At 70.6% G+C, this 56,296-nt stretch carries 52 protein-coding genes, 1 tRNA gene and 1 pseudogene (2 of these 54 running past the window's edge); 30 read left to right on the forward strand and 24 right to left on the reverse strand.

Annotated elements, in window-relative coordinates; genetic code table 11:
* The 3 genes from I6J71_RS06090 to I6J71_RS06100 form a co-directional block, all read left to right on the forward strand.
* Positions 1–538: the 3' portion of a CHAD domain-containing protein gene (locus tag I6J71_RS06090; protein ID WP_204093823.1), read on the forward strand. It extends 440 nt beyond the left edge of the window; the window shows 538 of its 978 coding nt (coding positions 441–978); the start codon falls outside the window, past its left edge; the stop codon is at positions 536–538.
* A gap of 503 nt (positions 539–1,041) precedes the next feature.
* Positions 1,042–1,833, forward strand: coding sequence for an SDR family oxidoreductase (locus tag I6J71_RS06095; RefSeq protein ID WP_204093824.1), 792 nt, complete (start codon positions 1,042–1,044; stop codon positions 1,831–1,833).
* 236 nt (positions 1,834–2,069) lie between these two features.
* Positions 2,070–3,053, forward strand: a complete 984-nt coding sequence (locus I6J71_RS06100) for a YihY/virulence factor BrkB family protein (protein ID WP_204093825.1) — start codon at positions 2,070–2,072, stop codon at positions 3,051–3,053.
* 159 nt (positions 3,054–3,212) lie between these two features.
* On the opposite strand, the gene I6J71_RS06105 is transcribed toward I6J71_RS06100, so the two are convergent.
* A tRNA-Leu gene (locus I6J71_RS06105) sits at positions 3,213–3,289 on the reverse strand.
* 120 nt (positions 3,290–3,409) lie between these two features.
* Between I6J71_RS06105 and I6J71_RS06110 the strand changes: the two genes are divergently transcribed.
* Positions 3,410–3,631 (forward strand): DUF3618 domain-containing protein, encoded by a 222-nt coding sequence (locus I6J71_RS06110; protein WP_204093826.1) that lies wholly within the window; start codon positions 3,410–3,412, stop codon positions 3,629–3,631.
* A 179-nt stretch (positions 3,632–3,810) separates the two neighbouring features.
* Here I6J71_RS06110 and I6J71_RS06115 read toward each other — a convergent pair whose 3' ends face one another.
* Positions 3,811–4,269, reverse strand: coding sequence for a hypothetical protein (locus tag I6J71_RS06115; protein WP_204093827.1), 459 nt, complete (start codon positions 4,267–4,269; stop codon positions 3,811–3,813).
* A 220-nt stretch (positions 4,270–4,489) separates the two neighbouring features.
* Positions 4,490–5,089 carry a TetR/AcrR family transcriptional regulator gene (locus tag I6J71_RS06120; RefSeq protein WP_239154466.1) on the reverse strand — a complete coding sequence of 200 codons (600 nt, stop codon included), beginning with the start codon at positions 5,087–5,089 and terminating at the stop codon, positions 4,490–4,492.
* A gap of 70 nt (positions 5,090–5,159) precedes the next feature.
* Here I6J71_RS06120 and I6J71_RS06125 point away from each other — a divergent pair, with 70 nt between their 5' ends.
* Positions 5,160–6,620: an NAD(P)/FAD-dependent oxidoreductase gene (locus tag I6J71_RS06125; RefSeq protein WP_204093828.1), complete on the forward strand. Its 1,461-nt coding sequence runs from the start codon at positions 5,160–5,162 to the stop codon at positions 6,618–6,620.
* 212 nt (positions 6,621–6,832) lie between these two features.
* Here I6J71_RS06125 and I6J71_RS06130 read toward each other — a convergent pair whose 3' ends face one another.
* From I6J71_RS06130 to I6J71_RS06150, 5 genes are all read right to left on the reverse strand, one after another.
* Entirely contained in the window at positions 6,833–7,312 is a 480-nt protein-coding gene (locus I6J71_RS06130) for a helix-turn-helix domain-containing protein (RefSeq protein WP_204096898.1), read from the reverse strand.
* Positions 7,313–7,498: 186 nt separating this feature from the next.
* A complete protein-coding gene (locus I6J71_RS06135) occupies positions 7,499–8,929 on the reverse strand; it encodes an LCP family protein (RefSeq protein ID WP_204096899.1) in 1,431 nt (476 codons plus the stop codon).
* Positions 8,930–9,351: 422 nt separating this feature from the next.
* Entirely contained in the window at positions 9,352–11,535 is a 2,184-nt protein-coding gene (locus I6J71_RS06140; RefSeq protein ID WP_204093829.1) for a phospholipase A2, read from the reverse strand.
* A gap of 262 nt (positions 11,536–11,797) precedes the next feature.
* Positions 11,798–13,024, reverse strand: coding sequence for a GGDEF domain-containing protein (locus I6J71_RS06145; RefSeq protein ID WP_204093830.1), 1,227 nt, complete (start codon positions 13,022–13,024; stop codon positions 11,798–11,800).
* A 740-nt stretch (positions 13,025–13,764) separates the two neighbouring features.
* The gene (locus I6J71_RS06150) at positions 13,765–14,979 is read right to left on the reverse strand and encodes an MFS transporter (protein WP_239154467.1); all 1,215 of its coding nucleotides are present in this window, start codon (positions 14,977–14,979) and stop codon (positions 13,765–13,767) included.
* Between the two features lie 381 nt (positions 14,980–15,360).
* Between I6J71_RS06150 and I6J71_RS06155 the strand changes: the two genes are divergently transcribed.
* Complete coding sequence (locus I6J71_RS06155) at positions 15,361–16,254, forward strand: SDR family NAD(P)-dependent oxidoreductase (RefSeq protein WP_204093831.1); 894 nt, start codon at positions 15,361–15,363, stop codon at positions 16,252–16,254.
* 646 nt (positions 16,255–16,900) lie between these two features.
* Here I6J71_RS06155 and I6J71_RS06160 read toward each other — a convergent pair.
* Complete coding sequence (locus I6J71_RS06160; protein WP_204093832.1) at positions 16,901–18,748, reverse strand: long-chain fatty acid--CoA ligase; 1,848 nt, start codon at positions 18,746–18,748, stop codon at positions 16,901–16,903.
* A gap of 189 nt (positions 18,749–18,937) precedes the next feature.
* Between I6J71_RS06160 and I6J71_RS06165 the strand changes: the two genes are divergently transcribed.
* The 7 genes from I6J71_RS06165 to I6J71_RS06195 all read left to right on the forward strand — a co-directional run bounded on the left by I6J71_RS06165 (position 18,938) and on the right by I6J71_RS06195 (position 25,544).
* Positions 18,938–19,588 (forward strand): transcriptional regulator, encoded by a 651-nt coding sequence (locus I6J71_RS06165; RefSeq protein WP_204093833.1) that lies wholly within the window; start codon positions 18,938–18,940, stop codon positions 19,586–19,588.
* The gene (gene kynU, locus I6J71_RS06170) at positions 19,585–20,751 is read left to right on the forward strand and encodes a kynureninase (RefSeq protein ID WP_204093834.1); all 1,167 of its coding nucleotides are present in this window, start codon (positions 19,585–19,587) and stop codon (positions 20,749–20,751) included. The genes I6J71_RS06165 and kynU overlap by 4 nt, the downstream gene beginning before the upstream one ends.
* A 242-nt stretch (positions 20,752–20,993) precedes the next feature.
* Positions 20,994–21,314, forward strand: coding sequence for a hypothetical protein (locus I6J71_RS06175; RefSeq protein WP_204093835.1), 321 nt, complete (start codon positions 20,994–20,996; stop codon positions 21,312–21,314).
* A 460-nt stretch (positions 21,315–21,774) separates the two neighbouring features.
* Positions 21,775–24,183: a nitrate- and nitrite sensing domain-containing protein gene (locus I6J71_RS06180; protein WP_239154468.1), complete on the forward strand. Its 2,409-nt coding sequence runs from the start codon at positions 21,775–21,777 to the stop codon at positions 24,181–24,183.
* Positions 24,183–24,599 (forward strand): roadblock/LC7 domain-containing protein, encoded by a 417-nt coding sequence (locus I6J71_RS06185; protein WP_204093836.1) that lies wholly within the window; start codon positions 24,183–24,185, stop codon positions 24,597–24,599. The genes I6J71_RS06180 and I6J71_RS06185 overlap by 1 nt, the downstream gene beginning before the upstream one ends.
* Positions 24,596–24,967 carry a DUF742 domain-containing protein gene (locus I6J71_RS06190; protein ID WP_204093837.1) on the forward strand — a complete coding sequence of 124 codons (372 nt, stop codon included), beginning with the start codon at positions 24,596–24,598 and terminating at the stop codon, positions 24,965–24,967. The genes I6J71_RS06185 and I6J71_RS06190 overlap by 4 nt, the downstream gene beginning before the upstream one ends.
* Positions 24,948–25,544, forward strand: coding sequence for an ATP/GTP-binding protein (locus tag I6J71_RS06195; protein ID WP_204093838.1), 597 nt, complete (start codon positions 24,948–24,950; stop codon positions 25,542–25,544). Before I6J71_RS06190 ends, I6J71_RS06195 begins: the two co-directional genes overlap by 20 nt.
* On the opposite strand, the gene I6J71_RS06200 is transcribed toward I6J71_RS06195, so the two are convergent.
* The gene (locus tag I6J71_RS06200) at positions 25,538–25,996 is read right to left on the reverse strand and encodes a DoxX family protein (protein WP_204093839.1); all 459 of its coding nucleotides are present in this window, start codon (positions 25,994–25,996) and stop codon (positions 25,538–25,540) included. The two genes, I6J71_RS06195 and I6J71_RS06200, sit on opposite strands and share 7 nt — an antisense overlap.
* Positions 25,997–26,101: 105 nt before the next feature.
* Between I6J71_RS06200 and I6J71_RS06205 the strand changes: the two genes are divergently transcribed.
* Positions 26,102–26,557: an NUDIX domain-containing protein gene (locus I6J71_RS06205; protein ID WP_204093840.1), complete on the forward strand. Its 456-nt coding sequence runs from the start codon at positions 26,102–26,104 to the stop codon at positions 26,555–26,557.
* Here the strand turns inward: I6J71_RS06205 and I6J71_RS06210 are convergent.
* From I6J71_RS06210 to I6J71_RS06225, 4 genes are all read right to left on the reverse strand, one after another.
* Entirely contained in the window at positions 26,554–27,207 is a 654-nt protein-coding gene (locus I6J71_RS06210; RefSeq protein ID WP_204093841.1) for an HAD family phosphatase, read from the reverse strand. The two genes, I6J71_RS06205 and I6J71_RS06210, sit on opposite strands and share 4 nt — an antisense overlap.
* Before the next feature lie 33 nt (positions 27,208–27,240).
* The gene (locus I6J71_RS06215) at positions 27,241–28,041 is read right to left on the reverse strand and encodes an alpha/beta fold hydrolase (protein WP_204093842.1); all 801 of its coding nucleotides are present in this window, start codon (positions 28,039–28,041) and stop codon (positions 27,241–27,243) included.
* Positions 28,042–28,064: 23 nt separating this feature from the next.
* Positions 28,065–28,649: a DUF998 domain-containing protein gene (locus tag I6J71_RS06220; protein ID WP_204093843.1), complete on the reverse strand. Its 585-nt coding sequence runs from the start codon at positions 28,647–28,649 to the stop codon at positions 28,065–28,067.
* 111 nt (positions 28,650–28,760) lie between these two features.
* Positions 28,761–29,897, reverse strand: a complete 1,137-nt coding sequence (locus I6J71_RS06225; RefSeq protein ID WP_370542087.1) for a metallophosphoesterase — start codon at positions 29,895–29,897, stop codon at positions 28,761–28,763.
* 132 nt (positions 29,898–30,029) lie between these two features.
* Between I6J71_RS06225 and I6J71_RS06230 the strand changes: the two genes are divergently transcribed.
* Positions 30,030–30,302 (forward strand): hypothetical protein, encoded by a 273-nt coding sequence (locus tag I6J71_RS06230; RefSeq protein ID WP_204093844.1) that lies wholly within the window; start codon positions 30,030–30,032, stop codon positions 30,300–30,302.
* Between the two features lie 431 nt (positions 30,303–30,733).
* Here I6J71_RS06230 and I6J71_RS06235 read toward each other — a convergent pair whose 3' ends face one another.
* Complete coding sequence (locus tag I6J71_RS06235) at positions 30,734–31,141, reverse strand: DUF1992 domain-containing protein (protein WP_204096903.1); 408 nt, start codon at positions 31,139–31,141, stop codon at positions 30,734–30,736.
* A 130-nt stretch (positions 31,142–31,271) separates the two neighbouring features.
* On the opposite strand from I6J71_RS06235, the gene I6J71_RS06240 reads away from it, so the two are divergent.
* Positions 31,272–32,141 (forward strand): TetR/AcrR family transcriptional regulator, encoded by an 870-nt coding sequence (locus tag I6J71_RS06240; RefSeq protein ID WP_204093845.1) that lies wholly within the window; start codon positions 31,272–31,274, stop codon positions 32,139–32,141.
* Between the two features lie 95 nt (positions 32,142–32,236).
* Positions 32,237–32,359 (forward strand): hypothetical protein, encoded by a 123-nt coding sequence (locus tag I6J71_RS49670; RefSeq protein ID WP_255570780.1) that lies wholly within the window; start codon positions 32,237–32,239, stop codon positions 32,357–32,359.
* 1,104 nt (positions 32,360–33,463) lie between these two features.
* On the opposite strand, the gene I6J71_RS06245 is transcribed toward I6J71_RS49670, so the two are convergent.
* The gene (locus I6J71_RS06245; RefSeq protein WP_204093846.1) at positions 33,464–34,621 is read right to left on the reverse strand and encodes an acyl-CoA dehydrogenase family protein; all 1,158 of its coding nucleotides are present in this window, start codon (positions 34,619–34,621) and stop codon (positions 33,464–33,466) included.
* A complete protein-coding gene (locus I6J71_RS06250; protein ID WP_204093847.1) occupies positions 34,621–35,679 on the reverse strand; it encodes an alcohol dehydrogenase catalytic domain-containing protein in 1,059 nt (352 codons plus the stop codon). Before I6J71_RS06250 ends, I6J71_RS06245 begins: the two co-directional genes overlap by 1 nt.
* A gap of 115 nt (positions 35,680–35,794) precedes the next feature.
* Between I6J71_RS06250 and I6J71_RS06255 the strand changes: the two genes are divergently transcribed.
* Both I6J71_RS06255 and I6J71_RS06260 read left to right on the forward strand, forming a co-directional pair.
* The gene (locus tag I6J71_RS06255) at positions 35,795–37,783 is read left to right on the forward strand and encodes a pyruvate dehydrogenase complex E1 component subunit beta (protein ID WP_204093848.1); all 1,989 of its coding nucleotides are present in this window, start codon (positions 35,795–35,797) and stop codon (positions 37,781–37,783) included.
* A gap of 13 nt (positions 37,784–37,796) precedes the next feature.
* The gene (locus tag I6J71_RS06260; protein WP_204093849.1) at positions 37,797–38,426 is read left to right on the forward strand and encodes a hypothetical protein; all 630 of its coding nucleotides are present in this window, start codon (positions 37,797–37,799) and stop codon (positions 38,424–38,426) included.
* 8 nt (positions 38,427–38,434) lie between these two features.
* On the opposite strand, the gene I6J71_RS06265 is transcribed toward I6J71_RS06260, so the two are convergent.
* Positions 38,435–39,892, reverse strand: a complete 1,458-nt coding sequence (locus I6J71_RS06265; RefSeq protein ID WP_239155275.1) for an NF041680 family putative transposase — start codon at positions 39,890–39,892, stop codon at positions 38,435–38,437.
* Positions 39,893–40,069: 177 nt separating this feature from the next.
* On the opposite strand from I6J71_RS06265, the pseudogene I6J71_RS06270 reads away from it, so the two are divergent.
* Positions 40,070–40,939: pseudogene (locus I6J71_RS06270) on the forward strand (IS5 family transposase).
* Between the two features lie 15 nt (positions 40,940–40,954).
* Here the strand turns inward: I6J71_RS06270 and I6J71_RS06275 are convergent.
* Entirely contained in the window at positions 40,955–41,614 is a 660-nt protein-coding gene (locus tag I6J71_RS06275) for a TetR/AcrR family transcriptional regulator (RefSeq protein ID WP_204093850.1), read from the reverse strand.
* Between the two features lie 33 nt (positions 41,615–41,647).
* The gene (locus tag I6J71_RS06280; RefSeq protein WP_204093851.1) at positions 41,648–42,424 is read right to left on the reverse strand and encodes an enoyl-CoA hydratase/isomerase family protein; all 777 of its coding nucleotides are present in this window, start codon (positions 42,422–42,424) and stop codon (positions 41,648–41,650) included.
* Between the two features lie 136 nt (positions 42,425–42,560).
* Between I6J71_RS06280 and I6J71_RS06285 the strand changes: the two genes are divergently transcribed.
* The 8 genes from I6J71_RS06285 to I6J71_RS06320 are packed head-to-tail and all read left to right on the forward strand — an operon-like array spanning position 42,561 to position 51,039.
* Positions 42,561–42,827 carry a hypothetical protein gene (locus tag I6J71_RS06285; RefSeq protein WP_204093852.1) on the forward strand — a complete coding sequence of 89 codons (267 nt, stop codon included), beginning with the start codon at positions 42,561–42,563 and terminating at the stop codon, positions 42,825–42,827.
* A 29-nt stretch (positions 42,828–42,856) separates the two neighbouring features.
* Positions 42,857–44,887 (forward strand): hydantoinase/oxoprolinase family protein, encoded by a 2,031-nt coding sequence (locus I6J71_RS06290; protein ID WP_204093853.1) that lies wholly within the window; start codon positions 42,857–42,859, stop codon positions 44,885–44,887.
* Positions 44,888–44,890: 3 nt separating this feature from the next.
* The gene (locus I6J71_RS06295) at positions 44,891–46,819 is read left to right on the forward strand and encodes a hydantoinase B/oxoprolinase family protein (protein WP_204093854.1); all 1,929 of its coding nucleotides are present in this window, start codon (positions 44,891–44,893) and stop codon (positions 46,817–46,819) included.
* 10 nt (positions 46,820–46,829) lie between these two features.
* A complete protein-coding gene (locus I6J71_RS06300) occupies positions 46,830–47,225 on the forward strand; it encodes a carboxymuconolactone decarboxylase family protein (RefSeq protein ID WP_204093855.1) in 396 nt (131 codons plus the stop codon).
* Entirely contained in the window at positions 47,222–47,980 is a 759-nt protein-coding gene (locus I6J71_RS06305) for an SDR family NAD(P)-dependent oxidoreductase (RefSeq protein WP_239154469.1), read from the forward strand. Before I6J71_RS06300 ends, I6J71_RS06305 begins: the two co-directional genes overlap by 4 nt.
* Positions 47,981–48,005: 25 nt before the next feature.
* Positions 48,006–48,794 carry an SDR family NAD(P)-dependent oxidoreductase gene (locus tag I6J71_RS06310; RefSeq protein ID WP_204093856.1) on the forward strand — a complete coding sequence of 263 codons (789 nt, stop codon included), beginning with the start codon at positions 48,006–48,008 and terminating at the stop codon, positions 48,792–48,794.
* Positions 48,794–50,299, forward strand: coding sequence for a long-chain fatty acid--CoA ligase (locus tag I6J71_RS06315; RefSeq protein ID WP_204093857.1), 1,506 nt, complete (start codon positions 48,794–48,796; stop codon positions 50,297–50,299). The genes I6J71_RS06310 and I6J71_RS06315 overlap by 1 nt, the downstream gene beginning before the upstream one ends.
* Positions 50,296–51,039 carry an SDR family NAD(P)-dependent oxidoreductase gene (locus I6J71_RS06320; RefSeq protein WP_204093858.1) on the forward strand — a complete coding sequence of 248 codons (744 nt, stop codon included), beginning with the start codon at positions 50,296–50,298 and terminating at the stop codon, positions 51,037–51,039. The genes I6J71_RS06315 and I6J71_RS06320 overlap by 4 nt, the downstream gene beginning before the upstream one ends.
* A 476-nt stretch (positions 51,040–51,515) precedes the next feature.
* Here the strand turns inward: I6J71_RS06320 and I6J71_RS06325 are convergent, their stop codons facing one another.
* Positions 51,516–52,859 (reverse strand): carboxypeptidase regulatory-like domain-containing protein, encoded by a 1,344-nt coding sequence (locus tag I6J71_RS06325; RefSeq protein WP_204093859.1) that lies wholly within the window; start codon positions 52,857–52,859, stop codon positions 51,516–51,518.
* Between the two features lie 49 nt (positions 52,860–52,908).
* On the opposite strand from I6J71_RS06325, the gene I6J71_RS06330 reads away from it, so the two are divergent.
* The gene (locus I6J71_RS06330; protein ID WP_204093860.1) at positions 52,909–53,499 is read left to right on the forward strand and encodes a TetR/AcrR family transcriptional regulator; all 591 of its coding nucleotides are present in this window, start codon (positions 52,909–52,911) and stop codon (positions 53,497–53,499) included.
* 40 nt (positions 53,500–53,539) lie between these two features.
* Here I6J71_RS06330 and I6J71_RS06335 read toward each other — a convergent pair whose 3' ends face one another.
* Together I6J71_RS06335 and I6J71_RS06340 are read right to left on the reverse strand one after the other, a co-directional pair.
* Positions 53,540–54,448 carry an SDR family NAD(P)-dependent oxidoreductase gene (locus tag I6J71_RS06335; RefSeq protein WP_204093861.1) on the reverse strand — a complete coding sequence of 303 codons (909 nt, stop codon included), beginning with the start codon at positions 54,446–54,448 and terminating at the stop codon, positions 53,540–53,542.
* 207 nt (positions 54,449–54,655) lie between these two features.
* Positions 54,656–55,501 (reverse strand): NAD(P)H-binding protein, encoded by an 846-nt coding sequence (locus tag I6J71_RS06340; RefSeq protein ID WP_204093862.1) that lies wholly within the window; start codon positions 55,499–55,501, stop codon positions 54,656–54,658.
* A gap of 101 nt (positions 55,502–55,602) precedes the next feature.
* Here I6J71_RS06340 and I6J71_RS06345 point away from each other — a divergent pair, with 101 nt between their 5' ends.
* Complete coding sequence (locus I6J71_RS06345) at positions 55,603–55,995, forward strand: helix-turn-helix domain-containing protein (protein ID WP_204096906.1); 393 nt, start codon at positions 55,603–55,605, stop codon at positions 55,993–55,995.
* Between the two features lie 7 nt (positions 55,996–56,002).
* Here the strand turns inward: I6J71_RS06345 and I6J71_RS06350 are convergent, their stop codons facing one another.
* Positions 56,003–56,296: the final stretch of a lytic transglycosylase domain-containing protein gene (locus tag I6J71_RS06350; protein ID WP_204093863.1), read on the reverse strand. 945 nt of this gene lie beyond the right edge of the window; only the last 294 of its 1,239 coding nucleotides appear in the window; its start codon lies off the right edge, out of view — the gene reads right to left on this strand; the stop codon is at positions 56,003–56,005.

Consider the following 56,296-nt stretch of genomic DNA (forward strand, 5'->3'; position numbering starts at 1 on the left):
GGCGGCCGGCGCCGCGCTGTCCGAGGCGCTGGACTCGCCCCGCTGGCCGGCCGTGCGCGACCGGCTCGAGGCGTTCGTCGACGAGCCGGCACTCACCGTGCCGGCCGAGCGCCCGGCATGCACCGAGCTGCTGGTGCACCTGCGGTCGACGGCCCAGCTGCTGCTCGAGGCGGTGCGGCGGGGTGACCCGTCGGACGCCGGGCTGCACGCGGTGCGCAAGGTCGCCCGCCACCTGCGCGAGTCAGCGCTGGTGGCCCGCCCGGTCGTGGGCCCGCCGGCCAAACGCTTCGACCGCAGGCTGGAAAAACTGCGGCGGTTGCTCGGCGAACACCAGGACAGCGTGGTCAGCCGCCGGGCGCTCACCGAGCTGCTCATCGAGGCGGAGCGGGCCGGGCACAGCGGGTTCACCTTCGCGTTGTTGTACGGCCAGGAGCGAGCCCGCGCCGAGGCGGTCCGTACCAGGCTGCCCCGCTGCTGGGACCGGACCTGGCGCCCGGCGTACTTGGGCTGGCTGGACGCGCCCCTGGTGCTGACCTGAGCATTCGCCGATCTCGGGAAGACGTCCGCGCCCGAACACGACCACGTCGAAACGGCGCGAGACAAGCCGGAGCAGGGGGTGGGATCGAGACTTGCTCAAAGCGCACGGCGCCGGTCACGATTCCCGGTGGACCCGGGTCCGCGCGGCTCCATCGAGTGTGAGCCGAACACCGCGTCGAGGCCCGTCCTCGCGCGAAACACAACCGAGCCGGGGAAATCCGGAGGCCGCCGCGCGGAGGTTCCGCGCGGCGGTCCGGCGTCAGTTTGTCTGGCTGCTGCCGCCGTCGGAGATGTCGCCCGCGGCCCGGTTGTCGCCGGGTTCTGGGTTGGGGCCTTCGTGCCTGATGGCGAGACGACGTTGTGCGAGGACAAGGGCCCTCGCGCGATGGGCCACCCCCGAGGAGAGCGAGGCACTGCGCGTCTGAACCCGCAGCGCGCGGGTACCTGAGGACGGACCGGATCACCCCCGCCCAGCAGCAGAGCCCGCCCGGGTCGACCGACGCGATGACCCCGCGGCCCGACCACGGCGAACACACCTACCGTGGCTCGGGGAAGCTGACCGGCAAGGCCGCGCTGATCACCGGGGCCGACAGTGGCATCGGCCGTGCGGTGGCGATCGCGTATGCCCGCGAAGGCGCCGATGTGCTGATCTCCTACCTGGACGAACACGAGGATGCGGAAGAGACACGGCGTTGGGTCGTAGAGGTCGGCCGCAAGGCGGTGCTCGTGCCCGGCGACGTCGCGGATCGGGCGCACTGCCGGACGCTGGTCGCTCGCGCGGTCGAGGAGTTCGGCCGGCTCGACGTGCTCGTGAACAACGCGGCGTACCAAATGACCCATGAGACGCTGGAGGAGATCTCCGACGAGGAGTGGGACCTCACCCTCGCGACCAACCTCAGCGCGTTCTTCCACCTCGTGAAGGCCGCCGTGCCGCACCTGAAGCCGGGTGCGGCGATCATCGGCAGCTCGTCGGTGAACTCCGACAACCCGACGTCGCAGCTGCTGCCCTATGACGTGACGAAAGCGGTTGTCGCGAACATGACGGCGGCTTTGGCGCAACTGCTGGGGCCCAAGGGAATCCGCGCCAACAGCGTCGCGCCCGGCCCGATCTGGACGCCACTGATCCCGTCGACGATGCCCGATGGCCAGGTGGAGTCCTTCGGTGCGCAGGTGCCCCTGGGCCGCGCCGGACAGCCCGCGGAGCTCGCTCCGGTCCACGTGCTGCTCGCCTCCGATGACGGCAGCTACGTGTCCGGGGCACGGGTCGCCGTGACGGGCGGGGTGCCCATCCTTTGACCGGCGACCGGCGGGGCAGGCCCCGCCCTTCGACGATGGCGTCGTGGTCGTACTGGCCGCCGTCGAAACCGGTTCTCCGGTGGCCATGACGGGGTTGTGTCGTTCGTCTCGGGACACGGCACCTGCGTCGGCCGTGGATGGTGCCCACGCGGTGCCCGGCAATCATCCGGCGAGCTGTGGTTTCCGTTGGAAGCGCGGGGGTATGTCCCCCGGCGGACGAGACGGAGGTGGCTGCGATGAGCGGACGGCGGCGAGAGCCGGAAGGACCGACGAAGTTGTCGGCGAACTCGTGGCGGGCCGTGCTCACCAGGACGGCGAAGCAGTTCGGCCGTGACAACCTCACCGACTGGGCCGCGGCGTTGACGTACTACGGTGTGTTGTCGATCTTTCCCGCTCTCGTGGTGCTGATGGCCGTGCTCGGCCTGCTGGGGCAGAGCGCGACGCAGACCGTCATCGACAACGTCAGCCAGATCGTTCCCGGACAGGGCCGGCAGATCCTGGTGGGGGCGATCCGGGAGCTGTCCGGGTCGAAGGGCTTCGCCGGTCCGCTGGCCGTGATCGGGTTGCTCGGTGCGCTGTGGTCGGCTTCGGGCTACCTCGGTGCGTTCATGCGGGCGGGCAACGCGATCTACGGCATGCCGGAAGGGCGTCCACTGTGGAAGGTGCTGCCGCTGCGGGTGGCGCTGACGGTCACGATCGTGGTGGTGCTGGTGGTCTGCACCCTCGGCGTGGTGGCCACGGGTTCGGTCGCGCAGCGGATCGGTGATCTGCTCGGCGTGGGCCGGACCGGGCTGTTGGTGTGGGAGATCGCCAAGTGGCCGGTGATCGCGGTGCTGATCAGCCTGGTTTTCGCGCTCCTGTACTGGGCGGGCCCCAACGTGCGGCAGCCGGGTTTCAAGTGGCTCACACCGGGCGGGTTGCTCGCGGTCGTGCTGTGGGTGGCGGCCTCGGCGGGGTTCGCCCTGTACGTTGCGAACTTCGGTTCGTACAACAAGACCTACGGCTCACTCGCCGGCGTCATCGTTTTCCTGGTGTGGTTGTGGATCTCGAATATCGCCGTGCTGCTGGGTGCCGAACTGGACGCCGAGCTGGCCCGCGGTCGCCGGCTCGAGGAGGACGACCACGTCGGTGAGGGCGAGCCGTTCCTGCCGCCCCGGGACACCCGGGCCATGGACGCGGACGAAGCGGCGGAGGTGGCCGGTGACGCCGTCCGGGAGTGACCAGGGCCGGTCATCGCTCCCGCAGTTCATCTGGTGGTACCGGCAGTGTCCAGGATCACGCGTCGAAGGATCGACGCCGGCTCACCGCCCGATCCGTATGCCGGGGCACGCGCGATGGGTGCGTGCCCGTCCGAAGACCCCAGTGCGGATCGCGGAACGTGGTGGGGCCGGAGAGACTCGAACTCTCACTGGCACGGACCTAAACCGTGTGCCTCTGCCAATTGGGCTACGGCCCCCGAAGCCTCGGGAATCGTAGCGCGCGCCACGTTCGTGGTCGCTCGGCGTGGCCAGTGGCCGGTCGGGGGGTGTTGTCCTCTAACGTGGGCGCCTACAGTCCGACGCGGCGAGGAGGGCACGTGGCGCGCGACCCCGAGACCATCGAGCGTGAGATCGAGCAGGCCAGGACGGCTCTGGCGGCGACGCTCGATCAGCTGGGCACCAAGGCGGACCCCCAGAAGCTCGCGGACAAGGCCAAGGACGGCATCCGCGCGAAGTTCGACGACCCGAAGGTCAAGTACCCGCTGATCGGCGTCGGGGCGCTGATCGTCGCGCTGCTGATCCGCAAGCTGTTCCGCTGAGCTGCGGAGCCTGCGGACGGGCGCGCTGAAGCGAGCACTGCGCAAACGCGCGAACCGGTGGAAACGGTTGGGTTGCCCCGTGCCCTCGTCGGCAGGCTCGCGGCGCGAACGGTGCGAAAGCCGGCGACGACGAACCGGCCGGCCGGGGCTTCTGCTCCGGCGGCACGGTGACCTGGGGATCAGCTCCGCCGCGCGACCGATGGCTTCGCGGCAGCACTGGCCGCGGCGCTCGCGCGGTCGGTCTTCTTCCCGGGGCCGGCCTTGCGGTCTTCGACCTCCTTGGGGAGCTGCTTGCTCGGCGGCATCGGCGGCTTGGCCGCGGATTCGGCCTCGGCCGCCCCAGAAGACTTCTTCGGCGCCGCGGCGCCGCCGGACGGCGGGACCTCCAGCGGTTCGATGTCCGGGAGGGTGAGCCGGGCGGCCATGTACGTGCTGGTGAACTCCAGCGCGCTCCCGTTGAGCAGGTGCACGACAGTGGGTCGCTCGTCCGGGGCGACCTCGTCGACCAGCTGGTCCGCGCGGTCGCGCGCCGCGATGATGCCGGGTGCCTTGGCGCTGACCTCCTTGCCGCGGCCGCTGACGGTGATCGTCCAGTCGTCGTTCTCGTGCGCGTACCTCGCCGTGATCGTCTCCACCACTACCTCACCCCTCTCGTCATCAGCGTGCTTCACTGGCCGGGACTCGGCCACCGCACGCTCATGACGCGATTCCTGCGCCCCCGCGCAGCTCGCGACTGACCATCAGTCTTTTTACAGGGTTCTCGATACCGTAATAAAACTCTGTGTCACAAGACACCAGAGAGGATTCGCACTGAGTGACGACCGAATGGTCTAATGCACGTGCAGCTTCACGGGTGATTCAACCCGCGCTTCGTGACAGTCCGGACCAGAGCAGATCCATGGCGTAACCGGTCGCCATCTCAGGGGTCACGTCCGGGAAGCGCTCGCACCAGATCGCCAGCCGCTCACACGCGCCCACCACGAACTCGGCCGACGCTTCGGCGCGCAGTTCGTCCTCGCTGTCGAGGTAGCCGCTCATCAGCGCGGCGATGAGGTCGGTCTGCTGGCGGCGGGTCTGCTCGATCTCGTCCGCGGCCGGCGTGCCGATCAGCGCCATCTCGTGCCGCAGCAGCGACCACGCCTCCCGCCGCTCGCGGATGAAGACGAAGAACGCCAGCAACCCGCGCCGCAGGGCGTCCTCGGCGGACGGGGCGCCGACGATCGACTGCTCCGTGACCTCGCGCAACGCCGCTCGCGACTGCCGGATGCACGCCAGCAGCAGGCCCTCCTTCGAACGGAAGTACTCGTACAGCATCGGTTTCGAGACGCCCACGAGCTCGGCGATCTCGTCCATCGAGGCGGACGCGTAGCCGCGTTCGGTGAACACCCGCTCGGCGACCTCGATCATCTGCCGTTCGCGCTCGGCCCGGGGCATGCGCTTGCGTTTCGCGGTGGTCACGGGAACACTCTACGGCCGGTAACCTACTCAAAGTAGGATGGACTCCGGGTAACAGTACACGGGAGGGCGAATGGGCAATCGCACCGAGACCGGGGTCATCGTGGTCGGGACCGGCTTCTCCGGCCTGGGCATGGCGATCCAGCTGCGGAAAGACGGCCGCGAGGACTTCGTGATCCTCGAGAAGGCCGAGGCCGTCGGCGGCACCTGGCGCGACAACAGCTACCCCGGCTGCGCGTGTGACATCCCGTCGCACATGTACTCGTTCTCGTTCGAGCAGAACCCCGGCTGGTCGCGCGCCTACTCATCCCAGCCGGAGATCTGGCGCTACCTGCGCGACGTCACCGACAAGTACGGCCTGCGCCGCCACATCCGCTTCGGCCAGGAGATGACCGGCGCGCGCTGGGACGCCGACGAGAACCGGTGGCACGTCAGCACCAAAGGTGGCGGCGAGTTCGTCGCGAAGGCTCTGGTCGCGGGCGTCGGTGCGCTGCACCGGCCGCAGATCCCGGACCTGCCTGGCATCGAGGAGTTCGCCGGTCCCGCGTTCCACTCCGCGCAGTGGGACCACGAGTACGACCTGACCGGCAAGCGCGTCGCCGTGATCGGCACCGGCGCGAGCGCGGTGCAGTTCGTGCCGGAGATCGCCCCGAAGGTCGCGCAGCTGACGCTGTTCCAGCGCACGCCGCCGTGGGTCATGCCGAAGGCCGACCACGACATGCCGGGCTGGGCGCGTGGCCTGTTCAAGGCGCTGCCGCTCGCGCAGCGCGCCTACCGCGACATCCTGTACTGGACGCTCGAAGCCCGTGCGATCGGCTTCAACGGCCAGCCGTGGGTGATGAAGCTCGGCCAGCGGATCGCGAAGCGCAACATCGACCACGCCGTGTCCGACCCGGTGCTGCGGGCGAAGCTGACGCCGGACTACACCATGGGCTGCAAGCGGGTGCTGATCTCCAACGACTACTACCCGGCGCTGGCCAGGGACAACGTCGACGTGGTCACCGACGGCGTCGCCGAGGTCCGCGAGCACAGCGTCGTCGACGCGGCCGGCGTGGAGCACGAAGTCGACGCGATCGTCTACGGCACCGGCTTCCACGTGACCGACGCGTTCGACACCCTCGAGATCATCGGCCGCGACGGGCGCAACCTCGCCAAGGAGTGGGCGGCCGAGGGGATGCGCACGCACCTCGGGATTACCGTCAACGGCTTCCCGAACCTGTTCTTCCTGCTCGGGCCCAACACCGGCCTCGGGCACAACTCCGTGGTCTTCATGATCGAAGCCCAGATCTCCTACATCGCCCAGGCGCTGCGGCTCGCGCGCGGCCGCGCGCTCGAACCGCGGGCCGACGTGCAGGAGGCGTTCAACACCGACGTGCAGCGCAAGCTCGCGAAGGGCATCTGGACGCAGGGCGGCTGCAAGAGCTGGTACCTCGATGCGAAGGGCGTGAACCGCACCATCTGGCCCGGCTTCACGTGGCGCTACTGGCTCGACACCCGCACCGTCCGGCGCGAGGACTACGAACTGCTCGGCTGACCGGACGAGGGTACGAAGGGGACTTTCGCGGCAGGGGAGGAGGCGCGAAAGTCCCCCTCGTGGTCTGTGGAGTGGCTTGTGGAGGGCGTGCGGGGTCGGCGCACGGACCACGGCGAGCCGTGGGCGTGCGCGAACCACGCGGGGAGGTGCGGGGGCTTTCGCGGCCTCCGACGACGCGAAAGCCCCCGTCCGGATGAAGCCCGGCTCCGGGATCAGGCCGGGGCGAGCTTGCGCAGGTGGCTGATCAGCTCCACGACCGGCAGGTCGCACAGCTCGGCCATCCGCTCGAGTGCCGGGAGGTCGAGGGACACCTCCGAGCCGGACCCGGCACCCGGCTCCGGGGTGCGCCGCAGGCGGTCTTCGGCCCAGCGGCGAAGCGGCAGCAGCTCCGGTGCGGCCTCGGCGACGACCCGGTTCAGGTCGACGCGCACGCGACCCGGTTCTTCGACGAACACGCGCCGGTGCACCTTGGCCAGCAAGTCCTGGGGCAGCTCGTCCATCGCGACGCACAGTTCGACCAGGCGCACGACGGAACACTGCCGCGTGCCCAGCTCGTACGTCGCCAGCGTCTGCAGCGAGATCTCGCTCTGCAGATGCGTGTTCAGCTCCTTGCGCGTCCACCCTCGCCTGCGCCGGAGCTTGCGGAGCTCGTCTCCGAGTATCCGCTGGTAGTGCTCAGCGTCGATCACCACTTCCTCGTCCCCTGCCCTGCTCAACGCTCCACCGCGCCCCCGTCCGCTGCCGTGACTGCGAACGTGCGCGCGTCTCACGTGTATGAAAGTGGGCAGCGGGCTTTTCCTTACGCGGTTTCCGCCAAGTCTTTGGTGACGATTTCGCAGACTGGTCCGTTCGGGGCAGCCGCGAGTGCGCTGAACAGGTCAGTTGACGCAGGGGACGCCGTTGGCCGTGATGGGTTTGTCCTCACCCGAGCCGGCGGGCGGGGCGGCGGGGGAGGACGCGGGCGCGTTGCCCGAGCCCGCCGGGGCGCCCGCTCCGTTGGCCGCATTGTCGGCGCTCGGGTGGTAGTCGGAGCCGAGGAAAACCATCACGTGGCCCGGGGACACGCTCTTGTCCTCTTGCACGGTCGCCTTGGTGCCGAGCGCGTCGGCGACCGCGTTGCCGGAGGCCTCGCCCCCGTTCGGCACCCAGATCACGGTGGACAAGCGCGACGACGCGTTGGCCGTCTCGCCCGCGGAGAAGCCCTTGCCGACGAGCTGCTTCGACACGCTCGCGGCCAAGCCGTCGCGGCCCGACGCGTTGCGGACGTCGACGGTGGTGCCCTTGTTCGCGTCGTCCGGCTCCGGCGCCTGCGCCTGCTGGCCGCTCTGCGGGGCGGCCAGGCCCTGCACGAAGTTCTTCACCTGGTGCGGGTCGACCTTGATCGCGACGCCGTCGTTCGGCGTCTGGTAGGCGACGTCCTCGGTCGGGATGGTGCGGAACTCGAGCTGGCCGCCGGTGAGGCCCTTCATCTGCTGGGCGAAGCTGAAGATGTCCCAGTTCTGGTTGAGGACCACGGACTTCTTGATGGCGTCGATCAGCGCGTTGAGCTTGCCCGGGTCGGCCAGCGTGCCTGCCGAGAGCACCTTGCGCGCCATGCCGGCCATGAACACCTGCTGGCGCACCACACGATCGAGGTCGCCGCGCGGCAGGCCGTGGCGCTGCCGGACGAACTCGAGCGCCTGCACACCGGAGATCGTGTGCACGCCCTTGGTGAAGTTCGCGCCCGAGTACTGGTCGTTCACGTTCTCGTTCAGGCACACGTCCACGCCGCCGATGGCCTGCGTGATGTCGCTGAAGCCGAGCAGGTTGATGGCCGCGTAGTTGTCGATCGTGGAGCCCGTGAGGTTCTCGACGGTGGAGATGAGCTCCTTCGCACCGGCCTGGTTGGCCTTGACGTCGAGCTCTTTCGGGTCCGCCACCCCCTGCGCCTGCAGCTGCTTGCGGGCGTCGAGCATCGCGCGGGCGTACGCGGAGTTGATCTTGTGCTGGCCGTAGCCGGGGATGCTGACGTACGAGTCGCGGGGGATCGAGATCGCGACGGCCTTGCTGCCGTCGTTCGGGATGTGCACGAAGATCAGCGTGTCGGTGTTCAGCTCGCCGTCGGACACGCCCGCGCGAAGCTGGGCCAGCAACTGCGGCGAGAGCGGGTTGCCTTGCGCGTCAGTGCGGCTGTCGAGGCCGACGAGCAGGATGTCACGCGCACCGTCGGCGGGCTTGTCGCCGCCCGAGTTCGGGCTGATCACGTCGGCGTAGTTCAGGCCGTTGACGAGGCCCTGCATCGCGGCCCACGCGTAGCCGGTGAGGCCCATGACCAGCAGCGACACGACGGTGACGGCGATCTTGGCGCCGCGGAAGGAGCGGTGGCGCACGGGCCGCCGCGGGGGCGGGCCGGACCGGCGTTGCGACGAGCGGGGCGGGCCGTGGTCGCGATCCCGCCGGTCGCGCCCGGGTGGCGGCACGCGGCCGGGGCTTCGCCTGCCCGGCGTGTCCTGCCAGGGGCGGGCGGGGCGTCGGCCGCCTTGCCCGTTCCGTGGCGGATAGTCCACGCGGTCCGCTCCTCACTCCTCGTCGTCCGTGTCCGGTACTCCCGGACCTGAAGACGCATGGTGCCTGGCCGGGGTTGCGGTGGGCCCGCACCTCCCCCTGGCCGTGTGGCCTGCACCACCATCGTCCGCCATCGCGGGCACTTTTGCCTGGTCGGCTCTTTGCGTGTCGCGCCCCGAGTTTCCTGTCAGGGCGTGGCGCCCGCCGGACGTCGGCCCGGGACCAGGCACGACGCGGCGGCGAGCAGGGCGAACGCGGCGGTCGCCGTGTGAAGCACCACCGTCGTCGCACCGCCCGGCTGGCCGTCGCCGGCGGCCATGAGCGCCGGAGCGCAGGCGAGCGCGCACACGAGCCACGTGCCGGCCGACAGCGCGGCGCCGGTGCGGACGGTGTGCAGCAGCAGCACGCCGAGCAGCAGGTGCACGAGGCTCTGGACCGGGTCGAGGTGCAGGCCCAGGAAGTCGGCGTCCGCGGCGACGTTGCCGAAGCGGGCCAGAGCGAGCCCGAACACGCCGAGCGTCGCGTAGCCGATGCCGAGCGCGGCGGCGGCCCGCGTCAGCAGCACCGGGCGCCAGCCGGTCACCGCCCGCGGCCGGGGCGGAAGTGGGACGGGGCCGTCCTCGTGGCCCTTTCGTTCCCCTCCGCCGTGTCGCTCGAACCACCAGAACACCAGGCCCGCGGGCACCAGCAAGAGCGCGATCGCGACGGCCGCGCGTGGCTGCACGAGCCAGGCCAGCCCGGCGGCGATCGGGCCCGGCAGGTAGACGACCGCGACGAGCAGCAGCATTGCCGCCAGGAACGCCAGGTACAGGCTCATCGGCGCGCGCAGCACGACGCGCGTCACACCGCTGACCCGCGGTCGCGCCGCGACGCGCAGCAGCCGGGCGCCCAGCAGCCCGGCGACACCGAGCTGGCTGATCCCCAGCAGCAGGACCTCCCACGGCGGCGCCGACAGCGCGGCCGGCGCGCCCGGGCTGCCGAGCAGGATCGGCGACGCACCCAGCGCGAAGGTCGCGACGAGGAGCGCGCCGACACCGGCCACCGCGGCGCCGGCGAGCACGGGCCGGGGGAGCCGGAGACCGTCGGCGTGGGCGAACGCGACCTGCTGGGCCAGCAGCGCGAACGCCAGCGTCGCGCCGTACCCCGGCAGCGGTGAACCCGACCACGCCGCTGCCGCCTCGCCGCCGGCGACGAGCGCGCCGAGCCCGGCCACGGACCACAGCCGGATCCGGCGGTAGAGCGCGAGCAGCACGGGCGCGCCGACGATCGTCAGCAGGTACACGCCGAGCAGCCACAGCGGGTGCAGCGCGATGCGCATGACCGTGGCGTTCGTGCCTGCCGGAATGCCGAGCAGCTCCAGCGCGAGGGGCACGACCAGCGCGACGACGGCGAAGATCAGCGCGGGCCGCAGCAGCGGGCTCGCGCGTTCGGCCAGGTAGTGGCGGTAGCCGCGGTCGCGTTCGGCCTGCCAGCCGGTCGCGTTCGCGTGCCCGCCGGCGAAGAACAGCACGGCAGTGAGCTGGGTGACCCATGTCACCGGCCACCACGCGGACTCGGGCGCGCCCGCCCAGTCGGCCAGCGCGGTCGCCGATTCGCCGACCATCAGCAGCACCGCGCCGCCGACGCCGAGGATCGCCCACCGCGCGGGCGGGCCGGTCGGGATCCGGACGGGCCGGGGCGTGGTGTGCCGGGCGGTGTGCCAGCCGCGCAGCCGGAAGACCAGCAGGCAGCCGATCACCAGCACGCCGGCGACCATGGGCCCGATCGGGTCGGCGACCGGCGGACCCCACCGCTGGTGCCACGAGTTCACGACCAGGCCGGCGGAGTACAGCGTCGCGACGAGCTGGCAGGTGCGCGGTGAGTCCATCGGGTTCACCACGCACGCGTGGTGCATGTCGTGCGACAGCTGGGCGTCGAGTGCGGCCCGCACGCTCTGGTCGAGCGGGTGGCCCTTCTTGTCCGCGTAGCGCAGCAGGTCGTAGCCCAGGTCGTGGGCCTTGCACGGCACGGCGTAGTCCCACTTGGTGTTGTCGTCACCCCACGGGGCGGAGCACCCGCCGTCTAAGTGGACGGCGCGGACGGTCCCGTCGCGCGCGGGCAGCGCGCCCGGGCGCACGCCGCTGACGGCGGTGAAGTCCTTCGGGAGCAGGGCGAGCGCCGTCGGCTGCGGGCCGGGGTGGGCCAGCGCCTCGATCGCGTTCTGCGCCGCCAGCACGTCGCCGGTCGGCGGGCCCTGGTCCGGCGGCGACGCCGGACGCGACGCGATGAGCCCGAAGGCGAACACCACGAAGAGCACCAGCAGGAGCCAGCCCGATGTCGACCAGGGACGGCGGAGGCGGACGGCGGCCGGTCGGTCGTCGATGGCTGACATGCGCTCCAGGGTGCCAGTTGTTCACGAGAGGCGGCACGGGGACGCCCCCTGGACGTGGTGGGGGTATCCCCACGGCCGTTCGGGCGAATGTCGGTAAACGCATTTCAGGTGGTGATGAATTGACGGCGCCCCATTCCGCCGGTTCGGTCACGGAGAGCGAAAGCGGAACAATTCTCCGGCTCGTTATCCGGGGTTTCGCGAGGCGAACGCGATTAATCGGAATTGGGTCCGTCGGTAATTCGCGCGGGTGATTCGCGAAAGCTCAGGCCGGGCGCGGCGGTGGATCCGCGTCGGCGAACCGCACCTGGTTCCGGCCGCCTTCCTTCGCGGCATACACAGCGACGTCGGCCGCGTGGAGCAACTGTTCCACCGTCGTTCCGTTCGGGCCGAGCAGCGCCACTCCGATCGACGTCGTCCGCCCGGTGATACGGGCGCGCCCGCCGCGCTTGTCGGTGGTCACGATCTGCTGGTCGGCGATGGCGGTGCGGATTCGTTCGGCCGTCACCTTGGCCGCCGTTTGGTCCACATCGGGCAGCAGGATCAGGAATTCCTCGCCGCCGAAGCGGCCGATGACGTCCCTGGGCCGCGTGATGTCGTCGAGGGTCTGAGCCACCGTCCGCAGCACGTCGTCACCCGCCGGGTGGCCGTAGGTGTCGTTGATCCACTTGAAGTGGTCGAGGTCGATCATCAGCAGCGCCAGCATTTCGTTGCCGCGCGCGGCCCGCGCCAGGGCGCGTTCGGCCGATTCGGACCACCCGCGCACGTTGAAGATGCCGGTCTTCGGGTCCGTCCGGGCCTCCGACTGCAGCTGGTTGATCTCGGCGAGGCGGTTGCCGAGCACGGTGATGAGCACCAGGATGATGATCGCCGGCGGGATGTTCACCAGCAGGATCGTGGCGATCGTGCCCAGCCCGATCGTCGAGAGCTCCAGCAGGTTGTCGTCCTTCGTGCCCAGCACGTTGCTCAGCGTCGGCGCGGACGTGCCGCCGAGTGCGAGCAGGCTGCCGATGACGATCGCCTGCAGCGCCGCGTAGACGAAGCCGACGAGCATCAGGATGCCGAAGACCTTCAGCGAGTTCCCGGGCGTGAGGTGCTGGATGTCGGCCGAGGCGAAGGTCTGGTACAGCTCGTGCGCGACCAGGGCGGCCACGGCGTGCGTGAACGAGGTGAACACGAACTTGTGCGGCGGCCGCCGCGAGTTGAACCAGCGCTGCACGCGGACGATGAAGATCAGCAGCAGTGTCAGGTGGATCGGCAGGAGCAGCGCACCCGGGAACACCCAGATGCCCGACAGGTCGATGTGGACGGCCGTCACGCGGTTGCGCCGTCGCTCCTCCTGCCGCCGGGTCAGCTGGATGTGCACTGTGGCGCACACGGCGAGGATGCCGAACCGGGCCCAGTCGACCAGCGTCGTGGCGCCGGTGGTGACGATCGCGAACGTCAGCACGCCGACGGCGAGCGCTTCCCAGGAAAGCAGGAAAACGATCATCGGGCGCGGCTTGGTCCACAGATCCCACGACCTGATCGGATTGCGGGAAATCAACTCGCGAAGCCGTTTGCCAACGCCCTGCGACCGTTCGGTCGCCGCTGGTGAACCACCGGAAGAATCTTGTGAACTCGAGGGGTGATCATGGTTCGATGTGGGTACCCAGCGTTTGGAGTCCGTCGGTTCACCGTGCGCGTGTCCGTTCTCGGGCATCGGGCTCGGCCTCCTCCGGTCTCTCGGGCAGATCGCTTGTAGTGGTATCCGCTGTGGTGCTGTTATCGCTTACCGGTATCATCGCACTCACCGACTTCCCGGCGGTGTGCAGTCCACGAGCGCAGAATTCGTGGTCCGTCCAACCGTGCGCCTCTCACCAGGAGGTGCCTTCCCCCGATGGCTGGTGAACCCTGTGAATGCGAATTGCAGTGCGGGTCTCTCCGCCGCGGCCTCCAGGAGGTGTTTTCCCGATGCGCGACCGCGAAGCCTGAATCGTTCCTGTCCCTTTGCCGCGAAATTGTCAACGTGCGTGACCTGATGAGGGGGTGGCCGACGATGCGTGACCGCGAGGCGTGATTCCGGTGACCGGGAACCCCGAGCCGGTGGCCCGATGTTTCGTCCAGTGATTCGTGACGGTGGGATTCGTGACGGTGAGAGCAGAGGAGGTCGGCTATGCGTGACCGCGAGGCGTGACAAGACTGCGATCCGAGTACCGGATCGGCCCGGCCGTTGTACGAGCCGGCCATGACTCAGATCCCGGTGTCGGCGGCGACCGCGTGCCGCACCCGGGTCCACGAGAACGCGGTGGGGATGGCGAGCGCGACGCCGAGCAGACCGGCGAGCGCGATGGCGGTGATCGCGGACCCGGTCACCTGCGCGACCACCCCGCCGAGCGCGACCCCGACTCCCTGCGCGACGCGCAGGCCGGTGCGGTAGAGCCCGCCGGCGCCGCCGCGCAGTTCGTTCGGCACCCAGGTGGCGAACGTGGCGGTGACCGTGATGATGTACGCGCCCATCGCACCCGCGAGTGCGAGGAGCACGAGCGCGAGGGCCAGGTTCGGCTGGAGCAGGAACAGCGCCAGCAGGGCCAGCGATGTCGTCGCGAGCACTCCGAGCAGGCGGAGCCTGACCGGGGCGGATGCGAACTTCGAAAGCAGGTAGGCGCCGGCCACGAACCCCAGTGGGTCGGCCGCCAAGAGCCAGCCGACGGCGGCGGACGACGAGCCGAGTTGCTCCGCCAGCGGTGCCGCGAGCCCTTCGGGGACGACGGCGAGCCCCACCAGCCACGACAGCGCGATCAGCACGCGCAGCCGGCGCTGTCCGAACACGTACCGCGTGGCCCCGAACCACGTCGACTGCTCGCCGCCCGCGGCCGGGCGGTCGTGCACCCACACGCGCACGATCACGGCCGCGACCGCGAAGCTCACGGCGTCGATCGCGAGTGCCCAGGACGTGCCGACGAGGCTCACCAGCAGCCCGCCGCCGGCGAGGCCGAGCAGCATCACGGTGTTGGTGGTGATGCCGCGCAGGTCCTGGCTGCGCAGGTAGAACTCGTCGTCGGCGAACACCTCCCGCGTGATGGCGTTCTGCGCCGCATTGGCCGGCGACGCGGCCAGCTGCACGACCACCAGCAGGCAGCAGAGCACCACGAGCGGCATCCCCGGCACGCTCATGAGCCCCACCAGCACCGCCTGTACCGAGAAGCTCGCGCTCAGCACCGTGCGGCGCCGGTAGCGGTCGGCCAGGAAGGCGAGGCCGAGCCCGCCGGCGAGCGCCGGCAGGAACGTAAGGGCGTAGACGACGGCGGCCCAGAGCGCTGAGCCGGTGCGGTTGTAGACGAGAATGGCGAGCGCCACCTTCGCCAGCTGGTCGCCCGCGCTCGAGATGGCCTCGGCCGCCCACAGAACTCGGTACTCGACGTTCCGTAGCGGTGCCGTCAGCCGTGGCGTGGCGTGGGTCGTCACCGGGTGACCACTTCCCCCTCCCCGATCGGGTGAACGTGTCGTGTCGCATTCTGCCTGGGCTGTGACGGCGGCCCAGAGGGAGTCACAGCTCCTCAGCAGTGGGACGACAATCAGTATGCCGCTGATTACGCGGAGGCGAACAAAAGTTCCGGGTGTTCTCTTCAACTGCGCCGATCGGGCTACGCCGGAAGGAGCGCTCCTCTGCTCGGTTCTGACCTGTCCGGGGGTACCGGGGAACTGATCGTGCCCCACTCGTTCGGCGCAGCCCGGCCACCGTTCGTCGCCACCTCACTGCCTGCCGCGCCGAACGGTCGAAGACTGGAAGGGAGCCCGGCGGTGCGGCCCCTCGTCCCGCCGGCGCGCGCAGTGGGGAGGCAGGACATGGACAGGCTCATGCAGGACAAGGCCGTGGTGGTGACGGGCGCCGGCCGGGGGCTCGGCGAGGCGTTCGCCGTGCACGTGGCCCAGGCGGGCGGTGCCGTGGTGGTCAACGACGTCGACGCCGCGCTCGCCGAACGCACCGCCGCGACCATCCGTGAGGACGGCGGCCGCGCCGTCGCCAGCGGGCACACCGTGGCGGACCCGGCGCAGGCGCAGGCGATCGTGGACCTGTGCGTGGCCGAGTTCGGCCGCATCGACGGCCTCGTCAACAACGCCGGCCTGAACTACGAGGCCCTGCCGTGGGAGGACGACGTCGACCAGGCCAGGGAGCTGGTCGGGGTCAACGTCCTGGGCGTCATGTACACCGGGCTGGCCGCCATCAAGGCCATGGTCGGCGCCGGGACGCACGGCTCGATCGTGAACATCTCGTCCGGCGCGTCACTGGGCCAGCGCAAGCTCGGCGTGTACGCGGCGTCGAAGGGCGCGGTGGCGTCGCTGACGTACTCGTGGGCACTGGACCTGGAGGAGCCCGGGATCCGCGTCAACGCCGTGTGCCCGGTGGCGCACACGCGGATGGTGTGGAAGTCGGAACGGGCGCTGCGGGCTTGTCCCCCGGAGCGCACGCCGTCGCGGATCGCGCCGGTGGTGCTGTTCCTGCTCGGCGACGGGGCGGCCGGGATCACCGGGCAGATGATCCGGTGCAACGGGCCGGAGCTGCACGTGATGGGGCAGCCGTTCCTCGAGCAGCCGATCTTGGAGCGGCCGGTGTGGGACACGGACACGGTGAAGAACGCGTTCGACGAGGTGTTCTCGGCGCATCTGGAGAACTACGGGCTGGAGAAGAGGGTGCCGCCGAAGTTGCGGAAGTGGACGGATAGTTCACGGATTGCTTGAGGGGGAGTGCGGCCCGCGCCGCGGAGGTGTGCTCGGGCGGCTCGTTGCGCTGGCGCGCAACGTTGCGACCGGGGTGGTTGCGAGGGGCACCCCGATCGTTGATGGGTCGTCACGGTCTGGACCACGTGTCAAGGCGGGAAAGCGTACCTTGACACTGGTCCAGACCGCGGAGAAGGCGGGTCGAGGTGCTGGGCGGGGACTGGGTGTGCTGGTGGGTTTTGTAGATCGGTGCGGCCAGGTTCGGTGCGCTGGTGGGGTTTGTAGACGTGCGGCCAGGCTCGATGGGTGGTGCGTGGCGTAGCTGAGTTTCGGTGGGGTTAGGTGCCGTGATGGGCGAACGCTGCGATCGTTGCGGTGTGCGCGGGTCGGGCGAACTGGTCGATCAAGGCGGCGTGCCGGCGTAGTGCGCTCGTGCGTCGAGCTTGACCGGTGCGGTCTGGGAGGGGCGAGTCGCCTGCTTCTCGCGGGCGTGTGCTGCCGCGGTGTGACTCCGGCTTGGCGCGCTGTGCGTCGGGTTGCGGGCCTGCGGGCTGATTCGGCGGAGCCGCTGGAGGAGTAGGTTGCGAGGGCCGCCGGCTGATCAGGGCGGTGTGCCACCGCACCGGTGATGGTGCGCGCCGGTGCGCACCATCACCGTCGGTGTGGCTCAGGAGGCCGGGCTCGTGGCGGCGTAGAGCTCCGTGATCAGGTCCCCGTACCGCTCGTTGATGACTCGCCGCTTGAGTTTCAGGGTGGGGGTCAGTTCGCCGGTTTCCGGGGTCCACGCCTGGGTGATCAGGTGGTAGCGCTTGACCTGTTCGATCCTGGCCAGGCGGCTGTTCGCCGATTCCACGGCCCGTTCGATCTCGGCGCGGACCTGGTCGTGGGCGGCCAAGGCGTCGAGGTCCGGTGCTTCGATGCCGTTGGCCGCGGCCCAGCCGGGCGCGATTTCGTCGTCGAGGACGATCAGGGCGGTGACGTAGGGGCGGTCGTCGCCGATGGCGACGGCTTGGCCGATGAGGGGGTGTTCCTTGAGCAGGCCCTCGATGCCCGTGGGGGCGATGTTCTTGCCGCTGGAGGTGATGATGAGTTCCTTCTTGCGGTCGGTGATCCGCACGAAGCCGTCTTCGTCGATGGTGCCGATGTCGCCGGTGGCGTACCAGCCGTCGGCGTCCGTGGCGTCGGCGATGGAGCCGTCTTCCTGCAGGTAGCCGAGGAAGACGATGGGGCCGCGGACCAGCAGCTCGCCGTCGTCGGCGAGCTTGACCTCGACACCGTCCAGTGGTTTGCCCACGGTGCCCGCGCGGAACGCACCGGCGCTGTTCGACGTCGCTGCCCCCGTGGTCTCCGACAGACCCCAGACCTCCTGGATCTCCACGCCCAGCCCGGCGATGAAGTACAGGACCTCGACCGGCAGCGCCGCCGCGCCGCTGGAGGCGACGAGCACCTGGTCCAGACCCAGCAGCGCGCGCACCGGCGCGAGCACGGTCTCGTCGGTCTTCGCGATCCGCTCGGCCAGCTCCGCCGGCACCTCCTTGCCGTCGGAGCGCAGCTTGTAACCCTCCTGCAGCAGGGCGTTGGCCTGCAGCAGCGCCTCGCGCCGCTCCTCGGGCACGCCGCCGAGCATGTTCTTCATGCCGGCCACCATCTTCTCCCACACGCGGGGCACGCCGAAGAAGCTCTCCGGGTGCACCTGCCCGAGCGCGGCGACGACGCCGGACGCGTCGGCGACCGTGTGCACGTGGCCCGCCCACAGCAGCGGCAGGTAGATCGACAGCTCGCGCTCGGCGATGTGCGCGAGCGGCAGGTAGGCGATGTTCTTGGCGTGCATGGGTGCGTCGTGCAGCTGCTGCACCGCGAGTCCTTCGTGGACGGCGTTGCGGTGCGACAGCACAACACCCTTGGGGTCGCCGGTGGTGCCGGACGTGTAGATCATCGAGAGCGGGTCGTCGGGCCCGATCGCCTGCCACGCCTCCTCGAACGCCGCCGGGTCCTCGGCCAGTGCCGCGCGGCCGGCTTCGCGCACGTCGGCGAACGACACGAACCGCTCGTCACCGGCCGGGATCGCGTCGGCGTCCATCACGATGACGTTGCGCAGCGCCGGGAGGTCGTCGAGCACCGGGAGCCAGCGCTCGAGTTCGCCCGCGCCGCCGAGCACGACGACGGGCGCGGCGCTGTGCCGCGCGACGTAGCGGATCTGCTCGGGGCTCAGCGTCGCGTAGGCGGTGCACGGGATCGCGGCCACGTGCACGGCGGCGAGGTCGGCGATCAGGTGGTCTGGACTACTGGCCGCCATGATCAGCATGCGGTCCCGCTTGCCGAGGCCGAGACCCGCCAGGCCACGGGAGAACTCGGCGATCGCGGTGCGGAACTCGCTCCAGCTCAGCGTCGGGTGACCCTCGAGGTCGAGCGACGTGACGGCCGGGTGCTCGCCGTACTCGGTGGCGTTCCGGTGCAGCAAGCGGGGGATCGTCAGACCCTCGGCTTGTGCGGCGACGGACTGCGGCGTGGTCAACGGTGGACCCTCCTCCGGTTGCGGATGACCGACCACTGTAGAGGCTCCCGGCCGGCGTGGATAGAGAATCGCGGCCAGACCCGTTGCCTGTGGGTACCGGGCCGCGACCCGGGCAAAACGGTCACTTCCTCACCGGCCGGGCGAAGATTGATCCTGCTTGAATGGAAGCTCCCGCACGAAGGAGAGCCGATGACCGCTCGAGACCTGCTCGACGCGATCCAGGGCGAGCTCGCGCCGCGCGACGACGACAACCGGCTCGTGCCGCTCATCGCCGCCGGCCGCGCGCCGCGGGCCGTGTTCGCCGCGATCGCGGCCGAGGAGCGGTGGATCGTGCGCAGTGACTGGCGCAGTTTCCACGCGCTCGCCGCCCGCGCCGACGAGCCGGGTGCGCGCGAGTTCTTCGGCGGTCTCGCCCCGGGCGAACTGCTCGCGCTGGACAAACTCGACGCCTTGGCCGCCGCGGCGGGCGAAGACCCGGGCACCGAACTGCCGCGCGCCGGTTGCCAGGCGTACCCGGCGTACTTCGCGTGGCTCGCGCTCAACGGCGAAGCGGCCGAAGTCGCCGTCGCGATCTTCGCGAACTTCGCCGCGTGGGGCCGTTACTGCGCCGCGGTCGCCGCCGCGATGCGCGAGCACTACGGCTTCGCCGGAGACGCGTGCGCGTTCTTCGACTTCTTCGCCGCCGACGTCCCGGAGATCGAGGAACGAGCGCTCGCCACGATCCAGGCCGGCCTCGACGCCGGCCGGTTCGACGCGGACCGCGCTCGGACGTACGCTCGCCTGTTCCAGAGCTACGAGCTGTTGTTCTGGAACACCCTGGCCGACGAGTTCTCCGCATGACGCTCTTCGCCGAAGCCGCCGCCCTCGACGCGGCCGACCCGTTGGCTGCCAAGCGCGCGGAGTTCGACCTCGATCCGGCCGTCGCGTACTTCGACGGCAATTCGCTCGGCGCGCCGCCGCGGCACGTGGCCGGCCGGGTCGCGACCGTCGTGCGCGAGCAGTGGGGCGGGCGGCTGATCCGGTCCTGGACCGACGCCTGGTGGGATGCGCCGGAACGCGTCGGCGAACGCATCGCGCCGCTCGTCGGCGCCGCGCCCGGACAGGTCGTGGTCGCCGACTCGACGAGCGTCGACCTGTTCAAGGTGCTGGTCGCCGCGGTACGCGCCAACGCGGCACGGAGCGAGATCCTGCTGGACGCGGCGACGTTCCCCACCGACGGGTACCTGACCGACCAGGTCGCGCGGTTGACCGGGCACGCCGTCCGACGCGTGCCGGTCGCAGAGCTGCCCGCCGCGTGCGGTGAGCAGACCGCCGTGGTGCTCGCGAACCACGTCGACTACGTGACGGGCCGGCTCCACGACATGAGCGCGGTCACCCGGGCCGCGCACTCGGCCGGCGCGGCGGTGGTCTGGGACCTGTGCCACAGCGTCGGCGCGATCGAGGTGCGGCTCGACGAGCACGACGTCGACTACGCCGTGGGGTGCACGTACAAGTTCCTGAACGGCGGGCCCGGCTCGCCCGCGTTCGTCTACGTCGCGCGGCGGCACCAGGAGTGGTTCGACCAACCGCTCGCCGGGTGGGCCGGGCACGCCGACCCGTTCGCGATGGAGGCCGGCTACCGCGCCGGCGCGGGGATTTCGCGGGCGCGCGCCGGGACACCGGACGTGCTGTCGCTGCTCGCGCTCGACGCCGCGCTGGACGTGTGGGCCGACGTGGACCTCGCCTTGCTGCGCACGAAAGGCCTGGCACTGGGCGATTTCTTCCTGCGCTGCCTCGACGAGCTGCTGCCGGGCGCCGACGTCCCGACACCGCGCGACCACGCACGGAGCCACCAGATTTCGGTGCGCGTACCCGACGCGCGGCGGATCATGGCGGCGCTGCACGACCGCGGCGTGCTGGGCGACTTCCGGCCGCCGGACGTGCTGCGGTTCGGGCTCGCCCCGCTGTACACGTCGTACGCCGAAGTGCTGCGCGCCGCCACCACGCTCGCCGCGCTGACCTGACGGGGAATCGAGGGACGAACGGATTACGCGGAAATCGCGGTTTTCACCTCGGATCACGCCCGGCATCGCCCCTTCGGGTGAGCGAGCGGGACAGTTCCCCACGGTTCCCGGTTATGATCGGTGCCTGTATTTCCGCTGGTGGGCGCACCGCTGCCCGGCGATCCGTACTCGCACTGCGCTTGTCCGGCAGTGCTTGCGAGCACACGGAAACCGCGCGCGGTCGAGGGGTGAAGGGGAACGGGATGACCGGCGCACGGGTTCGCGGGATCTCGCTTTCGCACCTCGGCACGTTGCTGATCGGCGTGGTCATCGGAATTGTCCTCGCGAAATTCGGTGACGTGTTCGTGCGGTTCCCGGTCGAGTCGGCGCTCGTGGCCGTGCTCGTGTGCTCGGTGGTGGTGCTCGGCTGGGCGTGCCGCGAGATGCTGGGCGACCTCGTCCGCCGGGGACGGCGCGGCGGGCGCTCGCGCGGCCGCACCGAAGCGAACCTCGACTGGGCCGAGCCGCCGCGTCTCGTGCTGCACCGCACGAGCGACCCGCGACCGAACGGCGTTCGGCGCTGAAAAGTGGTAATCGAACGCGCTCGGGCAGTGATTCCGCGACTTGTGTAGTCCAATTCACGCCATTTCGTCTTCGCGACCGTTCGCGGCGCCGCGTAGGGTCATCGGCACGGAACGTCCGGCGCGTCCGTGATGGACCTCACCGAACAGTTTCGGTGTTCCTCACGCGCTGTTCACGCCGCTGGTAGCGCGGAGCAGGTCGCGGCGGCACCGCCGTCCGGCCGATTCCTCGTGCGACCAAGCTCACCCTGGTCGTGGCGGATTTTCCAAAGCCTAGCTTGAAGTTGTGAGACGCTCACCGGAACGCGATGCCGATTCACATCCGGACTTGACGTGCCGATCCGGCCTGCATACCGTCGTCGCGGGCGATGGACCACGGTGAGTTGATCCGGCTGGTCGGAACCGGGTGAGAAAACCCCGGCGACCCGAATACTTGGTACTGCCGGAAGGAAAACGGACCACGGTGAAGCAGAATTCTGTTCGACGCAACCGCGGGTCGTCGATCCGGTCCCGCGTGCTCGCGATCGCGTTGATTCCGAGTCTCGCTCTCCTGCTCGTCGGGGTCGCACTGGCCGGCTACCTGATCACCGACGCGGTCAAGGCGCGCGACTACGCGCGGAAGATCCGCAGTGCGGAAGGTCCGGGCATCCCGTTCATCGTCGCCGCGGAGCAGGAGCGGCAGCTGTCGATGAGCGTGCTCGCCGGACAGGGCGAAGCGCGTCAGGCGCTGCAGGCCGCCCGACCGAAGACCGATGCGGCCGCCGCGCAGATCAGCGCGGTGCTGCAAGGCACCTTCGCCGACGACGACACCGTGCCCGCGAGTGTGAAGCAGAACATCGCGACGTTCGCCGGGCTGTACGCGAAGATGCCGCAGATGCGCCAGCAGGTGGACGCCGGGCAGCTGCCGCTGCTGCAGACATTCACCTTCTACAACCAGATCATCGACCAGTTCACCCAGGGCGTGGCCGGGCTCGCGCAGGCCGCGCGCGGCGCCGAAAACGCGTTCGCCCGGCTGTCGGCGATCCCGATCTTCAACGCCGCCGAGGAGATGCAGCGCAGCGACGCCCTCGCCTCGGCCGGGCTCGCGTCCGGCGGCCTCGCCGGCGACGAACAGCGCGCGTACCGCGGGCAGATCGGTGCGTACCACGCGCAGCTCGAACAGTCCGTGCCGCAGATGCTCCCGCAGGTCCGCGCGGCCTACGACAAGCTCGTGGCGGGTCCGGACTGGCGCACCGTCACGCAGGTCGAGAACGCGTTCCTCGCGGGTGACAAGCAGCTGCCCGTGCCGCAGCAGCAGTGGCGCGACTCCGCGCACCAGGTCGCCACGACCCTGATGACGATGTTCGTGACGCAGAGCGCGAACGCCACCAACGCGGCCATCTCCGACGCGGACAACACGCTGCGGGACTCGATCATCGCCGGTGCCGCGGCCGTGCTCCTCGCGATCATCGTCGTGTTCATCGCACTGCGGCTTTCGCGCCGGTTCATCGCGCGGCTCGCGCGGCTGCGCGAGGACACGCTGGACGCGGCGGAAGTCCGGCTGCCCGAGCTCGTGGAGCGCGTGCGGGCGGGCGAACCCGTCGACCTCGAGGAGGGCGGGCACCTCCTCGACCACGGTACCGACGAGATCGGTGAGGTCGCGGAGGCGTTCAACAAGGCCCAGCAGGCGGCCCTCGCCGCGGCCGTCGAAGAGGCGAAGACCAGGGAGGGCACCAAAACGGTGTTCCTCAACATCGCCCACCGCAGCCAGGTCATCGTGCACCGCCAGCTCAAGGTGCTCGACGCGGCCGAGCGCAAGCAGGAGGACCCGGACCAGCTGGACACGCTGTTCCAGCTCGACCATCTCTCCACGCGCGCTCGCCGCAACGCCGAGAACCTGATCATCCTCGGCGGCGGCCAGCCCGGCCGGCAGTGGCGCAACCCCGTGGCTCTCACCGAGCTGGTGCGCGGCGCGGCGGCCGAGACGGAGGACTTCGCACGGGTGAAGACGGCGACTCTGCCGTCGGTCGCCGTGCGCGGCCCGGTGGTCGGCGACCTCGTGCACCTGCTCGCGGAGCTGATCGACAACGCGACGTCGTTCTCGCCGCCGGAGTCGCGCGTGGAGCTGCGCGGCAACGTCGTGGGCAAGGGCGTGGTGATCGAGGTCGAGGACCAGGGCCTCGGGCTCGAGAAGGAGCAGGCCGACGAGTTCAACGCGATGCTCGCCGACCCGCCCGACTTCGGCATCATGGCGCTGTCCGACGAGCCGCGCCTGGGCCTGTTCGTGGTCGCGCGGCTCGCGTCGCGCCACGGCATCTCAGTGCACTTGCGCGAATCGGCCTACGGCGGGACGCGAGCGATCGTGCTGGTGCGCAAGGACTTGCTCGCGCCGGTCAGCGAAGTCGCGCCGGAGAGCACCGACGACGTGGCGGCTACGCCCGTGCCCGCGCAGGCCACCGCAGACCCGGTGCGCCTGAGCCGGGTGGGCCGGCGGGCAGCGCGCCTGCGGCCCGAACCGGCGCCGGTCCCGGCTGCCGCACCCGTCGCGGCCGCCCCGCCCGAGCCGCCGCCCGCACCGCCGCGAGCCGCGCGCGCGCCGCGGCAGCAGCAGCCGGCGTGGCCCGCGCATGAGCCACGGCCCGCGCCGGAGAACGGCCGGCCGCAGCAGCCCTACCGGCCCGAAGCGCCGGGACGGCCGCCGCTCCCGCAGCGGCGCCGCCAGCAGAACCTCGTGCCGCAGCTGCGCGAGGACCGCCCGGCGCGGGAGCAGGAAGACGTGCGGGACGACTCGCCCGAGCTCGCCCGCAATCGCCTCACCGCGTTTCAGCAGGGCACCCGGCGCGCCCGGGAGACGGACGCCGACTACGACAACAGGTACGGAGATCACGACTGATGGCCAACAACGGCGTCAACGAGCTCGACTGGTTGCTCGACGACCTCGTGAAGCGGGTCGCCGGTGCCGAGCGGGCAGTGGTGCTCTCGTCGGACGGGCTGCTCATCGGCCGGACGAGCAATCTGTCCGAAGAGGACGGTGAGCACCTGTCGGCGGTCGCCTCGGCGTTCCAGAGCCTCGCGCGGGGCACGGGACGCCACTTCGGCGGCGGCAACGTGCGGCAGACAATGGTGGAGATGGACCACGCGTTCCTCTTCGTGACGGCTGCCGGCCGCGGTGCGTGCCTCGCACTGCTGGCGAGCGCCGACTCGGACATGGGGCTCGTGGCCTACGAGATGAATCTGATGGTCAAGCGGGTCGGCGCGGTCCTCACCGCGGCGCCGCGGGCCGGAGTGGTCCAGCGGACTTCGCCATGAGCGGGCGGCACGAGTCCTGGTTCGACGACGAGGCCGGCCCCCTGGTCCGGTCGTACGCGGTCACGGGCGGGCGCACGCGGTCCGACACGCTCGGGCTGGACCTGATCACGCTCGTGGTCGCGATGCGCACGGCGCGCGAGGTGGCCTCGCTCGAGCCCGAATACGCGCAGATCCTGAGTCTGTGCCAGAAGCCGACGTCGGTCGCCGAGGTGGCCGCGCGCGTGGACCTGCCCCTGCCCGTGGTGAAGGTGCTGCTGAGTGATCTGATCGAGCACAACCTCGTGCTGTTCCGCACGGCGGCGCCTCCGACCGAAGCTCCCAACAAACACGTACTCCAGGCGGTTCTCGATGGCATCCGGAAGCTCTGACCCCCGGCGCTCACTGACCGCGACCGCGGTCAAGGTGCTGATCGCCGGCGGGTTCGGGGTCGGCAAGACCACAATGGTCGGCTCGGTCAGCGAGGTCCCGCCGCTGCGCACCGAAGAAGTGATCACGACCGCGTCGGAGGGGATCGACGACCTCGCGGGCGTGGAGCAGAAGACCACCACGACCGTGGCGCTGGACTTCGGCCGCATCACGATCAACCCCGAGCTGATCCTGTACCTGTTCGGCACGCCCGGGCAGGACCGGTTCTGGTTCATGTGGGACGAGCTGGCGGAGGGCGCGCTGGGCGCCGTGGTGCTGGCCGACACGCGGCGGCTCGAATCCTGCTTCGCCGCGGTGGACTTCTTCGAGCGGCGCGGCCTGCCGTTCATCGTCGGGGTGAACTGCTTCGACGGCGCGTACCGCTACGGCACGGAAGAGGTCCGGGCCGCTTTGGATCTCGACCCGGACGTTCCCCTGTTGCTGTGTGACGCCCGCGAGCGGGAGTCGACCAAGCAGGTGCTGACGATCCTCATGGAGCACGTGATGAAGCACAACGACCTGGCGGCCGCGGGCTACTGACCCGCCTTGACCGAAGAGCGCTTGCTGCGGCCCAGCGCGAACGCGCCCGGCCCGGTGACGGCGATCGCCAGGAAGATCCACGAGTACAGCGCGGCCGGTTCGCCCATGTTCTGCATCGGCAGCAGGCCCATCGGCGCGTGGACGGTGAAGTAGGCGTAGGCCATCACGCCCGACAGCACGATCGCGGCCGGTCGCGTCGCCACGCCCAGCAGGATCAGCACGGCACCGACGACTTCGATCGCGCTGGCCCAGAAGCCGGGGAAACTGCCGAACGGCACGGCTCCTCCGTGGCCGTCGATGCCGCCGAAGAAGCCGAAGCCGGCCAGGCCGTGGCACAGGAACAGGACCGACGTGACGACCCGGAACAGGGCCAGCACGATGGGGCCGACGCGGTCGGTGAGCTTGCTGGTGCTGGTGGTGGCGGTGGTCTGGGTGCGCGTGATGGTGGTCATCTCGAAGTTCCTCTCTCGGGTGCTTTCACCAACGCGTCGATCGGGCTCGACGCGGATCGACACCGCCGCGGAACTTTTTCCGAAGGCTTTTGGGAGACTGTCCCGATGGCTGCCAAACACAGCGCCGGCCTGCTGCTCTTTCGCCGGCGCGCCGAGGTCGAGGTGCTGCTCGCGCACATGGGCGGGCCGTTCTGGGCGAAGAAGGACGAGGCCGCCTGGTCGTTGCCGAAGGGTGAGGTGGAGGACGGTGAGGACCCCGCCGCGGCGGCTCGGCGGGAGTTCGCCGAGGAGCTCGGCCTGCCCGCTCCCGAGGGCGAGTGGCACGCGTTGGGCGACGTCCGCCAGTCCGGGAAAGTCGTGACGGCGTGGGCGGTGGAGGCGGACCTCGACCCGGCCACGATCGTGCCGGGGACCTTCGAGCTGGAGTGGCCGCCGCGGTCCGGGAAGAAGCAGGAGTTCCCGGAGGTGGACCGCGTCGGGTGGTTCGGGCCGGCCGCCGCCGCCGAAAAGCTGGTGAAGGGCCAACGGGCATTCCTGGCGCGGCTCGCTGGCGTGGTCTAGGCCAACAGCTCCAGGACCTCGGCAAGCGGCTTGGCCGTGAACGACGGGAGCACCAGGTCGGCGTGGCCGAAGTCGAGGCTCGCCGTGATCGGGTTCGGCACGGCGACGGTCGGGATGTTCGCCGCTTTCGCCGCGCGGACGCCATGGGGTGAGTCTTCGAACGCGATGGCCTCGGCCGCCGTGACGCCGAGGGTGGCCAGCGCGGCGAGGTAGGTGTCGGGGCACGGTTTGGCGGCGTGGACGTCGCCGGTCTCGACGGAGGTGAAGCGGGTGGCGAGGCCGAGGCGGTCGAGCTGGCCGTGGACCCACCCACCGCTGGAGCTGGACGCCACGCCGAGCGTGAGCCCTCGTGCGGCGGCTTCGTCGAGGTAGCCGAGGACGCCTTCGCGGGGCCCCTCGGCTTCGAGCAGTTCACGGACGCGGGCGCGCATGCCCGGCCGCAGCCGTTCCGGGTCGATGCCCGCGACGTGCTCGGCCAGCAGCTTGAACATCGTCGCGGCGGTGTTCTGCGTGCCGATCACGGTATGCCACACGTCGATCGGGAGCTCCACGCCGTGGTCGCGGAACATCTCCCGCCACGACTGCAGCACGGCGGCTTCGGTGTCGGCCAGCGTTCCGTCGAAGTCGAAGATCAGCGCTCGCGTGGCCACGGGTGCCAGCTTGCCGGAGAGAGTGGGCCGGTGTCAGCGCGGTGTGAAGAACTCCGCAAGCACCGGGGCGAGAACCCCGGCCTTCACGAGGTGCGTCTGGCCGGGCAAGGTGCGGTAGGTGGCGCCGGGCAGATTCTTCGCCAGCGCTTCGCAGCCCGCGCGCATCCACTTCGGGCTCTTGCCGCCGTCGACGACGAGCGACGGGGCGGTGAGGCCGGACCAGCGGCCTTCGGGCAGCGGGCGGCCGGCCTGGTGGCCGTCCATGATTGCGGTGTCGTACGGGAGCGTGTGGGCGACGCGCTTGAGCTTCGGCCACGCGGGCATGAGGCCCATCATCGCGACCATCGGCGCGGGAAGGCCGACGCCGACCCGCATGAAGAGCCGGACGGCTTCGCCGGGCTTGCCGTTCTTCAGGGCGTTGTCGAGGGTCGCGGCGTACTCGGGACCGAGCGGTTTGCGCGAACCGTCGACGACGAACGGCGGCTCGTAGACGGCGACGCGGTTCACCGGGATGCCGCGGTGGGCGGCTTCCAGCGCGAGCGCGGCGCCCGACGAGATGCCGAAGAGCCCCGCTTCGCCACCGGCTTCCTTCACGATGGCGGCGACGTCCTCCACTTCGCGCTCGACGTCGTAGGGCTGGGTGTCACCGCTTTCGCCGCGGCCACGCCGGTCGTAGGTGTAGACGGTGAAGCGGTCCGCGAGTTCGTTCGCGATCGCGTCGTTGGGGGTCGAGCCGCGGTAGCACATGGCGCCGTCGACTAGGACGAGCGCGGGGCCGGAGCCGGCGCGGGTGTAGCCGAGGACCGTGCCGTCGGCGGAAACGGTGGTGGGCATGGAGTTCCTCCTCAGTGGTGAAGTCAGTGGGTGGCGGTGCCGGTGTTACTGGTGACGGCGAGCCAGGTGAAGGCCAGCACGACGGCGGCCCAGAAGCCGAGCACGACCGCGGGGCTGGTGGAACCGGAGGCGACGCCGAGAAAACCGGTGAGGAAAACGACTCCGGTGGCGCGGGAGTACCGGCGGAAGCGCTTGCTGCCCTGGACGGCGAAGCAGGCGCCCGTGAAGGCCAGGAAGCCGATTCCGGCGGTGACGAGGTGCAGCACTCCGTGCCAGGAGACGCCGACCGGGTCGGCGGCGAAGATCCCGGCGGCGATGAGACCGGCGCCGAACGCGGTGATGAGGATGGCTGGTCTGCGGCCTTGCGTTCTTCGGAGGCCGGCCGCGGCGGCGATGGTGAGCAGGCCGGTGACCACGAAGTTGGTGATCTGGATCCAGCCGAGCGGGCCGAGGGCCAGGTAGCTCACGTCGTCGTGGAGCGGGTCGAAGCCTTCTCGGGTGAGTGCCTGGGCCAGGGCCGTGGCGACGTAGACCGGGCCGGCGGCGAGGCCGCAGGCCCGGAGGGTGCGGGTCGGGACGGCCGTGGTGGCCGGTGCGGTCGTGGTCATCGTGGTCCCCCTCGTCGGTCAGGGAGAACGGTCGCACCGAACTCTACGGTTGTCAAGACAAAAAAAGTCTTCGGTGGCGTATGAGGGTGGCTTGGGGTGGTTCGGCGCCGGTCAGGCGGGGCGGCGGAGGGTGATGAGGGTGATCTCGTTGGGCGCGAAGACGCGGAACGGCGGGCCCCAGAAGCCGGAGCCGCGGCTGTTGTAGAGCTGGGTCGAGCCGTGGGTGGTCAAGCCGGAGAGGGTGGGCTGGTCGAGGCGCACGAGCAGGTGGAAGGGCCAGATCTGGCCGCCGTGCGTGTGCCCGGAGATCTGCAGGTCGACGTCGGCTTCGCGGGCCTGGGTGATCTGCTTGGGCTGGTGGGCGAGCAGCACGACGGGCACGCCGGGATCTCTGCCGGCGAGGGCGGCGGGCAGGTCGGGGCCGTGGCCGGGCAGGCCGGACGCGGCGCCGGTGGGGTCGTCGATGCCGGCGAAGAGCACGCGGTCGCCGCCGCGTTCGACGAGGGTGCTGCGGTTGTGGAGCGTGTCCCAGCCGAGGCTCGCCATGTGGTCGAGCCAGGCCTGGGCTTCGCCGAAGTACTCGTGGTTGCCGGTGATGTAGAAGCGGCCGAGCGCGGCCTGGACACCACCGAGCGGATCGACCTGCTTGCGGCGCTTGGCGACGGACCCGTCGGCGAGGTCGCCGGCGTGGCAGGCGACGTCGGCCTGGAGCCGGTTGAGCTCGCTGACCAGCTTCTCGGACCACTTGGTGCGGTCGAGCGGGCCGTAGTGCGTGTCGGTGATGACGGCGATTCGGAGGCCGTCGGCGCCCTGGCCCAGTTTGGGGATGACGACGTCGACCTCCTTGACCGGCGGGACGCGCATGGCGACGCGGTGGCCGGTGACGAGCAGCGCCACGGCTACGACGAGCGTCACGGCGGCCACGATGCGCGGGCGGGTGGGGTCGTCGACGCCGGCGAGGAGGAGGGTCAGCCGCAGGACGTGGCCCAGCACGCTCCAGGTGAACAGGACCCAGGCGGTGCCGAGTAGCACGTCACCGGTCCTGGCGGCCGCGTCGTTCTGCTTCGGTCCGTGGCCGTGGAACATCAGGAAGGGGAAAGCGAGCATCGCGGCCGCGAACAGGACGGTGCCGGTGATCGTGGCCGCCGCGGGCCAGTCCGGCAGCAGCACGAACACCGACCACGGCTCCCCGAACAGCAGGAGCAGGGCCGCGAACAGCGCGGCAGCCCGACGAATCCGACGCACCACGGTTGCCGTCCCTTCAATCTGGTCTACCCAGAGTAGCCGGATTCCGGGGTTAACGGCCCGATGGGCTGTTAGGAGTGGTTCACCTGGTCCAGCGACTGCGCAATCGATCAGTTGTTCGATACGGTTGCCGACATGAGGCGATCGGTCAGGGTGTGCAGCATCGGGAACCTGGATGTGACGAGGGAGGTGTCACGGTGCGTCGCGCTGTCGGGTGAGGAGATCGCGGCGTTCCGCGCGGTGGGAGACGCGTTGTCGGGCGCATGGGACGCGTTGATCAGGGGCGAGGTGGACCTCGAGACGGCGGTGGACCGGGCGGTGCTGGCGGGCGAGCTGCCCGTGGAACACGCCCGGTTGGCGGTGTCGGTGATGGCGCCGGGGCGGAAGGAGTGGAGCTGGGTGACGTGAGGGGGTGATCCATTGTGGACGTACGTTGTGGAGGGTGGGTGGTCGGCGGGTGGATGGGCTGAGTTGGGCAAGGGCCTGGTGATGGCGGGTGAGCGGAGCGTACGGTGTCCGGGCGCCGGCGACGCTGGTGGGCTTCAGGGGGCTGCTCGCGGTGAGGCTGTAGCAGGCGTGGTGCCGTAGGTGGTTGGGCCGGTTGAAGGTGGTGCAGGCGGAGCTTCCGGGGGGCTCGGCTAACCGGAGCGGCCAAGAGGAAAGCGCGGGAGTTCGTCATCGTGGGAGAGAACCCGCGTGGGTGTCGACGATGCGGCCGAGCCCGAGGGCAGCCCGCGTCGGCGGTGCTTGCTCACGGCCGGACACGGGGAGTGAGTGAGGCTCTCACGGTCCGCGGCCGGTACGGCGGGCGCTCAGCGGCGGGCTCTATTGTGGACAAATCACCCGCGAGTGGCGCGCCACTGCTCGACGGTTTCGTCGACGTCGAGGGGCCAGGCGCGCAGGGGCGGGCCTTGTTGGGGGCGGCGGTGGGCTTCGCGGATGCGGGCGTTGAGGTCCTCGACGATCTCGCGCACGCGCTTCTCACCGCGCACGGTGGCGAGCTTCTTCGGCAGGTCCTGGATCTCGCGGGGCAGCGCGAGCGACGGGGGCAGGAAGGAGCTCACGTCCACGTCGCCCTCCCGGGCGCGGCGCAGGGCCCAGTCGGTCGCGGCGTCGCGCCCGGTCGGCGGCGGGAGGGGTTTGCCGGCTCCAGGCAGGTCGTCGAAGTCGCCGCGCTCCTGGGCGGCCGTGATCTGCCGGTCAACCCACGACCCGAACGACATCCCGCGCGGCTTGCGCTCGGCCACCTCGATCACCCCCGATCCCTGCCCAGGTTAGCCGCGCGTCCGGGTCCTCGGACGGGTCGAAGGTCCCGAGCCACCCGGTACCATCCCCGACGACCGATCAGCGCCGGAGCTGGGAGAGTGGCTGCGACCGATGGCCGTTGACGACGAAACCGGCGCTGGTCCGGATCCCGCCGAAGCCGAGGTGGCCCGGGCCGGTGGTGCGACCGGGGGCCGGGGCGTGTGCACCGAAGCGGAGCGCATCGATCGCACGCTCGCGCTCCTCTGGCGAGACCGGGACCGCGACACCACCCCGCCCGAACCCACTCGCGGCCGGCGACCCACGCTGACCATCGGGCAGATCGTCCGGGCGGCCATCGGGGTCGCGGACGCGGACGGGCTCGTGGCGACGTCGATGCACCGCGTCGCCAAGGAGCTCGGGGCCGGGACGATGACGCTGTACACCTACGTGCCCGGCAAGACCGAGCTCGTGGACCTCATGGTCGACGACGTCCTCTTCGAGCGCGGGTTGCCCGGGCCGGGCGCGCCGCGCTCCGGCGACTGGCGCGCGCAGGTCGAGCTGTACTCCGACCGCACTCGGGAAGCGCACCGCCGCCACCCGTGGCTGCGGGAGATGTCGCGCGTTCGCCCGGCGCTCGGGCCGGGACAGCTTTCGGGCCAGGAGTACGTGCTGTCCACCGTGGACGGTCTCGGCCTGCCTCCGCGCGAGACGGTGGCCGCCGCCAACAGCATCACCAGCTACGTCGACGCCAACGCCACGCTCGAAGCCGAGAGCATCCACCTGGAACGCAGCACCGGCCAGTCCACCGACGCGTGGTGGAACCAGCGCTCGGCCTTCTGGACCAAGTACTTCGACATCACCGCCCACCCGGGCATGAACGCCACCTGGCTGGCCGGCGGCTTCGCCACGACCGCCGGCGAACAAGCGGCTGCCGCCTACGAGTTCGGCCTCGCCCGCCTGCTAGACGGCATCGCGCAGCAGGTGGCTCGCGCCGCCGGCTGAACGGCGCCGCGGTCGCACTTGGCCTTCACCGCGCGTTCTGCGGCGTGGTGACCGCGCCCTGATGGCGACGAGGTGGACGCGCTGCGGTCGGTGCGGTGCTCCCATTCGTGGACCGGCGTTCGCCCCATGCCGTCGAACGAGTGGCGGCCGCCGACGAGTTCGGCCTTGCGCGCCTGCTAGACGGCATCGCGCAGCAGGTGGCTCGCGCCGCCGGCTGAACCGCGCCGCGGTCGAATTTGGCTCTCGCCGCACGTTCTGCCGTGTGGTCAACGTGCACCTGACGGCGATCAGGGGCGGCGTGCTGCGGTCGGTGCGGTGCGTCCAGGCGTGGACGGGCGTTGCCCCGAGCCGTCGAACGAGTGATGGTCGCTTACGATTTGCCTCGCCCGCGTCCTCGACGGCATCGCGCAGCAGGCGGCTCGCGCTGCCGGGTGAGCGGGGCCGCGGTCGCGTTTGGCTCCCACCCGCGCGTTTTGCCGTGTGGTGACCGCGCGCCTGACGGCGATGAGCGGAGACGCGGTGCGTCCAGTATGTGGACGGTCGTTCGCCCTGAGCTGTCGAATGAGTGGCGGTCGCTTACGATTTTGGCCTCGCTCGCCTCCTCGACGGCATCGCGCTGCGCGGCTCGCGCTGCCGGGTGAGCGGGGCCGCGGTCGCGTTTCGGCTCTCACCGCACGTGATGCCGTGTGGTGACCGCGTACCTGACGGCGATGAGGCACGCGCTGTGGTCGGTGCGGTGCGTCCAGTGCGTGACAGGCGTTCGCTCCGTGCCGTCGAACGAAGGCGGCCGCCTACGAGCTCGGCCTCGCCCACCTCCTCCGACGGCACGCGCACCACGCGGCTCGCGCCGCCGGCTGCACGATGCCGCGGCCGCACTTGGCCTTCACCGCGCGTTCTGCGGCGTGGTCACCGCGTGCCTGATGGCGATGAGCGGAGACGCTGCGGCCGGTGCGGTGCATCCAGCGCGTGGACGGGCGTTCGACCGAGCCGTCGAAGGAAGGGCGGTCGGTGGGCGGCGCGGTCACTCGCGGGAGGACTGCGCGCGGCTCGCGTGCCCATCGTGGACCACCGCGCTTTCTGCCACGTGGCCGCCGCACGGCGTTCGGCGCACCGGGGCGCGGGTGCGGCCGAACGCCGGTACGCGGCGGCCAGTTCGGGGGCGTGGGGAACGCCGATCGAACTGGCCGCCCTGCCTGGCTGGGTCGGGTGCTTCGCGGGCTGGACGTGTGTCGTCCCACGGGCCGGCGCCGAGCGGCCAAGCGCGGGACCCGGGGGTCGGTCCGATGGGTCGGGAACGTCCGGACCGACAAGCGCGCCGCGGGTCAGCGGGCGCCGCGGGCGAGGGCGCGGGCGATGACGTTGCGTTGGACTTCGCTGGTGCCCTCGCCGATCTCCAGGATCTTCGCGTCGGCGTAGAAGCGGGAGATCGTGGACTCGCGGATGAAGCCGTAGCCGCCGTGGATCTGGACGCTTTCGCTCGCCGCGCGGTTGGCGACTTCCGACGCGTAGAGCTTCGCCATCGCGGCCGCGGTGCTGAACGGGCGGCCCTGGTCGCCGAGCCAGGCGGCGTTGTAGACGAGCCAGCGCGCGGCCGCAATCTCCGTCGCCATGTCCGCGAGTTTGTGGCCGACGGCTTGGAATCGGTTGAGCCGCTGGCCGAACTGCTCGCGTTCGCCGGCGTGGCGCACCGCGAGATCCAGGGCCTTCTGCGCCAAGGACAACGACAGCGCGGCCACGCTGATCCGCCCGCCGTCCAGGACCTCGAGGAACTGCCGCAACCCGGCGCCTTCGTCGCCGATGAGGTGGTCGTCGGGCAGCCAGCAGTTCGCGAACACGAGTTCGCGGGTGTCGAGCGCGTGCCAGCCGAGCTTCTTCAACGGCTGGCCCTTCGTGTACCCGGGAGTGCCGTCGGGGACGAAGAAGGTTCCGTACCGCTTTCCGCCGTCGTCGTTGGAGCCCGTCACCGCCAGGACGGTGACCCCGAGGCTCATCCCGGTGCCCGCGTTGCTGATGAACATCTTCGTGCCGTCCAGCAGCCAGCCGCCATCGGCGCGGCGGGCGCGGGTGCGGATGCCGGCGGCGTCGGAGCCGGCCGTGGGCTCGGTGAGGCCGAACGCGCCGATCGCCTCGCCCGATGCGAGCGGACGCAGCCACCGCTCCTTCTGCTCGTGCGTGCCGAAGGTCGCCAGCGGAAGCGACGCGATCGTCGAGTGCGCGTTCCAGGCCGAGGCGATCGACTGGTCGGCCGCGCCCAGCTCCTCCATCGCGGCCACATAGGACACGAACCCGGCGTCGGCGCCACCGTACTTCTCGTCGACCAGCATGCCCATCAGGCCGAGCCGGCCGAGGTCGTGGAACACCTCGACGGGGAAGTGGGAGCGCTCCGACCAGTCGGCGGCGTACGGCGCGATCTCCTTCGCGGCGAAGTCCCGGCAGAGCTGCTTCAGCGCGACGGTTTCCTCGGGCAGGTCGAAGTCCATCAGTGCTCCTCGGGCTTCAGCAGGATCTTGAGGTGGCTGCCACGGTCGGCTTCGAGCTCGGCGAACGCGTCGAGCCCGGCTGAGAGCGGCCGCACGCCGGTGAGCATCGGCGTCGCGTCGAGGCGGCCGGTCGCGATCAGGTCGAGCACGCGCGGGATGTCGAAGTTGTAGCCGAGCGAACCCAGCACCGTGCGCTCGAACGGCACGATCTGCGTGATCGGCAGCGAGGCGGCAGAACCACTGATCCCGCACAGCACCGCGCGCCCGCCGCGGCGCACGGTGTTCACGGCCAGCTCCACCAGCTCCGGCCGCCCCGTCGCCTCCACCACCACGTCGGGCCCGACCCGGCCGGTGCGCAGGAAAACCTCGCGGCGGACATCGGCCTGGGCAGGGTCGTACACCTCGGTCGCGCCGATCTCGGCCGCCTTGCGCGCGCGGTCGGGCACGGGCTCGCTCACGTAGAGGCCGGCCGCGCCCGCGAGCTTCGCCGCGAGCAACGCGGCGATCCCGATCGGGCCCGCTCCCAGCACCAGCACGTGGTCACCCGGCTGGACGCCGGCACGCCGGATCGCGTGCAGGCCGACGGCGAGTGGCTCGGCCAGCGCCGCCAGCTCGTCGGACACGCCGTCGGGGATCGGCACGAGCCCTTCGACGGGCACGGTCACCTTCGACGCGAACCCGCCGTCGGCCGCCAGGCCGATCGAGCCGCCCTTCGCGCAGATGTGGTACTCGCCGTGGGTGCACCAGCGGCACACCCCGCAGCGCAGGCACGGGTCCACCGCCACGCGCGTGCCGACTTCGACGCCCGGCGCGGGCGAACCGAGCGCCACGACCGTGCCGCTCATCTCGTGCCCGAGGGTGAACGGCGGTTCGAGCCCGGTCAGCGGGTGCGGTCCGGTGCGGATCAGGTTGGGGCCGTGCGCGAACTCGTGCAGGTCGGTGCCGCAGATGCCGCAGCTGGACACGGCGAGCACCGCCTGACCGGGCTGCGGCGCCGGCGGTTCCGGCACGTCGTCGAGGCGCAGGTCGCCTTTGGCGTGCCAGCGCAGCGCGTGCACGCGACCACCTCCGAACTGGAGTTGTTTTTTCGAACAGTCGGTACAAGAATCGTGGTTCCCGGCGCGATGTCAAGAGGCCGGGCGAAAACCACTGAACGGCAAGGGCAGGAGCGTGATGACTTCCACCCGGGTGAGCGACCTCGCCACGGCATTCGACGGCGACCCGAACGCACTGGCCGACATGTACCGGCGGATGCGGCTGATCCGGCAGTTCGAAGACCGGGCGGCTCGGCTGTACCGCAACAACGAGATCCCCGGCTTCCTGCACCTGTCGATCGGCCAGGAGGCGTGCGCGGTCGGCGCGTGCCGGGCGCTCGACGACCGCGACGTCGTCACGTCGACGCACCGCGGCCACGGTCACTGCATCGCTAAAGGTCTCGACGTCGAGGGCATGTTCGCCGAGCTCATGGGCAAGGAGACCGGCACGTGCCGCGGCCGCGGCGGGTCGATGCACATCGCCGACCCGCGCAAGGGGATCTTCGGGGCCAACGGGATCGTCGCGGCCGGCCTGCCGATCGCCGCCGGCGCGGGCGCCGCCGCGCAGCTGCGCGCGGAAGGCGGCGTGGTGCTGGCGTTCTTCGGCGACGGCGCGGTCGCGCAGGGCATGTTCCACGAAGCGGCGAACCTCGCTTCGGTGTGGCAGCTTCCGGTGATCTTCTTCTGCGAGAACAACAAGTACGCCGAGTTCTCGCCGATCGCCACGCAGACGCGCGCGTCGCTCGCCGACCGGGCGCCCGGCTACGCGATGGATTACCACCACGTGGACGGCAACGACGTCGCCGCCGTCGCCTCGTTGGTCGGCGGGCTGGTACGGGACCTGCGCGAGGGCGGTGGTCCCGTGCTGGTCGAGGCCGACACGTACCGCTGGCACGGCCACTACGAAGGCGACCCCGAGAAGTACCGGGAACCTGAAGAGCTCGCGGAGTGGAAGGACCGCGACCCGCTCGTGCGCGTGGCCGCGCGGCTGCGGGAGCTGGGCACCGACGTCGCCCCGCTCGACGCGGAAGTCGACAAGGAGATCGAGGCGGCCGTCGACGCCGCGCGCGCCGCGGCCGAGCCGTCGCCGGACACGTTGCACCACTTCGTCGGGGTGCCCCGGGAACCCGTGCCGGAACCACCCGAGGCGGCGGGCGAGATCTTCCGGACGATGGACGCGATCCGGGGCGCTCTGGACCACGAGCTGGCGGCCGACGACTCCGTGTTCCTGGCCGGCATCGACGTCGGCGCCGGCGGCAACGTCTTCGGCCTGACCCGGGGACTCGCCGAGAAGTATCCCGGCCGCGTGCGGGACACGCCGATCTCGGAGAGCGCGATCATCGGCGCCGGTGTGGGCGCGGCGATGGCCGGGTTGCGGCCGGTCGTCGAGCTGATGTACTTCGACTTCGTCGGGGTGTGCCTCGATCAGCTGATGAACCAGGCTGCGAAGCTGCGGTTCATGACGGGCGGCGCGGTGAGCCTGCCGATGGTCGTGCGCACGCAGTTCGGGGCGGGGAAGTCGTCGGGCAGCCAGCATTCGCAGAGCCTCGAAGCGCTGCTCGCGCACATCCCGGGCCTGACCGTGGTGATGCCGTCGACGCCGGCGGACACCTACGGCTTGCTGCGCGCCGCGATCCGGGACCCCAATCCCGTGGTGTTCGTGGAGAACCGCCTGATGTACGGGCGCAAGGGGCCGCAGCCGCCGCCGTCGCACCTGGTGCCGCTGGGCCGGGCGGCGGTGCGCCGCTCGGGGACCGATGTCACGCTCGTGTCGTACTCGAAGCTGGTGCACGACTGCGTCGACGTCGCGGAAGAGCTGGCGGGCGAGGGCATCAGTGTCGAGGTGATCGACCTGCGCACGATCGCGCCGCTCGACACCGCGACGGTCCTGCAGTCGCTCGCGAAAACCGGCCGGCTCGTAGTGGCGCACCAGGCCGTGGGCGACTTCGGCGTGGGCGCGGAGCTGGCCGCGGTCGCCGCGCGCGAAGGCTTCTGGACGCTGGACGCACCCGTGCTCCGCGTCGGCGCCGAGCGGACGCCCGCGCCGTACGCGCCGTCGCTGGAACGGGTGTGGCTGCCGTCCAAGGAAAGGATCGCGTCGGCGGTACGGGAATCGGCCCGCGCGTGACTACGCTGCCCGCATGGATTCCGGCCAGGTCTCGGTGTGGGTGCCGATCGTCGTCGCGGTGCTGGGCATCCTGGGGGTGGTGAGCGGCCAGCTGATCAACGTCTGGCGCGAAGATCGCCGCTGGGCCCGCGAAGCCGAACGCGACGACCGGCGCTGGGCCCGCGAACGCCGGCGCGACATCGACGCCCATTGGCGTGACAAGCGTTTCGACGTGCACGTCTCCGTCCTCGCCGCCTTCCGCGACTGGGACCGCGCGCTGGCGAAGCCCGTCGCCGCGCGCGAGGCGGGGCACGAGCCGGATGTTTCGGCTGCCGACGAGCTGCCGGCGCTCGAAGACCAGGCGCAACAGGTGCTCTCCGGCCTGATGGTCTTCGGCCCCGCCGCGCTTGCCACCGCCGCCGACGGCGTCTACGTGGAATTCCGCCGGTGCCACGACTACGCACTGGGCCGCCGGGAGCTCGGCGCGCCGGTGAAAGAGCAGCGCTACCTCGCGATCCTGCTGGACGGGCTTCGCCAGCAGGTCCGCGAGGCCCTCCAGATCACCGCGGAGTCCGACCGCGAACCGGAGCCCGCCACCAAGCCCGGCCGCGGCCGGGACGCGCAGCCGCGCGCCGTCGACGGAGCAAAAGCGGTGCGCGGCTAGCTTGGGTTTTAACCTGTTCGGCGGGGTCGTGGGTTGCTCGATCTGGTGTTCTTGCCGTGTTTGGATTTTCGGGTGTTCGTGCTGGTGACGACGTAGACGTCGTGGCGTGATGCGGGCCGGTGGTTGACTGTTCCGGCGGGACGTCCAGGACCGGGCCGCGACGGTTTCGGGACACCGGCCGGGCAGGCGAGTTGTGGACGCAGGTTCCGAAACCCTCGGCGGACCCGTGCCGGGGAGAGCCGCAGGGCTGGTCGGGGTCTTTCCCAGGGGCGGCGCAGATCCGCTGTGAGGTCGCGGGCGAGCCGCAGCTGGGTGTAAGCGCTCAGCAGCAGCCAGGTCCATCGGTCGGCCGCCTCGGGCGAGCGAAGTTTCGGGGTGGTCCAGCCGAGGGTCTGCTTGAGCATGCGGAAGGTGTGCTCGATATCGAAGCGGCGCAGGAACGCCTGCCAGGCCAGATCAACCTCGGCGTGGCCCAGGCCAGTGCGCGAGTGCCAGAGCCACACCGGTTTTGGGATCGCGCCGGAGGGCAGGCGCTCGACCTGCAGCCGGATCACGGTGCCCTCGATGATCGGCAGAGCGCCGTCGTGGCCGGCCCAGGCGATGCGGTGGGTCAGCCGTGGATGCAGCCGATCCCAAGCCCGGATCAGCGCGGGACCGTAGAGCCGGGTCGTGGTTTCGGTGACGGCATCGGGTTGTCCCCAGGTGGCCGGGTCACCGAAAGCGAACTCGTCGCCGTGGCGGCGGGGCCTGCCCAACGTGCCGGATCGCTGCGGCGGGACCGGGCGGTGCAGGACCCGGTCGGTGCGCATCCGCACCAGCACGGTGATCGGAAGATCGGCCAGCACGTGGGCCGGGCGGGGGCCGTCGTAGCCGGCGTCGGCGACCAGCAGGATGTCCGGGTCTCCCGGCCGCCAGTGCCCGGCCGCGACGAGGCGGCCCACCACGGCGCGGATCTGCTGGGCGGTCACGTTTGCGGCGTTGTCGCCGGGTGTGAGCCGGACCGCGTCCAGCGGCGCGGTCCACGAACCCCGCCCGGACTCGAGCGCGACGACCACGGAGTAGGGCCAGCCCGGCACCATCATGTGCTGGTCCCTGCCACGGCCGTAGGTGTGACACAAGATCCGCTGCGGGCAGGTGTGTGCTTCCGGACGCAGCCAGCAGGTCACGTCCACCGCCAGCACCAGCCGCCCGTCTGCGGCGCGCGGCAGCGGGACCCCGCTCAGCGCGTTGCGTAGCCGATCGATGTCGACCCGTCCGCGTGCCAGTGCGGCATAGCTGCTGCCGTGGCCGCGACGGTGCTCACCGGCCAGGGACAGCTCCGCGATCGACCGGACCGGACCGTCCGCGCACAACACTGCGTCGGTCAGCTCGAACAACGCGTCCGCTCGCCGGGGCAGGCATCGGTAGAACTCCTGCCGGAGCGCGGACAGCTCCCTGCCCGCGCCGGTGGCGCCAGCGTGGTGCACACTGATCAATTGAAGCCCTTGGCTCGATCTTCCGTCTGTCGCAAGAAGGAATGATCGACCAAGGGCTTCACTCATGATCGACAGGGGTCACCACCGACCACTCAGACGTTAAAACTCAAGCTAGGTCGTGTCCTGTAATTGATCTGGCTGTGGTATCTTGTTTGATCTTGGGTTGTGGTGGGTCGGGGTGAGGTGACGGATCGGGCGTGGGCGCGGATCGAGCCGCTGTTGCCGGTGTCGGGTCGGGGTCGGCGATGGCGGGATCACCGGCAGGTGCTCAGCGCGATTCTGTGGAAGCTGCGTACCGGTGCGCCATGGCGTGGCCTGCCCGGACGGTACGGGCCGTGGAAATCTGGGCACGAGCGGTTGCGGTTGTGGACCGCCGATGGCACCTGGCAGAAGATCCTGGACGAGGTGATCGTCAAAGACGACTCGATCGGCGAGGTCGAGTGGTCATCAGCGTGGACTCCAGCGTGGTCCGGGCAGACCAGCACGCTGCCGGTGCCCGAAAAAAAGGGGGGCTGCACGCCCGCCGTCGAAGCCTTCGCGGTCGAGGGGGAAGAACTCGGACGCTCCTGAGGCGGACTGAGCAGCAAAGTCCACCTCGCCGTCGACGGACGCGGCTTGCCCATGCGGGTGCTGCTCACCGGCGGGTACGCCGGCGACAACCCGCAACTGGTAGCGCTGCTCGACGGGCTCGCGGTCGCTCGGATCGGATCGGGCCGGGCCGGGCCACGTTGCCGCCCCGACAGCGTGGTTGCGGATCAGGCGTGCTCGCACCCGTCAACCCGGCGAGCGATGCGGGACCGCGGGATCCGGTTCGTCAGCCCCGCGTGTGAGGACCAGATCGCCCTCCGTGCCGGCAAAGGCTCCCGCGGCGGCTGCCCACCCGTCTTCGACGCCGAGACCTACAGGCGGCGCAACGCGGTCGAACGCTGCTTCAACCGGCTCAAACAGTTTCGCGACCTAGCCACTCGCTATGCCAAACGCGCCGCCTGCGACCACGCCGAACTCACCATCGCCGCCATCATCCTCTGGCTCCGATGATCTACAGGACAGGACCTAGGCGGGCACCCGGGCCCGGAACTCCGCCACCCGTTCCTCGAGGCTCGCGACGTCGTAACCCGGGCTGCAGAAGCCCGAGATCAGCGTCGCGCAGTACTCGCGGGAGAGGAACGCGGCGTCCCAGGGGCCGTCGGGGCGGGCCCACTGGTAGGTGTGGTTGTGCAGGTTCAGGAACTGCAGCATCGCGAGCCGCGGGTCGAGGCGGCGGAAGGCGCCCGTGTCCATGGCCGCCGTCAGGAGATCCAGGACGATGCGCTCGAACTCGCGGCGCTGACGCAGCAGGCGGGCGCGGTTGGCGCCGCGCAGGTGGCGGTAGTCGTGCTCGTACACCCAGATGTGGTCGAGCCGTTCGAGGATGATGTCGAGCAAGGTCTCCGACAGCAGGCGCAGCCGCAGGACCGGGTCCTCGTCGAGGGTGGCGATGCGGCGGGCGGCACTCAGCAACGGCCGCAGGACGCGGTCCTGGATCTCGACGAGGAGGTTCTCCTTCGAGCCGATGTAGTAGTAGAGCGCGCCCTTCGCGAGCCCCGCGACCTGACCGATCTCAGCGATCCCCGTGGCGGCGTAGCCCTGCTTGGCGAACAGCGCCGCCGCCTGGTCGATGATCTCCTGGCGCTTGACCTCGTAGCCGGGTCCGTGTCCCGGTGGTCTCGGCATGCTTCCCCTCCGCGGCTGATTCGAACATCCACTCTAGGCTTCGCCGCCGAAGGTGGCCTTGCCCGGTCCGTCGCGCAGGAACGACGCCATGCCCGCGTCGCGGTCGGCCGTCGCGAACAGTCCCGCAATCAACGACCGCTCCAGCGCGAGGCCGGCGGCGATCGGCGAGTCCAGCCCGTGGTCCACGGCCTCCTTCACCGCCTGGATCGCGAATCGCGGCCCGGCCGCGAGCTGCTGGGCGTACTCGAGCGCGGCAGCAAGTGGATCCGCCGCGACCCGGTCGACGAGACCCAGTGAGAGCGCTTCCGGCGCGCGCACCCGCCGCCCGGTCATCAACAGCTCCTTCGCGCGCGACGGACCGACCAGCCGCGCCAGCCGTTGCGTGCCGCCGGAGCCGGGGATGATGCCGAGCAGCACCTCCGGCTGCCCGAGCACGGCGGCTTCCGACGCGATGCGGAAGTCGGCGGTGAGCGCGAGCTCCAGTCCCCCGCCGAGCGCGTAGCCGTTGATCGCCGCCACGACGGGCATCGGCAGTTCGGCGAACCGCGTGAACGCCTTCTGCAGCGCGCGGTTCCAGCCGAGCACCTCCTCGAACGAGAACCCCGCCAGCTGCTTGATGTCCGCGCCGGCGGCGAACACCTGCTCCCCGCCGTAGAGCACCACGGCGTGGACATCGGAGGCGTCGGCCAAGGAAGCCGCCGCCTCGTCCAACGCGCGCCGCATCCGAGTGTCGAACGCGTTGAGGGGCGGGTGGTCCAGGCGGACCGTCGCGACCCGGCCCGTGGTTTCGACGTGTAGCCGTTCCGTCATCACTGAAGCTCCTCACCTCACCCGGTCCGGGCTTGTCAGGCCGCGATCAGGGTCCTACAGTGCTTCCCATCACGGTTTCTTAGACCGATTGGTACACGAAACTCGGCAGCGGCACAACACACCGGAGTGATGGCCCATGGACGCAGTCGAATCATCCGTCCCCGAAGGACTTTCGGTAGCCCGGGAAGCGGTCACCGACGAGGAGCTCAAGGCACTCGGCGTCAACCTCGAACGGGATTTCCCCGGTTCCACCGCAGCGGACTTCCGCCGCTACCCGGTGCTCTCGGAAGGCGGTTGGTTCACCGTCGTCAAGCACCAGAAAACGCTCGAATCGGTGAGCCGTGAAACCGGGCCGCTGCTCGGCCCGATCGTCCTCACCTCCGACGGCCTCGACGTCAACTGACCACGAATCACCGAAAGGCGGGTAGTTCCATGATCGGAGTAGACGTCGGCGGCACGTTCACGGACGTGGTGGCGATCGCCGATGGCGAGATCAAGACCGTCAAGGTCGCCACGGACGTGCGCACCACCGAACGCGGTGTGCTGCGCGGTGCCGAAGAGGTCGGCGTGGCGGACTCCGCGGTGTTCAACCACGCGAGCACCCACGGTCTCAACGCGATCATCACGCGGCGGCTGCCGAAGATCGCGTTCCTGACCACCCTGGGACACCGGGACATCCTCGACATCGGCCGCACCTGGCGCCCGGTCGAGGGCCTGACGAACCCGGCGTGGCGCCGTTCCTACGGCGACGCGAACCGCCCGCTCGTGCCGCGGTACCTCCGGCGCGGCATCCGCGAACGGCTGACCGCCGACGGCGGCATCCTGATCCAGCTCGACGAGGAACACGCGCGCGAAGAGCTCGCGGTGCTGCGCAAGTGCGGTGTCGAAGGTGTCGCCATCTGCCTCATCAACGCGTACGTGAACAACCACCACGAGGAGCGCCTGCGCCAGCTCGTGCACGAGGAGCTCGGCGACATCCCGGTGTCGATCTCGAGCGAGGTCTCCCCGCTGGCCAAGGAGTTCGCGCGCGCGTCCACCACGGTCATCGACGTCTTCATGCGCTTGACCTACGACGCCTACACCCAGCGCCTCGACACCGGCCTGCGCGAGCTCGGCTTCGAGGGTGACCTCAACTTCGCCGACTGCGCCGCGCAGCTCGTGCGCTCCGACGTCGCCATGGAACACCCGTTCCGCATCGTCTTCGCCGGCCCCGCCGCGGGCACTGTGTCCAGCGCGCACTTCGGCGGCCTGATCGGCGCCGGCAACCTGCTGTGCGCGGACGTCGGCGGCACCTCGTGCGACATCAGCATGGTCACCGACGGCAAGCCGTTCGTGAACACCACGTTCGAGCTCGAGCACGACCTGATCGTGAACGCGCTGTCCAACGAGGTCTCCAGCATCGGCGCCGGCGGCGGCAGCCTCGTGACGATCAACGCGGCGGGTGAGCTCAAGGTCGGCCCGGGCAGCGCGGGCGCCGACCCCGGCCCGGCCTGCTACGGCCTCGGCGGCACGCAGCCGACGACCACCGACACCTGCCTGCTGATGGGTGTCATCGACCCCGACGGGTTCGCCGGCGGCCGCATGAAGCTCAACCCGGACCTCTCCCGGCAGGCCTTCGAGGCGCTCGATTCGAAGCTGTCGTTCGAGCAGCGCGTGAGCTACGCCTTCAACATCGGCGTCAACAACATCGCCGAAGGCGTCGTGAACATCGCCATCCAGCACGGCGTCGACCCGCGCGACTACAGCCTCGTCGCCTACGGCGCGGCCGGTCCGATGCTGCTGCCCGCCGTGCTGGACCTGGTGCACGCGGCCGAGGTCATCGTGCCGCCGCACCCAGGCCTGTTCTCCGCGCTGGGTCTCGTGAGCTCCGACCTGGTGTACGCCGACAGCCGCAGCGCCTACACGCTGCTCACCGCCGAGGCGGCCGAGCAGGTCGACAAGGTGTACCACTCGATGGAGGAGCGGCTGCGCGAACGCCTGCAGGAGAAGGACCGCGACAACATCGAGTTCGTCCGCAGCTTCGACGGCCGCCTCGCCGGCCAGACGTGGGAGACGCCGTTCATCGGCGTGCCCGCGGGCACGATCGACGCCGAAGCGGTCGCCACGATGGTCGCGAACTTCCACGAGGCCTACGCCGAGCGCTCCGGCAACAAGTTCGAGGCGCTGCCCGTGCAGGGCGTCACCTACCGCGTCCAGGCCGTGGCGAAGGCCGACAAGGTCGAGTACCCCAAGGTGCCCGAGCGCGCCGAGGGCGAGACCTTGGAGCCCACGCGCACGTTGCAGATCCGGTACCTGACCGAAGACGTGCTCCAGGCCGGCGAGTACCAGCGCGCCGACCTGCGCGCCGGCGACCAGGTGCCCGGCCCCGCGGTCATCCGCGAACCGCTGTCCACCACGTTCCTCGTCCCGGGTCAGGTCGCGACCGTCGGGACCTACGGCGAGCTGCGCATCCGGAAGGCGTGAACCATGACCTCTCTGAAGGACCTCGACGACGCCCAGTTCGCCGAGCTGTACGGCGCCGACCGCTTCACCGCGTCGGTGCTGTCGAGCCGCATGCGCTACATCGTGCAGCACATGTGCACGGGCCTGCTGAACAACGCGTTCTCACTCATCCTCCGCGACTGGTACGACTTCGCCGCGACGATCTCCGGCCCGCCGGAGCAGAACTACCCGATGTCGTCGGTGAGCAACAGCCTCGCGATGTTCCTCGGCACGATGTCCGAAGCCGTGCGCAACACGATCGAGGAGTACGGCCCGGAGAACCTCGAGCCGGGTGACGTGATCATCTGCAACGATCCGTACCGCGCGGGCAACCACGTGAACGACATCTGCTTCATCCGCCCGGTGTTCCACGAGGGCAAGCTGATCTCGCTCGTCACGCTGCGCGCGCACCAGCTCGACATGGGTGGCGTGATCCCGGCGGGCTTCTCCGGCACCAAGCGCAACGTGTACGAAAACGGTCTTGTGATCGCGCCGATGCAGCTGTACAAGGACGACAAGCCGGTGAAGTCGGCGTTCAACCTGATCTTCGACAACGCCCGCTACTGCGCGCTGCTGCTGCCGGACATCAAGACGATCTACCAGAACCTGTTGCTCGGCGAGAAGCTGATCAACGAGAGCGTGCAGCGCTACGGTGTCGACGCGTACCTCGGCGCGATCCGCTACTCCACGGACGTTTCGGCAGAATCCATGAGCAGCGCGCTGGCCGAGCTGCCCGACGGCGTGTACGAGGCCGAAGAGGGCATCGACTGCGACGGGGTCGACGACACCGTCGAGTACAAGATCCGGCTCAAGATCACCAAGGCCGCCGACCGGATGGAGCTGGACTTCAGCGGCACGTCGCCGCAGGCGCGCACGAGCATCAACGCCGGCATCCTCGACACGAAGACGGCCGTCGGCGTCGCGCTGAAGTTCCTCATCGATCCGGCCACGCCGTTCACCTCGGGCGCGTACCGGCCGATCGACATCGTGCTCCCGGCCGGCACGTTCATCAGCGCCACGCCACCGGACGGCGCGGTGTTCCTCTACTGGGAGAGCACCGGTCCCGTGCTGCTCGCGGTGTTCCGGGCGCTGGAGAAGGCGCTGGGCCGCAAGGCCGTCGGCGGCGACTACGGTTCGCTGAACATCCACAACGCCAACGGTGTGCTCGCCGACGGCACCCCGTGGGTCACCACCGCGCAGTGCGGCGGCGAGCACGGGCCGTGGGGCGCGACGGAGGCGGGCGACGCCGACAGCTATTCCGTGGTGTACCAGGCCAACAACCTGGACCCGGCCACCGAGGCCATCGAGTCCGAACTGCCGGCCGTGGTGCTGCGCAAGGAGTACTCGCCCGACAGCGGCGGCGCGGGCCAGAACCGCGGTGGCGCGGCGGTGCTCAAGGACACGCTGTACCTCACCGAAGCCGAGCACTGGTCGAGCCCGCTGCACACGAAGTCGGCGAGCGGCGTGGGCGTGTACGGCGGTGAGGCCGGGGCCCTCGGGGCGACGTGGGTGTTCCACCCGGACTACAAGAACGTGACCAAGGACAAGGACCTCATCGGCACCGAGCCCGAGGTCTACGCCGGCGCGACACCGGTCGCCGGGATGCTGAACCCGGAGACCAAGACCGTCGACCCGGACGGCGAGTACTTCTACTTCGCCAGCACGCCGGTGTGGCACACCAAGCCGAACGCCGTGTTCCGCTACCTCACCAACGGCGGCGGGGGCTGGGGTTCGCCGCTGCAGCGCGATCCCGAGCGCGTGTGCCGCGACGTGCGCGACGAGTACGTGACCATCGACGGCGCGTACCGCCACTACGGCGTGGTGATCACCGGCGACCCGCACGGCGATCCGGAGAACCTGAAGATCGATCACGACGCCACCGCCAAGCGCCGCGCCGAGCTGGCCGCGAAGTAGGGAGGATCTCTTGTCGGAGAACGGAACCGACATCGACCGGCAGAACAAGCTGCGCGAGGCCTTCCTCAAGGAGCGCGGGTACTGGAACACGTTCTGGGAGGGGCTGCTGGGCCTCGACCCGGACTTCTTCGAGGCGTACCTGAACTTCTCGGCCGTGCCTTGGCGCAAGGGCGTGCTGGAGCCGAAGGTCAAGGAACTGATCTACACGGCGATCGACGCGTCCACCACGCACCTGTACGAACCCGGGCTGCGCCAGCACATCCGCAACGCCCTCGGCTACGGGGCCACCAAGGAGGAGATCATGGAGGTGCTGGAGCTCACGAGCGTGCTCGGGATCCACACCTGCACCCTCGGGGTCCCCGTGCTGATGGAGGAACTGGCGGCCCACGAGCAGAAGACGGCGTGACAGCCGGCGTGCTCGACCCGCGCGGCCCGGCTTCCCTGGCCGGGTCGCGCGCGGTCGTGACGGGCGCGGCGCGCGGAATCGGTGCCCGGATCGCCGTCGAGCTCGCGCTCGCCGGGGCTCACGTCACGGTGCTCGACGCCCGTGATCCGGCTGGGACCGTCGCCGAGATCACGGCAGCCGGCGGGTCCGCCGCCGGCCTGACCGTGGACGTCACCGACCGCACCGCCGCCGCCTCGGCCATGGCCGAGGCGGCGGGCCCGGACAACCGCCTCGACGCGCTCGTGACGTGCGCGGCGATCTACGGCGAGACGATGCGGCTCGACGAGCTGTCGGAGTCCGAAGTGGACGCCGTGCTCGGGGTGAACGTGAAGGGCACCCTGTGGTGCATCGGCGGCGCGCTGCCGTTCCTGCGCGGGCACGACGCGCGGGTGGTGTGCATCGGCTCGGTGGCGGGCAAGGTCGGCGGGGTGCTCGCCGGCCCGCACTACGTGGCCAGCAAGGGCGCGGTCCACGCGGTGGTGAAGTGGCTCGCCAAGACCGAAGCGCGCAACGGGATCGTCGCCAACGCCGTGGCCCCCGGCGTGGTCGACACGGACATGATCAAGGACAAGGGGTACTCCGACGACTACAACCCGCTCGGCCGGCTGGCGCGGCCGGAAGAGATCGCTCGCGTGGCGGCCTTCCTGGCCTCGCCCGCGGCGAGCTACATGACGGGTGCGGTCGTCGACGTCAACGGGGGCTACGCGATGGGCTGAGCGCCCTGGGAGAAGGAGGTCCACTGTGGACAGAACAGGGTGTGCGGTCGTCACGGGCGGCGGGTCGGGGATCGGCCGGGCCTGCGCGCTGCGCCTGGCCGAGGACGGCCGGCCGCTCGTGCTGCTCGACGCCGACGGCGCGGCGGCCGAACGCACGGCCAAGGAGATCGACGGACCGGCGGCGGCGTTCGCGGTCGACGTCACCGACGAGGAAGCGGTGGCCGGCGCGATCACGCAGGCCACCGAACGGTTCGGGCCGCCGAAGGTGCTCGTGAACGCCGCAGGCATCATCATCCGCAAGAAGCTGCTCGAGTCCACGGTGGACGAATGGCGGCGCGTGCTCGACGTGAACCTCACCGGCTACTTCATCCTGCTCAAGCAGGTGATCCCGCTGATGGCCGCGGGCGGTGGGGGTTCGATCGTGCAGATCGCGTCGATCGCCGGTCACACCGGTTACGGCTTCTCGTCCTACACCGCGGCGAAGGGTGGCGTGCTGGCGCTCACGAAGCAGCTGGCCGCCGAGCTCGCGCCCGACGGGATCCGCATCAACTCCGTGAGCCCCGGTGTCGTCCACAGCGGACTGAACCGCGACACGCTGGGCAACGAGCACATCCGCGCGGCCACGGTGGCCAACACGCCGCTGGGCCGGATCGGCGAACCGGACGACATCGCGCGCGTCGTGGCTTTCCTCGCCGGGCCGGGCGCCGATTACGTCACGGGCACGGACCTGGTCGCCGACGGCGGCATGATCAGCACCATCCACTGGGGTGCGGCCGGGGGCGAGCTGCACAGCTTCCACGCGCAGGAGCGCTGATGTCGAACTTCGCCACGATCCTCGACCACAACACCGGCCGGTACCCGGACAAGGTCGTGCTCAGCCAGGGGCCGCGGAAGCTGACGAACCGCGAGCTGCTCACCCGCGTCGACGCGCTCGCGTCCGGGCTCACGGAGCTGGGCATCGGCCGCGGCGATGTCGTCGCCCTGCTGCTGTACAACCACCTCGAGTTCCTCGAAGCGGTGTTCGCCGTGAACCGGATCGGGGCGGCGTTCCTGCCGCTCAACTACCGGCTCTCCCCCGAGGAGTGGCGCTACATCCTCGACCACTCGGGCGCGGTGGCGCTGCTGACCGAGCCGGAGTTCCGGTCCGCTGTGGACGGTCTGCCGCTACCGGGGCTGAAGCAGCGGTTGTTGCTCGGCGGGACCGCTTCGGGGTGGACTCCCTACGACGACGTGGTTGCCACGCACCTCGGCCGGTCCGTCGAGCCGGTTCCGGTCGGCGCCGATGACCTGCAACGGCTGATGTACACGTCCGGCACGACGTCGCGCCCGAAGGGCGTGCAGATCACCCACGGCAACCTGGCGTGGAAGAACCTGGGCCACCTCGTGGAGTTCGGCATCACCGCCGAGGACACGACGCTGGTGTGCGGCCCGCTCTACCACGTCGGCGGGTTCGACCTGCCCGGCGTCGGGACACTGCACGCGGGCGGTTCGCTGATCGTGCTGCGGAAGTTCGACGCGGCCGAGGTCGTCGAGACGATCGAACGCGAGCGGCCCACCAACATCTGGCTCGCGCCGTCGATGATGAACGCGATCCTGCAGTTGCCCGACATACTCGAGCGCGACACGTCGTCGATCCGGTTCATCATCGGCGGGGGCGAGAAGATGCCGGTGCCGCTGGTGGAGAAGATCCTCGCAGCGTTCCCGGGCGCTTGGTTCTCCGACGCGTACGGGCTGACCGAGACCGTCTCCGGCGACACCTTCAACGACGCGGAACACATGCTGGCGAAGGTCGGGTCCGTCGGGCGGCCGGTGGTGCACCTGGAGGTGCGGATCGTCGACGAGTCGGGCGCGCCGGTGCCGACCGGGGCGCTGGGCGAGATCGCGCTGCGCGGCCCGAAGGTGAGCATCGGGTACTGGCGCGACGAGGAGGCGACGGCCAAGGCGTTCCGCGCCGGCTGGTTCCACACCGGCGACGTCGGGCGCCTCGACGAGGACGGGTACCTCTACGTCGAGGATCGCAAGAAGGACATGATCGTGTCCGGCGGGGAGAACATCGCGACGCCCGAGGTGGAGCGCGTGCTGTACGAGCACCCGGACGTCGTCGAGGCGGCGGTGGTCGGCATGAGCCACCCGCGGTGGGGAGAGGTGCCCCAGGCGTTCGTCGTCCTCCGTCCGGGCGCCGCGCGCGACCGCGACGCGCTGGTAGCGTTCTGCCGGGATCGGCTGGCGAAGTTCAAGGTGCCCGCGGACCTGGTGTTCCTGGACGAACTGCCGCGGACACCGTCGGGCAAGGTGCTGAAGAGGAACCTGCGCGGATGAACGAATTCGACTTGACGGGCAAGGTCGCCTGGGTGACGGGCGCCGGCAAGGGCCTCGGCCGGGCGATCGCGGTGGCGCTCGCGTCGGCCGGCGCGACGCTCGCCGTGACGTCGCGGACCGAGGCGGACCTGAAGTCGCTGGCCGAGGAGGTCGGCGACGCGCTGGTGCTGCCGGGGTCCGTGTCGGAACCGTCCTTTGCGGACGGTGCGGTGGCGCGGATCGTCGAGTCGCTGGGCCGGATCGACGTGGCCGTGACCGCGGCGGGCATCAGCCCGACGTTCCGCCGCAGCGAGCAGGGCAGCGACGACGACTGGGCGAACGTGCTGGACGTGAACCTGTCCGGCACGTACTACTGCGCCCGCGCCGCCGGACGGCAGATGCTCGAACAGGGCTCGGGGTCGATCATCACGGTGTCGTCGGTGCACGCGCGGTCGGGGTTCGACCGCATCGCCGCGTACGCCGCGAGCAAGGGCGGCGTCGAAGCGCTGTCGCGCGTGCTCGCCGTGGAGTGGGCCCCGCGCGGGGTCCGGGTGAACGTGCTGGCACCCGGCTACTTCCACACCGACCTGTCCGAAGGGCTGGTCACGAGCCGGTGGGGCGAGCGGATCCTGGCGAACATCCCGCAGAACCGAGTCGCGGCGCCACCGGAACTCGGCGGCGCGGCCGTGTACCTGGCTTCGGACGCGTCGACGTACACGACCGGCTCGACGCTGACCGTGGACGGAGGCTGGACGGCCTAGCGGCGCGGCACGATCGCATTACCGGGGGCGACGCCGCGATGCTGCCGGTCCGCACCGGCGGAACGTGGTCGTCGGTTTTCGAGTGCGCCGGCGATGGTGGAGGGATCCGCTAGCGGTATCGCTGCGGATCCGCCGGCAGGACATGCCCCGGGTTGTTCGGTCTCCGGCAGACAGTCGATCTGGAACACCGTGCCGCGGCGGTTGGTGACCGCAGCGGACGTGGTCGGTCTGGCGGATGGGGCGGTGTCGTTGGCCTTGGTTGGGTCCGGCCGGGCCACAGACGCGCCGAGGTTCGGGCACCTCCTGCATCTCTGCGTCGCCCGTGCCGGAAGCGGCCGGGTCCGCACGCGTCGTAACCGCCTCCGGGGCGAGAAGGCGCAGTCCTCACGAGCGGTCCGCGGGCACCCGCGCCCCGCGGTATCACCGCTGTGACCCCGAACCTGCCGATCAGGCCGGGCACCGCAAGCGCCTGGAAGCTAGCGGCGCGACGCGATCGCGGTGGTCTCCGGCTCCGCCGCGAGCACGAACTCCTCGCGGCGGAACACGCCTTCCTGGAAGAAGACCCGTCGCGCGACCGGCCGGCGGCCGCGGGCGGTGACCACGAGGTCCACGAACTGCTCCGGGAGCCCGCCGACGGCGAACGCGCCGTCGGCGTCGGTGCGGGTGCGCACCAGCTGGCGGCCTCGGCCGTCGGTGACGGTCAGGTTCGCGCCGGCGACGCGTTCACCGGTGGTCGAGCGCACGGTGCCGATCAGCATCGGCGTCAGTTCGCCGAAGTGGTGTTCGCGGGGCGGCAGCGCGGTGGGGATCGGCATCTCGAGCGATGGGTCTTCCACCGGTGGGCCGGCACTGACGGTCGCGGTCTGCCGCCGCACCCACACCGCGTGGCCCGTGTTCAATGCGGTGCCGAGTGCGAACCAGGCGCCGAGCACGAGGACGGGCCCGGCGACCCCGGCGCCGTGGAAGTAGGCGATCCCGCGGACGGCGTCGATCAGGTTCCCCATCGGCAGGATCGGGTGCAGGGCGCGGAAGAACGCGGGTTCCAGCACCGACGGCATCGCGCCGCTGCTGGAGGCCACGCTGAGGATGATGAACAGCACCACCGCGACACCGGGGAAGAACTGCTTGAAGATCGGCACGAGCCCCTGTGAGGTCAGGGAGATCACGAGGCAGAACAGGAAAGCCACGGCGAGTACCGCCGGGGCGTCGGGCACCACGTCCATGCTGCGCGCGATGAAGTAGCCCGCCACGGCCAGGAAGGCGTCCCAGCCGAGGAGCGTCAGCACCTTGCCGCGCCGGCTGAGCCCGACGGCTCGTAGCAGCATCATCACGGCGAAGTAGCTGGGGAACGCCCACGCGAGCACGAGGTAGAACAGCCCGTTGCCCGTGGCGTCGCCGGGCGCCGTGGGCGCGAGGTCGGTCACGGTGAGCGTGGTGCCGCGCGCCGCCTGCGGGGTGAACGCCTGGGTGAGCACCGTTTCGAGCGGGACGCCGTTGGCCTTCGCGACGTACAGCACCGGATGGGCCGCGTCGGCCACGAAGGCGGCCGCCACCGAGCGATCGAGCACGCCGCGCCGGGCCGCCCCCGCGCCGGGCACCGCTCGCACGTCGAACCCGCCAGGGCTGGCCTGGTCCAGCGCAGCCCGCACGTGCGCCGCGGCTGCCGGATCGGCCACGGCCACCGGCACGTGGTGCGGCTGCGGGTGGTGGAAGGCGATCAGGTAGATGACCGCGAATCCGGCGAACAAGACAACGCAGAACCACAGGTTCTCCGCCAGCGTGCGGATGAGGGAAGGTTTCGCCGCGCGCTGATCAGCCATGGTCGCAGGCTAACTTGCAGCACTGCAAATTTGCAGTAGTGTAATGAACATGACAGAGCCCGGGCTTCGGGAGCGCAAGAAGGAAGCGACCCGGCAGGCGATCCGGGCGGCGGCGGTCGCGCTCTACCGCGAGCGTGGTCCGCAGGCGGTGACCGTCGACGACATCTGCGCGCGGGCCGGCGTCTCGCCTCGCACCTTCTTCAACTACTTCGACAGCAAGGAAGAAGCGGTCCTGTCGCTGGCGCTGACCCCCGGCGGGGTCGGCGCCGGCCTCGCCGCGCGGCCGGCGGGTGAAAGACCGATGGCGAGTCTGCGGGCGGTGTTCACGCAGCGGTTCGAACAGGTCGAGAACGACCCGACGGTTCAGGAGCGGGCACTGCTGCTGCGCGAGCACCCTGACCTGTGGGCGCGGCTGGCGCAGACGAGCCGGTTCGTGGAAGAAGCCGCGGCCGAAGCGATCGCCGAGCGGATCGGCCGTTCCGTCGACGACGTGTACGTCCGGATGACCGTGCTGGCCGCGTTCGCGGCGACCCGGACTGCGTTCACGTGCTGGCACCCCGGCGCGGGGATGGGGCTGGTGGCGCTGGTCAACCAGGCGATGGACGCGCTGGAGGCGGGGCTCGAGCCGCCGCGCGCCTGAGGTCCGTTGTGGACGATGTTGTCCATTGTGGACAGCGCGGTCAGCCCACGGTGAACTCGATCCCCGTCAGCTCCTCCGACCGGGTCCACAGCTTCGCGGCGATCGCCGGATCGCGGTCGGCTTCGACGGCGGTCTTGAGCACCGGCTCGCCGACTCCGCCGCGGGCGGGGCCGTAGAACTGGCCGCCACGAGCCCCGGGGTCCACGGCGGCGCGGACGGCGGGCCAGGCGCCGCGGTCCTTGCCCTGCGTGACGGGCGCGGCGAGGCGGAGCCAGGCTTTCGGCTCGGTGATGTGCTCGCGGCGCGGGCTCGCACGGTCGAGGCTGAACCCGGGGTGGGCCAGGATGCACTCGACCTTCGAGCCGGCCGCGCGCAGCCGCCGGTCGAGCTCGAACCCGAACGACTGCACGGCGTGCTTGGAGTTCGCGTACGCGCGCGACTGGGAGTACTTGCGCTCGGTGAGCAGGTCGTCGAGCGCGAACGGCGCCAGCCGCGTGATGAGGCTGCCCATCGGGACGATCCGGGCGTGCCACGTGGTGAGGGCCGGCATCGCGAGCGCGGTGAGCGCGAAGTGGCCGAGGTGGTTCGTGCCCACCGCCAGCTCGAACCCCTGCTTCGTGGTGTGCCGCGTGCGGCCGGGGGAGGTGGAGCCGGCGTTCTCGATCAGGGCGTCGACCCGGTCGCGGGTGCCCAGTTCGCCCGCGGCTTCCCGCACCGAGTCGAGGTCGGCGAGGTCGAGCCGGATCGTGCTGACTTCTCCGCTTCCGGTGTGGCGCTTGATCGTTTCGACTGCGGCCGCGAGCCGCTCCGGGCTGCGCCCGAGGAGGATCACGTGTGCGCCGGCCCCGGTGAGCTGCTCGGAGATGAAGTAGCCGATCCCTGCGCTCCCACCGGTGACGGCGTAGGTGCGGCCGCCGAGGTCGGGCAGCTGTTCGGGATTCCAGGGCACGTTCACTCCTCGGGCTCGGACCGGGGCCCAGCCTAGCCCCGGCGCGGCGGCTGATCGGCTTCGCGAGGGGGCGTCGGCCGGCCCGGGCGTGTGGCAGGTCTTGGTGCGGGGCGGATGCCGGAAATTCCGGTGTCCGGCATCCGATCGCCCGTCTGTGCCGCGCCGGGAGCGGTACTCCTTGGGCCCGTGGCACTTCGCTGCCCTGAACTACGCGATCAGCTTCGCGATCGTGGCGGCGATCGGCGTGGTCGGGTGGCCGAGGAGCTTGCTCAGATGACCCGGGGTGCCCGCGAGGCGGCCGTGGCCGATGGCGACGTCGACGTCGATGTCGGCCAGGATGGTCGCCATCGGGGCCGGGACGCCGGCGGAGGTGAGGACGGCTTCGTACTCCGCGCCGGGGATCGTGCGGTGCTCGACCGGGCGGCCGCCGGCGGTGGCGAGGGCTTCGGCGTACTCGCAGTAGGTCCACGCGTGGTCACCGCTGAGTTCGTAGGCGAGGCCGAGGTGGCCGTCGGTGCGGAGGAGCACGGCGGCGGCCTTCGCGTAGTCCTCGCGGGGCGCGGTGGCGATCCGGGCGTCGGCCGGGACGCTGTTGACGACGGCGCCCAGGGCGAGCGCCCCGGCGGGATCCGGCACAGCGAGTTCGGAGTACCAGTGTTGCGCAGCAGCGTGTAACGGCAGGCCGGAGGCGAGCACGAGCCGCTCGGTGGCGCGGTGGTCGTCGGCGAGCAGGAAGTCGGCGTCCGGTCCGCCGAAGGCGCCGGTGTACGCGAGCTGCGCGACGCCGGCGGCCTTGGCGGCGTCGATCACCGCGGCGTGCTGCCCGACGCGGTGGCCCGGTTCCGTGCCGGACACCAACAACACCCGGTCGCCGGCGGCGAGCGTCTCCGGCTGGTCGTAGTCGCCGGTGTGCTCGCGAACGCCGAGGTCAGCTGCCTTCTCGGCGCTGCGTGCGACGGCCGCGATCTCGCTCGCGGGCACACCGGCCGCGAGGAGGTCCGCGATGACGAGACGGCCCAGCTGCCCGGTCGCGCCGGTGATGACGATGCTCATGATCTTCCTTCGGAGGTGGTCGGCGCCATTCCCGCGGTCACCCCAGGAGAGTCACTTACTCTTGGTGAGTACCCACTTTGAAGTAAGGTACTGGTGTGGCCATAACCGAAGAGGATGAGACGCCGCTGCCGGAGACGCCCGACGTCAACCGAGCGACCTGCCCGTCGCGCGGGGTGCTCGAGCACGTGACGAGCCGCTGGGGACTGCTGGTGCTCGCCTCACTGCTCGACCGGTCGTTCCGGTTCAGTGAGCTGCGCCGCGAGATCGGTGGCGTGAGCGAGAAGATGCTGGCCCAGACCCTGCAGGCGCTCGAACGCGACGGCTTCGTGCACCGCGACGCGAAGCCGGTGATCCCGCCGCGCGTCGACTACTCGTTGACGGCGCTGGGCCGCGAGGCGGCCGAACAGGTCTGGGCCCTGGCGCACTGGGTCGAGCGCAAGCTGCCGGACGTCGTCGAGGCACGCGGTAGCTACGACGAGGCGCACCGGGCCTGATCGCGGCTCAGCTGGTCGGCGTGGTGCTCGTCGTGGCGGTGCTGCTCGACGTGGTCGTGCTCGACGAGTCCGTGCCGGTGTTCGACGAATTGGCCGGCGTCGTGGTGGATGTCGTGGGGGTGGGCGTCGTCGGGGTCGTCGGGGGAGTAGGCGTGCTGGAGCCCTGCGGCGGAGTCGACGTGTCCGATGAAGACGTGCTGCTCGACGGCGGCAGGGTGGTGGTCGTGGACGTTTCGCCGGGGCTCGTCGGCGTGGTCGGCGGACTGCCCGCGCTCGAACCGGGAGCCGTCGAGCTCAAGGG

This window comes from Amycolatopsis sp. FDAARGOS 1241, assembly GCF_016889705.1.
GTDB lineage: Bacteria > Actinomycetota > Actinomycetes > Mycobacteriales > Pseudonocardiaceae > Amycolatopsis.

Coding starts and splice junctions, on each gene's coding strand:
- I6J71_RS06330 (WP_204093860.1), top strand. CDS start 52,909: ATGACAGAGCCCGGGCTTCGGGAGCGCAAGAAGGAAGCGACCCGGCAG.
- I6J71_RS06095 (WP_204093824.1), top strand. CDS start 1,042: ATGACCCCGCGGCCCGACCACGGCGAACACACCTACCGTGGCTCGGGG.
- I6J71_RS06315 (WP_204093857.1), top strand. CDS start 48,794: ATGTCGAACTTCGCCACGATCCTCGACCACAACACCGGCCGGTACCCG.
- I6J71_RS06175 (WP_204093835.1), top strand. CDS start 20,994: ATGACCGGCGCACGGGTTCGCGGGATCTCGCTTTCGCACCTCGGCACG.
- I6J71_RS06285 (WP_204093852.1), top strand. CDS start 42,561: ATGGACGCAGTCGAATCATCCGTCCCCGAAGGACTTTCGGTAGCCCGG.
- I6J71_RS06100 (WP_204093825.1), top strand. CDS start 2,070: ATGAGCGGACGGCGGCGAGAGCCGGAAGGACCGACGAAGTTGTCGGCG.
- I6J71_RS06295 (WP_204093854.1), top strand. CDS start 44,891: ATGACCTCTCTGAAGGACCTCGACGACGCCCAGTTCGCCGAGCTGTAC.
- I6J71_RS06185 (WP_204093836.1), top strand. CDS start 24,183: ATGGCCAACAACGGCGTCAACGAGCTCGACTGGTTGCTCGACGACCTC.
- I6J71_RS06255 (WP_204093848.1), top strand. CDS start 35,795: ATGACTTCCACCCGGGTGAGCGACCTCGCCACGGCATTCGACGGCGAC.
- I6J71_RS06245 (WP_204093846.1), bottom strand. CDS start 34,621: ATGGACTTCGACCTGCCCGAGGAAACCGTCGCGCTGAAGCAGCTCTGC.
- I6J71_RS06145 (WP_204093830.1), bottom strand. CDS start 13,024: ATGATCGTTTTCCTGCTTTCCTGGGAAGCGCTCGCCGTCGGCGTGCTG.
- kynU (WP_204093834.1), top strand. CDS start 19,585: ATGACGCTCTTCGCCGAAGCCGCCGCCCTCGACGCGGCCGACCCGTTG.
- I6J71_RS06340 (WP_204093862.1), bottom strand. CDS start 55,501: ATGAGCATCGTCATCACCGGCGCGACCGGGCAGCTGGGCCGTCTCGTC.
- I6J71_RS06275 (WP_204093850.1), bottom strand. CDS start 41,614: ATGCCGAGACCACCGGGACACGGACCCGGCTACGAGGTCAAGCGCCAG.
- I6J71_RS06165 (WP_204093833.1), top strand. CDS start 18,938: ATGACCGCTCGAGACCTGCTCGACGCGATCCAGGGCGAGCTCGCGCCG.
- I6J71_RS06200 (WP_204093839.1), bottom strand. CDS start 25,996: ATGACCACCATCACGCGCACCCAGACCACCGCCACCACCAGCACCAGC.
- I6J71_RS06325 (WP_204093859.1), bottom strand. CDS start 52,859: ATGGCTGATCAGCGCGCGGCGAAACCTTCCCTCATCCGCACGCTGGCG.
- I6J71_RS06135 (WP_204096899.1), bottom strand. CDS start 8,929: ATGGGCCTCACCGGCTACGCGTGGGCCGCGATGCAGGGCCTCGTCAAC.
- I6J71_RS06320 (WP_204093858.1), top strand. CDS start 50,296: ATGAACGAATTCGACTTGACGGGCAAGGTCGCCTGGGTGACGGGCGCC.
- I6J71_RS06140 (WP_204093829.1), bottom strand. CDS start 11,535: ATGTCAGCCATCGACGACCGACCGGCCGCCGTCCGCCTCCGCCGTCCC.
- I6J71_RS06155 (WP_204093831.1), top strand. CDS start 15,361: ATGGACAGGCTCATGCAGGACAAGGCCGTGGTGGTGACGGGCGCCGGC.
- I6J71_RS06205 (WP_204093840.1), top strand. CDS start 26,102: ATGGCTGCCAAACACAGCGCCGGCCTGCTGCTCTTTCGCCGGCGCGCC.
- I6J71_RS06220 (WP_204093843.1), bottom strand. CDS start 28,649: ATGACCACGACCGCACCGGCCACCACGGCCGTCCCGACCCGCACCCTC.
- I6J71_RS06125 (WP_204093828.1), top strand. CDS start 5,160: ATGGGCAATCGCACCGAGACCGGGGTCATCGTGGTCGGGACCGGCTTC.
- I6J71_RS06290 (WP_204093853.1), top strand. CDS start 42,857: ATGATCGGAGTAGACGTCGGCGGCACGTTCACGGACGTGGTGGCGATC.
- I6J71_RS06190 (WP_204093837.1), top strand. CDS start 24,596: ATGAGCGGGCGGCACGAGTCCTGGTTCGACGACGAGGCCGGCCCCCTG.
- I6J71_RS06215 (WP_204093842.1), bottom strand. CDS start 28,041: ATGCCCACCACCGTTTCCGCCGACGGCACGGTCCTCGGCTACACCCGC.
- I6J71_RS06195 (WP_204093838.1), top strand. CDS start 24,948: ATGGCATCCGGAAGCTCTGACCCCCGGCGCTCACTGACCGCGACCGCG.
- I6J71_RS06230 (WP_204093844.1), top strand. CDS start 30,030: ATGAGGCGATCGGTCAGGGTGTGCAGCATCGGGAACCTGGATGTGACG.
- I6J71_RS06280 (WP_204093851.1), bottom strand. CDS start 42,424: ATGACGGAACGGCTACACGTCGAAACCACGGGCCGGGTCGCGACGGTC.
- I6J71_RS06260 (WP_204093849.1), top strand. CDS start 37,797: ATGGATTCCGGCCAGGTCTCGGTGTGGGTGCCGATCGTCGTCGCGGTG.
- I6J71_RS06240 (WP_204093845.1), top strand. CDS start 31,272: ATGGCCGTTGACGACGAAACCGGCGCTGGTCCGGATCCCGCCGAAGCC.